The 57,441-nt window shown below is 63.5% G+C and carries 48 protein-coding genes, 1 tRNA gene and 3 pseudogenes (2 of these 52 cut by a window edge); 25 read left to right on the top strand and 27 right to left on the bottom strand.

What is annotated here, in order from left to right; translation table 11 throughout:
• A pseudogene (locus VSR82_RS17900) lies at positions 1–699 on the top strand (copper-translocating P-type ATPase) (its annotated part extends 819 nt beyond the left edge of the window); the annotation flags it as partial.
• A 332-nt stretch (positions 700–1,031) separates the two neighbouring features.
• On the opposite strand, the gene VSR82_RS17895 reads toward VSR82_RS17900, so the two are convergent.
• The 5 genes from VSR82_RS17895 to VSR82_RS17875 all read right to left on the bottom strand — a co-directional run bounded on the left by VSR82_RS17895 (position 1,032) and on the right by VSR82_RS17875 (position 7,056).
• The gene (locus VSR82_RS17895; protein ID WP_429462385.1) at positions 1,032–2,909 is read right to left on the bottom strand and encodes a sulfatase-like hydrolase/transferase; all 1,878 of its coding nucleotides are present in this window, start codon (positions 2,907–2,909) and stop codon (positions 1,032–1,034) included.
• Between the two features lie 501 nt (positions 2,910–3,410).
• Positions 3,411–4,478, bottom strand: a complete 1,068-nt coding sequence (locus tag VSR82_RS17890; protein WP_429462387.1) for a purine-nucleoside phosphorylase — start codon at positions 4,476–4,478, stop codon at positions 3,411–3,413.
• 165 nt (positions 4,479–4,643) lie between these two features.
• Entirely contained in the window at positions 4,644–4,919 is a 276-nt protein-coding gene (locus VSR82_RS17885) for a transposase (RefSeq protein ID WP_498857981.1), read from the bottom strand.
• A 669-nt stretch (positions 4,920–5,588) separates the two neighbouring features.
• Complete coding sequence (locus VSR82_RS17880) at positions 5,589–5,777, bottom strand: hypothetical protein (RefSeq protein ID WP_429462390.1); 189 nt, start codon at positions 5,775–5,777, stop codon at positions 5,589–5,591.
• Between the two features lie 151 nt (positions 5,778–5,928).
• Positions 5,929–7,056: a porin gene (locus VSR82_RS17875; protein ID WP_368586401.1), complete on the bottom strand. Its 1,128-nt coding sequence runs from the start codon at positions 7,054–7,056 to the stop codon at positions 5,929–5,931.
• Positions 7,057–7,677: 621 nt separating this feature from the next.
• Here VSR82_RS17875 and VSR82_RS17870 point away from each other — a divergent pair.
• Both VSR82_RS17870 and VSR82_RS17865 read left to right on the top strand, forming a co-directional pair.
• Positions 7,678–7,959, top strand: a pseudogene (locus tag VSR82_RS17870) (DUF3579 domain-containing protein); the annotation flags it as partial.
• Positions 7,960–8,536: 577 nt separating this feature from the next.
• Complete coding sequence (locus tag VSR82_RS17865) at positions 8,537–9,901, top strand: 2-hydroxycarboxylate transporter family protein (RefSeq protein ID WP_429462392.1); 1,365 nt, start codon at positions 8,537–8,539, stop codon at positions 9,899–9,901.
• Positions 9,902–9,993: 92 nt separating this feature from the next.
• Here VSR82_RS17865 and VSR82_RS17860 read toward each other — a convergent pair whose 3' ends face one another.
• Complete coding sequence (locus tag VSR82_RS17860; RefSeq protein ID WP_410851717.1) at positions 9,994–10,482, bottom strand: NUDIX domain-containing protein; 489 nt, start codon at positions 10,480–10,482, stop codon at positions 9,994–9,996.
• Positions 10,483–10,776: 294 nt separating this feature from the next.
• Here VSR82_RS17860 and VSR82_RS17855 point away from each other — a divergent pair, with 294 nt between their 5' ends.
• The 5 genes from VSR82_RS17855 (at position 10,777) to VSR82_RS17835 (ending at position 17,266) form a co-directional block, all read left to right on the top strand.
• Entirely contained in the window at positions 10,777–11,580 is an 804-nt protein-coding gene (locus VSR82_RS17855) for a gamma-glutamylcyclotransferase family protein (RefSeq protein WP_429462394.1), read from the top strand.
• A gap of 205 nt (positions 11,581–11,785) precedes the next feature.
• Positions 11,786–13,114 (top strand): LLM class flavin-dependent oxidoreductase, encoded by a 1,329-nt coding sequence (locus VSR82_RS17850; protein WP_498857968.1) that lies wholly within the window; start codon positions 11,786–11,788, stop codon positions 13,112–13,114.
• 4 nt (positions 13,115–13,118) lie between these two features.
• Positions 13,119–14,084: an aliphatic sulfonate ABC transporter substrate-binding protein gene (locus tag VSR82_RS17845; RefSeq protein ID WP_429462398.1), complete on the top strand. Its 966-nt coding sequence runs from the start codon at positions 13,119–13,121 to the stop codon at positions 14,082–14,084.
• A gap of 153 nt (positions 14,085–14,237) precedes the next feature.
• A complete protein-coding gene (locus tag VSR82_RS17840) occupies positions 14,238–16,517 on the top strand; it encodes a VTT domain-containing protein (protein WP_429462400.1) in 2,280 nt (759 codons plus the stop codon).
• Positions 16,514–17,266, top strand: a complete 753-nt coding sequence (locus tag VSR82_RS17835; protein WP_410851722.1) for an endonuclease/exonuclease/phosphatase family protein — start codon at positions 16,514–16,516, stop codon at positions 17,264–17,266. Before VSR82_RS17840 ends, VSR82_RS17835 begins: the two co-directional genes overlap by 4 nt.
• A gap of 18 nt (positions 17,267–17,284) precedes the next feature.
• Here VSR82_RS17835 and VSR82_RS17830 read toward each other — a convergent pair whose 3' ends face one another.
• From VSR82_RS17830 to VSR82_RS17805, 6 genes are all read right to left on the bottom strand, one after another.
• Positions 17,285–18,646 carry a c-type cytochrome gene (locus tag VSR82_RS17830; protein ID WP_368586408.1) on the bottom strand — a complete coding sequence of 454 codons (1,362 nt, stop codon included), beginning with the start codon at positions 18,644–18,646 and terminating at the stop codon, positions 17,285–17,287.
• The gene (locus tag VSR82_RS17825) at positions 18,643–19,593 is read right to left on the bottom strand and encodes a cytochrome c oxidase assembly protein (RefSeq protein WP_429462403.1); all 951 of its coding nucleotides are present in this window, start codon (positions 19,591–19,593) and stop codon (positions 18,643–18,645) included. The genes VSR82_RS17830 and VSR82_RS17825 overlap by 4 nt, the downstream gene beginning before the upstream one ends.
• On the bottom strand, positions 19,590–19,919 hold the full coding sequence (locus VSR82_RS17820) for a hypothetical protein (protein ID WP_176122875.1): 330 nt from the start codon (positions 19,917–19,919) through the stop codon (positions 19,590–19,592). Before VSR82_RS17820 ends, VSR82_RS17825 begins: the two co-directional genes overlap by 4 nt.
• A 14-nt stretch (positions 19,920–19,933) precedes the next feature.
• Positions 19,934–22,561, bottom strand: coding sequence for a cytochrome c oxidase subunit I (gene ctaD, locus VSR82_RS17815; protein WP_429462405.1), 2,628 nt, complete (start codon positions 22,559–22,561; stop codon positions 19,934–19,936).
• Positions 22,558–23,622, bottom strand: coding sequence for a cytochrome c oxidase subunit II (coxB, locus tag VSR82_RS17810; RefSeq protein WP_429462407.1), 1,065 nt, complete (start codon positions 23,620–23,622; stop codon positions 22,558–22,560). Before coxB ends, ctaD begins: the two co-directional genes overlap by 4 nt.
• A gap of 78 nt (positions 23,623–23,700) precedes the next feature.
• Complete coding sequence (locus VSR82_RS17805; RefSeq protein ID WP_429462409.1) at positions 23,701–24,909, bottom strand: zinc-dependent alcohol dehydrogenase; 1,209 nt, start codon at positions 24,907–24,909, stop codon at positions 23,701–23,703.
• A gap of 359 nt (positions 24,910–25,268) precedes the next feature.
• Between VSR82_RS17805 and VSR82_RS17800 the strand changes: the two genes are divergently transcribed.
• Positions 25,269–27,032, top strand: a complete 1,764-nt coding sequence (locus VSR82_RS17800; protein WP_429462411.1) for a RecQ family ATP-dependent DNA helicase — start codon at positions 25,269–25,271, stop codon at positions 27,030–27,032.
• A gap of 50 nt (positions 27,033–27,082) precedes the next feature.
• Here the strand turns inward: VSR82_RS17800 and VSR82_RS17795 are convergent, their stop codons facing one another.
• The 4 genes from VSR82_RS17795 to VSR82_RS17780 form a co-directional block, all read right to left on the bottom strand.
• The gene (locus VSR82_RS17795) at positions 27,083–27,265 is read right to left on the bottom strand and encodes a hypothetical protein (protein WP_368592935.1); all 183 of its coding nucleotides are present in this window, start codon (positions 27,263–27,265) and stop codon (positions 27,083–27,085) included.
• 157 nt (positions 27,266–27,422) lie between these two features.
• Positions 27,423–27,495, bottom strand: a tRNA-Lys gene (locus tag VSR82_RS17790).
• A gap of 68 nt (positions 27,496–27,563) precedes the next feature.
• The gene (locus tag VSR82_RS17785) at positions 27,564–27,971 is read right to left on the bottom strand and encodes an Hsp20/alpha crystallin family protein (protein ID WP_429462414.1); all 408 of its coding nucleotides are present in this window, start codon (positions 27,969–27,971) and stop codon (positions 27,564–27,566) included.
• 26 nt (positions 27,972–27,997) lie between these two features.
• Positions 27,998–28,441: an Hsp20/alpha crystallin family protein gene (locus VSR82_RS17780; RefSeq protein ID WP_368586415.1), complete on the bottom strand. Its 444-nt coding sequence runs from the start codon at positions 28,439–28,441 to the stop codon at positions 27,998–28,000.
• A 243-nt stretch (positions 28,442–28,684) separates the two neighbouring features.
• Here VSR82_RS17780 and VSR82_RS17775 point away from each other — a divergent pair, with 243 nt between their 5' ends.
• Positions 28,685–29,068, top strand: a complete 384-nt coding sequence (locus VSR82_RS17775; protein ID WP_498857967.1) for a hypothetical protein — start codon at positions 28,685–28,687, stop codon at positions 29,066–29,068.
• A gap of 165 nt (positions 29,069–29,233) precedes the next feature.
• Here the strand turns inward: VSR82_RS17775 and VSR82_RS17770 are convergent, their stop codons facing one another.
• Both VSR82_RS17770 and VSR82_RS17765 read right to left on the bottom strand, forming a co-directional pair.
• Entirely contained in the window at positions 29,234–30,544 is a 1,311-nt protein-coding gene (locus tag VSR82_RS17770) for an NAD(P)/FAD-dependent oxidoreductase (protein WP_498857966.1), read from the bottom strand.
• Positions 30,545–30,569: 25 nt separating this feature from the next.
• Positions 30,570–31,994: a homospermidine synthase gene (locus tag VSR82_RS17765; RefSeq protein ID WP_429462419.1), complete on the bottom strand. Its 1,425-nt coding sequence runs from the start codon at positions 31,992–31,994 to the stop codon at positions 30,570–30,572.
• 105 nt (positions 31,995–32,099) lie between these two features.
• Here VSR82_RS17765 and VSR82_RS17760 point away from each other — a divergent pair, with 105 nt between their 5' ends.
• The 3 genes from VSR82_RS17760 (at position 32,100) to VSR82_RS17750 (ending at position 36,776) form a co-directional block, all read left to right on the top strand.
• The gene (locus VSR82_RS17760) at positions 32,100–32,567 is read left to right on the top strand and encodes a hypothetical protein (protein ID WP_368586419.1); all 468 of its coding nucleotides are present in this window, start codon (positions 32,100–32,102) and stop codon (positions 32,565–32,567) included.
• A 256-nt stretch (positions 32,568–32,823) separates the two neighbouring features.
• Complete coding sequence (locus tag VSR82_RS17755) at positions 32,824–33,957, top strand: substrate-binding domain-containing protein (RefSeq protein WP_429463610.1); 1,134 nt, start codon at positions 32,824–32,826, stop codon at positions 33,955–33,957.
• Entirely contained in the window at positions 33,954–36,776 is a 2,823-nt protein-coding gene (locus VSR82_RS17750; protein WP_429462421.1) for an ATP-binding protein, read from the top strand. Before VSR82_RS17755 ends, VSR82_RS17750 begins: the two co-directional genes overlap by 4 nt.
• A gap of 39 nt (positions 36,777–36,815) precedes the next feature.
• Here the strand turns inward: VSR82_RS17750 and VSR82_RS17745 are convergent, their stop codons facing one another.
• The 3 genes from VSR82_RS17745 to VSR82_RS17735 form a co-directional block, all read right to left on the bottom strand.
• A complete protein-coding gene (locus tag VSR82_RS17745) occupies positions 36,816–38,396 on the bottom strand; it encodes a response regulator (RefSeq protein WP_429462423.1) in 1,581 nt (526 codons plus the stop codon).
• A gap of 199 nt (positions 38,397–38,595) precedes the next feature.
• Positions 38,596–38,913 (bottom strand): hypothetical protein, encoded by a 318-nt coding sequence (locus VSR82_RS17740; RefSeq protein WP_429462425.1) that lies wholly within the window; start codon positions 38,911–38,913, stop codon positions 38,596–38,598.
• Positions 38,914–39,086: 173 nt separating this feature from the next.
• Entirely contained in the window at positions 39,087–40,502 is a 1,416-nt protein-coding gene (locus tag VSR82_RS17735; protein WP_498857965.1) for a sigma-54 interaction domain-containing protein, read from the bottom strand.
• Positions 40,503–40,760: 258 nt separating this feature from the next.
• Between VSR82_RS17735 and VSR82_RS17730 the strand changes: the two genes are divergently transcribed.
• The 8 genes from VSR82_RS17730 to VSR82_RS17695 all read left to right on the top strand — a co-directional run bounded on the left by VSR82_RS17730 (position 40,761) and on the right by VSR82_RS17695 (position 47,764).
• Positions 40,761–41,642: an MBL fold metallo-hydrolase gene (locus VSR82_RS17730; protein WP_498857964.1), complete on the top strand. Its 882-nt coding sequence runs from the start codon at positions 40,761–40,763 to the stop codon at positions 41,640–41,642.
• Positions 41,643–41,676: 34 nt separating this feature from the next.
• On the top strand, positions 41,677–42,984 hold the full coding sequence (locus VSR82_RS17725; RefSeq protein WP_429462428.1) for an NAD(P)/FAD-dependent oxidoreductase: 1,308 nt from the start codon (positions 41,677–41,679) through the stop codon (positions 42,982–42,984).
• Between the two features lie 31 nt (positions 42,985–43,015).
• Entirely contained in the window at positions 43,016–43,819 is an 804-nt protein-coding gene (locus VSR82_RS17720) for a sulfite exporter TauE/SafE family protein (RefSeq protein WP_429462430.1), read from the top strand.
• A 40-nt stretch (positions 43,820–43,859) separates the two neighbouring features.
• Positions 43,860–44,291 carry a YeeE/YedE family protein gene (locus tag VSR82_RS17715; RefSeq protein WP_176122852.1) on the top strand — a complete coding sequence of 144 codons (432 nt, stop codon included), beginning with the start codon at positions 43,860–43,862 and terminating at the stop codon, positions 44,289–44,291.
• Position 44,292: 1 nt separating this feature from the next.
• Positions 44,293–44,730, top strand: a complete 438-nt coding sequence (locus VSR82_RS17710; protein ID WP_429462432.1) for a DUF6691 family protein — start codon at positions 44,293–44,295, stop codon at positions 44,728–44,730.
• A 64-nt stretch (positions 44,731–44,794) separates the two neighbouring features.
• Positions 44,795–45,325: a cytochrome b gene (locus VSR82_RS17705; RefSeq protein WP_176385292.1), complete on the top strand. Its 531-nt coding sequence runs from the start codon at positions 44,795–44,797 to the stop codon at positions 45,323–45,325.
• A 305-nt stretch (positions 45,326–45,630) separates the two neighbouring features.
• The gene (locus VSR82_RS17700) at positions 45,631–47,016 is read left to right on the top strand and encodes a cytochrome C (protein ID WP_429462434.1); all 1,386 of its coding nucleotides are present in this window, start codon (positions 45,631–45,633) and stop codon (positions 47,014–47,016) included.
• Between the two features lie 34 nt (positions 47,017–47,050).
• A complete protein-coding gene (locus VSR82_RS17695; protein ID WP_368586430.1) occupies positions 47,051–47,764 on the top strand; it encodes a c-type cytochrome in 714 nt (237 codons plus the stop codon).
• Positions 47,765–47,786: 22 nt separating this feature from the next.
• Here VSR82_RS17695 and VSR82_RS17690 read toward each other — a convergent pair whose 3' ends face one another.
• Entirely contained in the window at positions 47,787–48,356 is a 570-nt protein-coding gene (locus tag VSR82_RS17690) for a cytochrome b (protein ID WP_368586431.1), read from the bottom strand.
• A 327-nt stretch (positions 48,357–48,683) separates the two neighbouring features.
• Here VSR82_RS17690 and VSR82_RS17685 point away from each other — a divergent pair, with 327 nt between their 5' ends.
• Positions 48,684–51,437: a putative bifunctional diguanylate cyclase/phosphodiesterase gene (locus VSR82_RS17685; RefSeq protein WP_429462437.1), complete on the top strand. Its 2,754-nt coding sequence runs from the start codon at positions 48,684–48,686 to the stop codon at positions 51,435–51,437.
• Between the two features lie 78 nt (positions 51,438–51,515).
• On the opposite strand, the pseudogene VSR82_RS17680 reads toward VSR82_RS17685, so the two are convergent.
• Positions 51,516–51,767: pseudogene (locus tag VSR82_RS17680) on the bottom strand (endopolygalacturonase); the annotation flags it as partial.
• A gap of 379 nt (positions 51,768–52,146) precedes the next feature.
• Between VSR82_RS17680 and VSR82_RS17675 the strand changes: the two are divergent.
• Complete coding sequence (locus tag VSR82_RS17675) at positions 52,147–53,868, top strand: ShlB/FhaC/HecB family hemolysin secretion/activation protein (RefSeq protein ID WP_498857980.1); 1,722 nt, start codon at positions 52,147–52,149, stop codon at positions 53,866–53,868.
• 49 nt (positions 53,869–53,917) lie between these two features.
• On the opposite strand, the gene VSR82_RS17670 is transcribed toward VSR82_RS17675, so the two are convergent.
• The 3 genes from VSR82_RS17670 to VSR82_RS17660 form a co-directional block, all read right to left on the bottom strand.
• Entirely contained in the window at positions 53,918–54,487 is a 570-nt protein-coding gene (locus tag VSR82_RS17670; RefSeq protein WP_429462439.1) for a hypothetical protein, read from the bottom strand.
• Positions 54,488–54,638: 151 nt separating this feature from the next.
• Entirely contained in the window at positions 54,639–55,088 is a 450-nt protein-coding gene (locus VSR82_RS17665) for a CBS domain-containing protein (protein WP_429462441.1), read from the bottom strand.
• Positions 55,089–55,143: 55 nt separating this feature from the next.
• Positions 55,144–55,821 (bottom strand): phosphoribosyltransferase, encoded by a 678-nt coding sequence (locus VSR82_RS17660; RefSeq protein WP_429462443.1) that lies wholly within the window; start codon positions 55,819–55,821, stop codon positions 55,144–55,146.
• Positions 55,822–56,003: 182 nt separating this feature from the next.
• Between VSR82_RS17660 and VSR82_RS17655 the strand changes: the two genes are divergently transcribed.
• Together VSR82_RS17655 and VSR82_RS17650 are read left to right on the top strand one after the other, a co-directional pair.
• Positions 56,004–56,525, top strand: a complete 522-nt coding sequence (locus VSR82_RS17655) for a universal stress protein (RefSeq protein ID WP_429462445.1) — start codon at positions 56,004–56,006, stop codon at positions 56,523–56,525.
• A 32-nt stretch (positions 56,526–56,557) separates the two neighbouring features.
• Positions 56,558–56,944: a hypothetical protein gene (locus tag VSR82_RS17650; RefSeq protein WP_368586437.1), complete on the top strand. Its 387-nt coding sequence runs from the start codon at positions 56,558–56,560 to the stop codon at positions 56,942–56,944.
• Here VSR82_RS17650 and VSR82_RS17645 read toward each other — a convergent pair.
• Positions 56,908–57,441, bottom strand: partial view of a CBS domain-containing protein gene (locus VSR82_RS17645; RefSeq protein WP_368586438.1) — the 3' portion only. The gene runs 156 nt beyond the window's last position; only the last 534 of its 690 coding nucleotides appear in the window; its start codon lies off the right edge, out of view — the gene reads right to left on this strand; it ends in the stop codon at positions 56,908–56,910. The genes VSR82_RS17650 and VSR82_RS17645 overlap by 37 nt on opposite strands.

Genomic DNA, 57,441 nt, shown 5'->3' with positions numbered 1-57,441 from the left:
TCGCTGGGCAATGCGCGCCTGATGGAAGCGATGAAAATCAGCTGCTCGTCGGTCGAAGAAGATACCGACAAGCTGCGCGAGGCCGGGCAAACGGTCATGTATGTCGCGATAGACGGCGAACTTGCCGGCTACATCGGGGTAGCAGACCCCGTGAAAGGCACGACACCGGACGCGGTGCGGCTGTTAAAAGCGTCCGGCGTGCGGATTGTCATGCTCACCGGCGACAATCCCGTCACCGCAAACGCGGTGGCAAGGGCGCTCGCGCTTGATGGCGTCAAGGCCGGCGTGCTGCCTGAAGACAAGTACAAGCATGTGCAGGAGCTTCAGGCCCAGGGGCACGTCGTCGCCATGGCCGGTGACGGCGTGAACGACGCGCCCGCGCTTGCTCAGGCGCATGTTGGAATCGCAATGGGAACCGGAACAGATGTCGCCATGAACAGCGCCCGGGTCGTTCTCGTCAAGGGAGACCTGCGTGGCATCGCGCGAGCGCGCGCATTGAGCGTCGCAACGATGAGGAACATTCGCCAGAACCTCTTCTTCGCGTTCGCGTACAACGCGGTGGGGATTCCAGTGGCAGCCGGTGTGCTTTATCCGTGGCTTGGTATTGTGCTCAGTCCAATTATCGCCAGTGCCGCGATGGCGTTGAGTTCGGTCTCTGTCATCGGTAACGCGCTGCGGTTACGCACCGCCCGGACGTAACGCGCGACCCTTGCGCCGCTCTGTTCGAACGTTTCCTGCTCCCAGGGTTACATACCGTGAACGCAAAGCGCCGGACATCGCATCGGGCTCTTTGCGCGTGGCTACTCGCGGCCGTCGGCGCTGCCACAATCACCATGGGCATCTATTTCATATTCGTACGGCCGCCCTTGCTACCGGAAGACCTTCAATACCTGGGGACGTCAAGTGAGCGTTTGCTGGCGACGGCGCACTCACCGTGACGAAGCTGCAGAAGCGGTGAGCGTTTCAGTGGGGGTGTCAGCGACGCGCGACTGGCCGCCGCCGATCCTACGGCGACCAGCCTCGCCCCGACTTCAGATATCGCCGATCGACAGTGGCAATTGCGGTTCGCTCACGCCCCCGGCATTGATCAACCTGACGTAGCTCACATATCTCGCCTCAGCGAGCGTCTGGGCAGCCACCAACCCCCCGGGCAGCGGCGCCCTCAACTCGTTAGGCAAAATATCCGTCAGCAGCAGTTGATAGAGCACTCGGGCCGCTGGAGCGCGGTAACGGTTATCGAGTTCCAGTTGCCCTGCCGTCGTCGCATAGTCGTAGTACTCGAGTTGGCTTCGGCCCGAGATGGTCGTCGACTCCGGTGCCCAGAACGAATAGGTGCCAAGCTTGTTCACCTGAGTGCGTACACCGATGATATGCGTAGGCGTACTCGACGCGTTTGGTATGTACGACTCAGGCAGTGTTTCGTCGGTCGTGAAGGTGACATAGGGCCGACCGGCTGCCGAATCGCTTTTCAGCATCGGAAGAAGATCATGCCTGCCGCCGTACAACTGCGCGTAGTCGCCCGTTAGCCAATTGCGGTTGCCGCCGTTGCCTATCGTCACCAGCATCGGAAGAATATCGACTGAAGAAGTCAGGCCGTCGCGGATCTTGTCGACATCGCCCGCGTACTGTCCAGTAGGATCAACCACGATCAACGGGATGTTGTACGCCTCTTCGTAGCAAGTCGAGGTCTTGCCGGACACCATACCGTGCGCGCCAGCGTATTCGCCATGGTCGGACGTCAGGATAATGATCGTGTTGCGCGCGACATCGTGAGGCAGAGAATGGACGATCTCACCAATCCGTTCGTCGACGTCTGTCAGTATCTGCGTGTACGACTCGAGGCTACGCTTCCAGTAACTGAATGGCGATTTGCCGATCCCTTTCGTCACGCCCTGGATCGGCACAGGATATTCCGTGATGACGAAGTCAGCGCTATCCGGATCATCCTGGACACCACCCCATATAGCCTCCTGGATCATTCTGTTGAACGCCTGCGCTGCCGGCTTGGTGCGCTGGATGCGATCCGCCGACTCCCAGTTCGGCGGGACCGCCGCGTACGCCAGCGTCGGTGGATTCTTGAGCGGATTGGTATTCCAATCGTAGTTCGGCGGCCCTACCGTGTAGTCCCTCCATTGCTGATATCCGTTGGGGTTGTAGTTCGAGTTCGCGAAATAATCATGGTAAGTCTGGAATTCCGTTCCCGCCGGGAAGAACTCTTTGTCGTGAGGGTTCACGAGGCCTACGGTCAAACACCAGGGTGCTTCGTTCGGCTTACGCTGGCCGAGCCACGCTACCGCCTGATTGGCGATGTACTCGTCGCTGTAGTACAGGTTGGGAATATCGCCGACCGTGCCCTGCAGGTTGCTGCCAGTTGGATCAGGGAAAGTCATCGCCTGAAATCCGTACTCCTGAAGCTCGCGCTGCCCCTGGACGGTGACCGACAGATGCCATTTCCCGATGTAGGGCGTCGAATAACCGAGGTTGCGTAGCAGCTTGCCATAAGTCGGAAACGCCCGGCTGAGCGTTGGTTGAAGCGAACCCTTACTTGACGGGTTGTCGAAGATAGTCGTCAACACCCAGGTTTGCTGCGAATAAAGACCAGTGACCAAAGTGCCACGTGCTGGCGTACATGCGGAGGCGGCCGTGTAGTGTCCGGAGAACTTAACGCCCTTTCTCCACAGGGAATGCGTTTGAGGCATGAAATGCCTGAGGAAGTCGCCCGGACTGTTGATTCCCGCCGGGAACACGCGCGGGTAGCGCATCTCGTCGAGCAGAATGAACAGAATGTTGGGGGTTCCCTTGTGCGCGGCGTCGCCCGTGGCCGACCCGGACGCGCCAAGCGCAAGCTTTGGCGTAGTCAGTGCAGCGCCAATCGCCGATGTCTTCTTGATAAATTCGCGACGATCCATAATCGTTTCTCCATGTTAGATAGAACGACGAAGGCATCTGCCCTGTCGCGTTGCAGCGCAGTGGAGGCGATTCAATCAGCGTGGATTTATATGAAGAGACCTCTGCTCGGTCTCCTCTGGATTGTCAGGTAAAGGGTATGCGCGGTCCGCTTTTCTGAATTGATGTTTTCAGACCTGAGCCGGCAAGGAGAGGATGCGGGGAAGGCTGTGCGTTTGATGCTAGTTTCTTCTGCTGGCGACGGAAGAGAAAACGTCGAGATATGTGCGGTAGCGCACATTGTTCTGTCCGGACAAGAACGTCGCAGCGGAATCAACTTTGCATTCCAGCCTGACTTGTAGATTACAACTGGTAAGCAATGGGTCCGGCCATACGCTCGATCCAGAATCGTTGCAGAACGGTTCTGCATGCCGAGCACGTAGCCGCGCGCCAGCCCATCACAACGGTCGACAGAATCGCTGTACAGACCGGCACGCGCTCCGCTTCACCACGCCGCAGACCCGCTACCGCCGCGGTACGCCGTCGCGCCACTCGCCCCAACGCGTGACGATGTCCTGCACGAGCGGATTGCCCGTCAGGAACAGATTGTTGATCGCGATCGTGAAGCCGCCCTGTGACGCGTAGTTGAGCAGATTGTCCGCACTCGACTGGCCCGCGTAAGGCCGATCGAAGTCCGAGCCGGCGCGCAGCACCGCTACACGTTCCAGGTCGACGCGATGCGCGCTCGCCGCGCGCGTCAACGCCTCGAAAGTGGCGTTGTCTTCCTGCTGCGTGGTGCAATAGGTGCCCTTGCCGTCGGTCAGGATTTTCGTCCATTGCCGCGCGCGCTCGCCGAGCTCGGTGCCCGACCACCAGGTGTCGCCCGCCAGCGTGTCGCACTGGATCACTGTGGGCGGACGGTTCGCGGGCGCATAGTTGTATTTGGCGCGGGCAGCCTGCGCCTGTGCGTCGTCGCTGAGCGTCACGTTGCGCGACAGCGCGAATGCCGCATTCGAAAGCGCCCGATTGAGCTGGAACACTTCGGTGCGATAGTCGAGCGGCGGCTTCTGCGTCGGGCCCGTCGTGTTGATGCCGAGATAGCCGGTGTCCCAGCCCGGCGGAATTTCGCGCCCGTCGATTTCCCATTGAATCCCGAAGTCGACGAGCCAATTGGCCCACGCAGCGGAACCGACGGTCCCTTGCAGCGGATCGATACCTGCGATGCCCGCCACCATGAAGTACGTATGACGCAAGTCGAAACGCGGCGAGAACGTCAGCGCCATGATCGACGCGGCGGCATTCGCGTGCCCCATGCCCGTCGTCATCACGCACACCTCCTGGCGATTGCAGTGCACTGCCGGATAGTCAGGAGACAGACCCGCGACGGGGATGTCCTGCCACGGTCCGAGATGATCGAGCCACACCTGGCCTTCCGGGCCGAACATCGAGATGATCATCACCTTGACCGGACGGCCATGCGACGCGCCATCGTCCTGCGCGAAGCCGTCGTCGGTATGCGCGATGGCCGGTGAAACTGCTGCGCCTGCCAGCAGCAACGATGAAATTGCAGCACCAAAAGCACGATTTAGCATAAGAGGTCACACCCGATATGTAAGAACTGCGGTTCCGAAACGTGGATCGCGTGCCGTGTTCTCGACCGATGTCGTGGCTTCTTGTCGGCGTGCAGCGTGGGACCTGGGCGTGAGCCGTTCAGGTGGCTATCAGTATAAGCAGAGAAAGAGATGAATTGGCAAGCGTTAGCGGAAATCGATGCACAGTCCGAGAATGGCCTCCACCTGTTGCAAAGTCCCATCACGCCGCCATTGCAGGCACTTTATGTAGCAGGTCCCTGCTGGTGGCATCTCGGGCGGCAAATTGGCCCACGTCTTTTGGTGGGTCGAGACCCATAGTATCGCGTTCAATATTTCGCGCGGATGCCTTGGTGTTTTTCCAAACCGCCTTGCTTCATCGAACCGGAAGAGGCTGGCGATACGGGCCCAGTCCGTGTCGCTCAGTGGTATGAATGCGGGCATATCATTCAATCGTCTTCTCTGCCGAGGGCTCCAATTCGGTTCCATCAAATATTGATCGCATCATCGACTTGCTTTTTCGGAATCGCGTGGGCCGTACCAGTTCCTCTGCTACGGCGTGCTCATGCCAACGGCTCATGCAACCACGGAGTTGTATCTCGCCCTCCGCGGTTCCACCATTGCCTCCGCAGCTTGCGCGAAAACATCGTAGGCAGCCGTAAATCCGACTTCCATCGGTGCCGGAGGATTCTGCCGTCGGAAATGGCTGGCTTGCCTGTCAGGATTTCCTTCGCTCGACGCGGCGATTGCCGACCGGCTCGAAGACTATTTCAAGGCGGCGGCACTGACGCCAGCCGAACCCACGATTGGGTTTCCCGGCCTCGAGCATCGACAGGCAAGCGCCGAGATCGGCAGTGCTCGTCATCACTGCGTTCGATGCGGTACATCGTCGGGGAACGGATACGGTGCGTGAGGACCCGGCCACTCTGGCGCGGGCGGTCCGCTCAACGCATTGCAACCAGTTAAGCCAAAGAGAACCATCCCGGCAAGCAAACCGGTCGCAATGCGACGCAGCATCGCTCGAGTGTCCATGTTGCACCTCCACGCACGTCACTGTCATGCGGTTGGATTTTCAATTGCCTCACAGGTTGCGCTGCGATGGCTTGCGCATCGTCATGCGCACGCGGGCGAAAGTGTGGCAAACAGCTCCGGCCCCTCCCCGGTTGGCTGCAAGACGCGCGCGGTTCGCTCATCCGGAACACCGCGACCGCGCCGTCGAGCGCCCGCCTGCTCCTCCAACGACGCCGCCGCAGCAGCAGTCTGCTCGACGAGCGCGGCATTCTGCTGGGTCGCCTTGTCCATGTGCGTGACCGCGCGGCTGATCTGCTCGAGTCGTATTGCGGAACATGCCTCTCCCTCGCGTGCTGAAATGAAAAAGCGGCCGCGGATAAGTCCGCGACCGCGAGCCGGAGAACATTGTTGAAACGGATGCGCTGCGAGGCCGTGTTCCCGATCAGAATCGGGTGCGCACACCCGTGGTCAGTTCGAGCTGGTTGGTCGCGCCGAACGTGCTGCCTACCGTATAGCCGCCATGCAGCCTCATATAGTCGCCGGCCAGATACACTTCAGTGCGCTTGGACAGGTGATAGAACGCCGACCAGTACAGGGTTTCCTTGTAACCGTTGTGCAAGCCCGAGGTCGGATCGAAGGCGCCGATGTTCGCGTTCGGAATGTCGCCGTCGGCGTTGTACGCGGCATTCTTCACCCGCATCTGCTGATAGCCGAGCTGGTAATCGAGCGGCCCCTTCGGCGACAGCTTGAGCGACACGGTCCAGGCATTATCCTGACGCTGACCCAGCGCGCCCTGATTGCCGAGGTAACGGAAGTAGCCGGCGTTGGCGCGCAGAATACCGAACGTATAGTTGCCGCCGACCGAGAACGACTGGTTCGTGTTGCCCTCGCGGTTCACGTGGCTATAGAAGCCCGACACATTGAACGGGCCGCCGTTATAGCCCAGCGCAACCTGATAATTCGCGTTGGTGCCGAAACTCGTCTGGTTGCCGAACGCGTAACCCGCACTCGCGAAGATGCCATTGCTGAACAGCTTCTTCCACGCGACGCCGTTTTCATAACGCGTCCCGGTCGCGCTTGCCGCGTAGAAAATCATCTGCTTGAAGTTGTTGGCGTTGGTCCAGCCGCCCTCTTCCGTCGTCAGCCGCGCATTGCCGTACGGATCGCCATAGATCGCCGCCGCATCGCGCGCGATGGTGTTCTGAAAGCCTGCGGTAATTTTGCCGAACGTGTCGTTCTCGATACCGACCCACGCATCGCGGTCAAAGAGCTGACCAGGATCTTCCATCTGACCGTTGGCGACAACGTATTCGCTCTCCAGTCGGAAGATGATCTTCGAACCGCCGCCAATGTCTTCGGCGCCCCTCAGGCCCCAGCGGCTGCCGCTAAACCACGGCTCGCCCCCAATGCCCATGCCGATGACGTGATTCCCGTTGGCATCCGCGTGGGACTGGTAAGTCGGCACGCTCAGATCCATCAGCCCGTAAAGTTGCACGCTCGACTGCGCGTGCGCGCCGCTCGCCCCGAGTGCGCTGACCGCGACCGCCAGCGAAAGATATTTCGTCTTCAAGATGTCTCCTCAAACTACTGCGTTGAAATTGTGTTTTCCCTGCGCACGGTTGCGTCCGTCTCAAGGTCCCTGCAACCGGTTCGGTATGCGAATGTCGGCGATGCTAGTTATCCCAATCCTTCACGCTCCTTTCCCGTGTCATTTATGCAACTCAGTGGCTCTACTGATATACGCGACGACGCTTGAACCAATTATTCCCAGTCCTGTTTCGACATGACGAACTCGTTCGTATACGGCAATGACGAAACACGCTTAACTTCGCTTGCATCGATGGCGGGATTGTCGGAGCGCCGACCCTTCCCCCGGCTTTCACGGCCAGGAGCTGCATTTAGGGGATTTCCATGAAACGGCCTGCGTATCCGCGCAAGCACGACAGCGTTGCAATCAGCAAGACTCCGCGTAGACGACAAATTCAGCGGCCACCGGATTGGCTCATGGAAAACCCCCATCGGAACGTGCCATGGCTGAAAGCGTTCAGAAGGTTCCGCGCTCCTAGAATTGCAGCATCGATCGCGGTGATCCCATCGTGCTTTCAATGCCGGAACGCGATGCTGGACGAGCCCACGCAATCACAATGCTCACCCCTGTACCTGACGACGCGCATGCCGCGATAGCCGCAACATGACTAACGATGGCATCGAACACCACCTGATTCGCGGTGTGACGTCGCAGTGCAAGCTCTTCCGGCCAGGCGACTGGGCCGAGCGCCTTGCGGGAGTCGTTGCACTGTTCGTAGGCGAACGCTGCGCAGGCAACCCTATAGCCAGCACACGGCTTGCGATGCCGGTTGTGGAGCAGGACATCAAATGCCTACGCATCTCGAACGAACTGCGGCGTATCTGTCCGGACGGATTTGATTTTGTGATGCGCTTCGCGAGCGACAACGACCTGAGTGTCGATATCTGCCGCGCGCTCGACGATAAGCCCGGACGAGATCCGCAACCTGAGCGGCAGACAAACGGAAGCAAGGCAAAGGATCGGATGAATGAGTTGGCGGTTCCAACTGCCGCTACCGTCGCTACAGAGTCAAGCGGCTGATGCGACCGCCAGGAGAAGGCTGATGGAGACACTCACTGGAGTACGTTACACCTACGCGTGTGCAGCATGCGGATACCACGGGAGCGTAGTTCGTCCGGACACGTCACATGCGAGAAAGCTGGCCATTTGCGCGCGGTGCGACGGACAGGTGTGGCTCAGCGTTGATGACGCAACCGCCCGGGAGCAAGTTTCAGAAGTCTTTTCGGCGCGAAGACTATCGGCACACCCAAGACGCGGATGATGCAGAAGCTCTGCATCGCAAACAATTCCGAGTTGATCCGTTGTTCGATCCGGCATCGCGTAATGCCCGGGTAAGCGCGCGGGCGCCTTTTAGCCCGGGGCGATTTGTCATTCCGGTTCCGTTCACTCATCGGATACCACTTCGACTGTATCGAAACGCGAGGCCGGCATACATCGCCGGCGCCAAATCAAGGAGTCTATTTTGTCCGTCACCTCACCGACGCCGAAGCACTCACCGGCGGCGGCCGCGCAGCGGTCCGACAATGCCACCCGATTCTGGCCCGAAGGCTGGTGGAAGCTGATGGAATACAGAATCGGCATCATCCCGCTGCCGGTTTATTTCATTCTGCTCGCGCTAATCACCGGATTCGCAGTGACGGGCAAGATCCCGGGCGAGATCTCGATGGCGATCGCCGTGCTGGCGTTCTTCGGCTTTACCTGCGCGGAACTTGGCAAGCGCCTGCCGCTTCTGCGCAATATCGGCGCGGCCGCGATCTGCGCGACGTTCGTGCCTTCCGCACTGACTTACTATCACCTGTTGCCCAAGCCAATTCTCGGCCTCACGACCGAGTTCACGAAGCAGAGCAATTTCCTTTATCTGTTCATCGCGTCGATCATCGTCGGCAGTATTCTCAGCATGGACCGGCGTGTGCTGATCAAGGGCTTTCTCAAGATCTTCGTACCGCTCGCGCTGGGTTCGCTGGCCGCATGCGTGGTTGGTGTCGCGGTTGGCTCGGCATTCGGACTCGGCGTGCGTCATACGCTGCTGTATATCGTCGTGCCGATCATGGCGGGGGGTGTCGGTGAAGGCGCTATTCCGCTGTCGGTCGGCTATTCGGAAATCATGCATCTGCCGCAGGGCGAGCTGTTTGCACAAGTGTTGCCCCCGGTGATGCTCGGCAGCCTCACCGCCATCGTGCTCGCCGGCGCGCTAGACATGCTCGGCAAGCGCTTTCCCCACCTCACCGGCGAGGGCCGCCTGCAACCCGGAGAGACAGACGAAATGGACCCTGAAGAGGAGGAGATTCGCGGTCATATCGACGTGACGCATATCGCGGCGGCCGGCATCACGGCGATCACGCTGTACCTGCTTGGCTTGATGTGCCGCAACCTCTTCGGTCTGCCCGCGCCGGTTGCAATGCTGTTCCTCGCGGTGCTGGTCAAGCTGGCGCGCGCGGTCTCGCCGCAGTTGCAGGAAGGCGCATTCGTCGTCTACAAGTTCTTTTCGACCGCGGTGACGTATCCGCTGCTGTTCGCGATCGGCGTCGCCATGACCCCATGGGACAAGTTGATCGCTGCGTTCACGTTGGCCAATATCGTGACGATCGTCGCGACCGTGGCAACACTGATGGGCACCGGCTTCCTGGTTGCGCGCCGGCTCAAGCTCTACCCGATCGATACGGCGATCGTGAATGCATGCCATAGCGGCCAGGGCGGCACAGGCGACGTCGCGATCCTGACCGCGGCGAACCGGATGCAACTGATGCCCTTCGCGCAGATCGCCACGCGAATCGGCGGCGCTATCGTCGTCACGCTGACGCTGATCGTGCTCGCGCATATCGGATGACGCGTTATTGGTCATGGCTGCGCGATGGTCGCGCAACGCGCATCGCGCAGCGTCGCGCAGACTAGAACGGTCATGGAAAACTAACGGCTCAACTAGCCGCGCACATCCCTGCCGAGATACGCGGCGACCGCGCCTGTCACCGCGAAGCCAGGCAATTCCTGCGGCGACGCCAGATGCGCGGCGACGATCTCGCGATGATCCAGCCGCAGTTCGGGTAGGTGATCGACGCGCATTTCGAAGAAATGCACCCGGTCCCTTCGCCCGTCCCACTCGCCGGCCACGCTGCCTGCCGGGACTAACGGGTGAAACGCAAGCCCGATCTCCTCGGCCATCTCGCGCAGCGCCGCGGCAGCAGGTGTCTCACCGGCCCGGACGCTGCCGCCCGGGAACCCCCATTCGGCCCGGTACGATGACTTCAGCAGCAACAGCGACTGACCGACATAGATAGCGACTAGCGCGCCCTCATGGCGAGGCCGCCGCAAGTGCCACCACGCGCGGGCGAGCGGAAATCCGACGCGAAACGCGATGCGCCACGCAGAGTCGATCAGCGCAGTGAGCCGCGTGCGCTCAAAGTTCGGCATCGGGCCCGTCCTTTCCTGTCATTGTCAAAAGATCTCCGGATTGTACGTGCCGGCTCCCACAAGACGCTTTCGACTTAGAATCGCTGCGTGCGTCGGTCCAGCCGCCAGATTCGATTTCAGTTGGCTCGGAAATCCAGCGCGTCGTCGACTTCGATGCCGCGGCACTCGTTTATGCTTCACACCTGGTAATGGCCTATAAACAGTTGGGCGACCCTGAGGCCTGGCGCGCGCGCTTGCCGGGGCCGTCTGGCTGAAGCGATCATCTGCGGTAACCCATTGGACGGAGATATGACGATGTCGGCGATGGCAAAGCTTCGAGGATTCGTTGTAGCACTAGCGCTGCTTGGCTCGGCAGCGCACGCGCAGACCACCGACTTCTGGGGAACGCGTCTTCCCGATCAGCCGACGCAGTTCATTTTCGGCTACGGATCGCTCATCAACACGCCATCGCGCGCCGCCACGGCCGGCAAGCCGGTTGCGGCGATTCCGGTGCGCGTGTCGGCGGCGTTCGGCTATGTGCGCAGCTGGAGCGACCGCGCAACCTCCGGGTTCACGGCGCTCGGCCTGCGGCGTCCGTTCGACGGCGAGACGCCGATGACGATCAATGGAGTGATTTATCCCGTTGCCGGCAACGACATGTCCGCGTTCGACGAGCGCGAGAAGGGGTACGTGCGCGTCGAGGTGCCGCGGGCGCTTATCGAGGCGGTGTCGTGGCAGCCGCTGCCGACGCTGGGAACCGTCTGGGTCTACGTGCCGAAGGCCGAGGGCAAAGCGCCGGGAGAAGGGCTTCCGGTGCCTGACGCGAAATTCCCGCTCGTCGAGTCGTATATCGATGTTGTTATCGAGGGCGCGCTCGAGTACGGGCCGCAATTCGCGCGCGAGGTCATCGAGACGACCCGGGACTGGAGTCCCTACTGGCTGGACGATCGCACGCTCGCACGCCGGCCATGGGTGTTCAACAAACAATATGCGCAGGTCGATGCACTGCTCGCGGCCTCGGCACCGTGCTTCGCGCAGCGGGCGTTCTCCGAGGACTATGCCGCCGCGATCGCCAAACGCAAAAGCCCTGTGTGCAGTCTGGTGAATCACGGTCGCTAGACCGGGCGCCGCGATCCGGGCATCAATGCGTCCAAATTGATGAAACACAAAGCGTTGCCAGCACAACGCGCGCGTTCCGCCCGCATCGCGGCGCGCCTTGATATCGATATATGACTTCGTTCGTTTGAGCCGCCGGCGAGCGGCAATAGAATGAGTCGCTCCATCATCGTCGCGTCCCTGCGCACACGCAGGACCAAGCTCGCCCATGCCCCGCCCCATCCATCTGAATCTGTTCATTCACGGCCGCGGTCATCACGAAGCGGGTTGGCGGCATCCGGGCGCGACGCGTAAGGCGCTGACCGACATCACCTATTTCGCCGATCTTGCGAAGCGCGCCGAGGCGGGCTGCTTCGATTCGATCTTCTTCGCCGATGCCCTCGAACTCGGCGACGGTGCCCGCCACGTCGCGAGCGGCGCACTCGAGCCGATCACGGCACTTGCCGCGCTCGCGCGCGAAACGACCCGCATCGGCCTGATTGCGACGGCATCGACGACCTACACGGAGCCGTTCAATCTGGCGCGCCAGTTTGCGTCGCTCGATCATATTTCGGGCGGGCGCATTGGCTGGAACATCGTCACGTCGTGGGTCGGAGGCGCCGGCCCGAATTTCGGCTACGAGCGCGCGCCCGAGCATGCCGAGCGCTACGCGCGCGCCGACGAATACGTGGGCGTCGTCAAGGCGCTGTGGGACAGCTGGGCCGACGACGCGATCATCGACGACCCGCAAACCGGACGCTTCCTCGATCGGGAACGGGTGCGGCGCATCGACTGGAAAGGCAGTTTTTATCGCGTCGCCGGTCCGCTCAATCTGCCGCGCCCGCCGCAAGGACGGCCGGTGCTCGTGCAGGCGGGCTCGTCGGCGACGGGTAAGGCGTTTGCCGCCCGTCATGCGGAAGCGGTCTTCACCGCGCATCTGAGCAAGGCATCAGCGGCGGATTTCTACACCGAACTCAAGCAAGGCGCGATTGCCGCCGGCCGACGTGCGGACGACATCGTGATCCTTCCCGGTCTGAGCGCGGCGATTGGCCCGACCGATGCGCAAGGTCACACGCTGCTCGAAGAACTCAATGCGCTGACCGATATCGAAGTCGGCCTAAGCCGGTTGTCGAACCGCTTCGGCGGGTACGACTTCTCCGCATTGCCGCTCGATCAGCCGCTTTCACGCGACGACTTCCCCGACCCTGCGACGGTGCAGGCCGCACAAAGCCGCGCCGCCGTCATCACCGATCTCGTCGCGCGCGAACGGCCGACGCTGCGCGGGCTGCTACGCCAGCTCGCTGGCGCGCGCGGCCACTTCACGGTGGCGGGTTCGCCGGAGCGCATCGCGGACGTCATCGAAGACTGGATCGAGAGCCGCGCGGCCGATGGCTTCAACGTCATGCCGCCCGTGCTGCCGGCACAGCTCGATATCTTCGTCGATCACGTCGTGCCGATCCTGCAAAAGCGCGGCCTGTTCCGACGCGAATACGAAGCCGATACGCTGCGCGGCCATTACGGATTCGGCCGGCCCGCCAACCCGTATTTCCAGAACTGAAACCATGCGTCCACTCCGCGGCTTGTGGTGGCGAACGTTCGCGGCGTTCGTCGTCTGTTTTGGCTGTCAGGTCCCGGCTCACGCCGACCCCGCCTGGCCCGCGACCATCAACATCGGCATCCAGAAAGGCGATCCGCTCGTCGCGTTGCGTGCATCCGGCGAACTCGAAAAGGCTTTTGCGCAACACGGTGTCGCGGTCAAGTGGATGGAGTTCGTCTATGGCGCGCCGCTCGTCGAAGCGATCAACACCGGTGACGTCGACGTCGGCGCGGTAGGCGCGACGCCGCCTATCCTCGCGCAGGCGGGCGCCGCGCCGGGCGTTGTCTACGTCGCGTCCGCGCCGCGCATGCAAAAGAGCTACGGGCTGATCGTGCCGGCGAATTCGCCCGCGCGGCGGATCGAAGATCTGAAGGGCAAGAAGATCGCGTTCGCGAAGGGCTCGCAAGGACATCTGTTCGTGCTGAAGGCGCTCGCCGACGCGGGACTGCCGGCGACGGCGGTGCAGTTCGTCTATCTGAACTACAGCGACGCGCGCGCCGCGTTCGAGCGCGGCTTCATCGATGCGTGGGCGGTGCCGGACCCGCGCTATGCCGATACGGAACTCGCGACGGGCGCGCGCACGATTCTGTCGATCGGGCAATTGTCGGTGCCGCAGTACGGCTTCTACATCGGCTCGCGCGAGTACGCGCAGCGTTATCCCGCCGCGTTGCGTCTGCTGTTCGATGTGCTCGACCGGCAAACGGCGCTTGAACTGGCGCATCCCGCGCAGACGGCGCAATTCCTGTCGCAGAACACGGGTGTTCGGCTGGAAATCTGGACGCGGGCGCTGCCGCGGCTCGAATGGGGCGTCCACTATCCGCTCACCGACGAAGTCGTCAAGGCTCAGCAGGACTGCGCCGATCTCGCTTATCGGGAGCATGTGATCCCGCGCAAAATCGATGTACGCGAAGCCATCGTCGATATCCGGTAGATCTCGATCCGCCATGTCGATATCCGCCTTCCGCCCGATCTGTCGCGACTTCTCGAACGAATCTCGATAGCCTTTCAGGCATCGCAAGCGCGGCTGCGGACGCCGCGGCACGTATCTTGCGGGTCGTTTCCGCAATGTGACCGCGAACCTGTCATGAATGAATCCTTCTTCGAGCCGGGACGCAACTGTGAGAGCGTGCGTCATGCGAATCGCTTCACCCTGCTGATCGACGGAGCCGATTATTTCCGCGTGCTGCGCGAGGCGATCGCGCGCGCTGAGCGCACGGTGTTCATCCTCGGCTGGGATATCGACAGCCGCATGAAGCTCACGCCCGAAGGTTCGAACGATGGCTTTCCCGAAGCGCTCGGCGACTTTCTGCACGCAGTCGCCGCGCAAAAGCGCCTGCTGCGCGTCTACATTCTCGCGTGGGACTTCGCGATGCTCTACGCGTTCGAGCGCGAATGGCTGCCGGTGTTCAAGATGGGTTGGCGCACGCACCGGCGCATCGCGTTTCAGATGGACGGCAAGCATCCGTTAGGCGGCTCGCACCACCAGAAGATTGTCGTAATCGATGATTGTCTCGCGTTCGTCGGCGGACTCGATCTCACGCGTTCGCGCTGGGACACGCAACAGCATCGGGCCGATGATCCGCTGCGCCGCGATGCAAACGGCGCACGGTATCAGCCGTCTCACGATGTCCATTCGATGTTCGATGGCGAGGCCGCGCGCGAAATCGGCATGCTTGCGCGCGAGCGGTGGGCACGCGCGTGCAAGAGACAGCATGCAATCCACACTCAACCCGTGCCGCCGACGCAGGACCCGTGGCCGCCGTCGCGCAGCGTAGAGCTGGAAAATGTCGACATTGCGATCTCGCTCACCGAGCCCGCATACCTGGGCCGCGAGAGCAAGCAGCAAATCCGCACCCAGTATCTCGATGCGATCGCGCGTGCGCGCCGCAGCATTTACATCGAGAACCAGTACTTCACGTCGGCATCGATTGGCGCGGCGCTGAGCGAATCGCTCGCGCGAGAGGATGGTCCGGAGCTGACGATCGTCGTGCCTCGCAATCAGACCGGCTGGCTGCAAAAAGTGACGATGGGCGTGCTGCGCGCGCGCCTGCACGGCATTCTCAAGGCCGCGGACAAGTACGGCCGTTATCGCCTGCTGAGTCCCGACGTACCGGGCTTGGGCGAATCCATCGTCAACGTGCACAGCAAGCTGATGATCGTCGACGACGAATTGCTGATCGTCGGTTCCGCGAACCTGAACAATCGCTCGATGGTGCTCGACAGCGAGTGCAATGTATCGATCGATGCGGGTGCCGATGCACGCATCCGCCGTGCGATCGCGAAGATGCGCGATACTTTGCTCGCCGAGCATCTCGGCTGCGAAGTCGCGGACTTCGTGCGCGAGCGCGATGCGCGCGGCAGCGTGACAGAGGCGATTCATGCGTTGCAGCGCGATCGCACGAAGCATCGAACGCTCGTCGATCTCGATCCGCAGGTCTCGCCCGAACTCGATCAACTGATTCCGCCAGATGCGCTGATCGATCCCGAAACACCCATCGCCGCGAACGAGCTCATCGATCAGTTCGTGCCCGCCGAGAAGGCGCGGCCGCTGATTGGACGATATGCGTTGCTCGGCGTGCTCGCGTTGCTGGTCGTCGGGCTCGCGGCGGCGTGGCACTGGTCGCCGCTCGCCAGCTACCTCAACCTGAAATCATTCGCGAATGCGACGCGGCAGATCGAGGCGCTGCCGCTTGCGCCGCTGTGGATCGTGCTCGCCTATGTCGCGGCGGCCGTCGTCTCCGCGCCCGTGACCTTGCTGATCGCGACGATGGGAGTCGTGTTCGGCGCGGCGTGGGGCGGCCTGTATGCGTTCATCGGCACCACCGTGGCCGCTGCGACGTCGTTCTGGATAGGCCACCGGCTCGGTCGCGATGCGGTGCGCAAACTCGCGGGCGCACGCGTGAACCGGCTGTCGGAGCGTGTGGCGAAGCGCGGAATCGTCGCGGTCGTCGTGTTGCGGCTCCTGCCGGTCGCGCCGTTCGCGATCGTCAATCTCGTTGCAGGTGCATCACACGTGCGCATGCGCGACTTCATCATCGGCACGATGCTCGGCATGGGTCCGGGCATCTTCCTGACGGTTGCATTCGCGCATCAGTTGGTCGCTTCGTTGCGGCGTCCGACAGCCGGCTCGTTCGCCGTCCTGATCGGCATTGGCGCGGTGCTGATCGGATTGTCGGTGCTGTTGCAGCGCTTTCTCGGCAGATCGGGCACGAGCGACACGCACGAAGGCGCCCCGAGCGATGCTGACAAGCCGCGCGCCAGCGATGAAGCCAAACGCGCGCAGCGTTTGCGCGAGCACAGCGGGATGCCTCGCGATGCCGCGGGCAAAACGTCATCACGATGTCAGGACGAGGCCAGCTCATGACCCTGATGCACGAGCCTGGCATCGAGCGGCCACGGATCACGCTTGCGCGCGAACGCGAACTGCGCATCGGGACTTACAACCTGCATGGCGCGGTGGGGATCGACGGCAAGTTCGCGCCGGAGCGCATTGGCGAGGTGCTCGCTGAAATCGATGCGGATATCCTCGCTCTGCAGGAAGTGCCATTGGGCGGCGCGAGTTCGCCCGATGTGCTTGCCGTGCTGCAACGCATGACGAGCCTGGAAGCCGTCTCCGGCCCAACATTAGACACGCCCGCGCGACGCTTTGGCAACGCCGTGCTGACGCGCTATCCGGTGCGCGCGGTGCGCACGCTAGACCTGTCTTTCAGGAGCCGCGAGCCGCGCGGCGCGCTGGACGCCGATATCGATTGCAACGGCGACCTGTGGCGCGTCGTAGCGACGCATCTGGGCCTTGCCTCCAGCGAACGGCGCGCGCAGGTGGAGCAGGTGTTGCAGAGCTTCGACACGCCCGCGCTGCCCGTCATCCTGCTCGGCGATCTGAACGAGTGGTTCGTGTACGGCCGTACACTCAGGCGGCTCGTCACACATTTTCATCGCGCGACCGCGTTGCGTACGTTTCCTACGCGCTTTCCGCTGTTCGCGCTGGATCGCATCTGGGTGCATCCTGGCGAACGGCTGTTGCGTGTCGTCGTGCATCGCACGCCGCTTTCGCGAATCGCGTCGGATCACTATCCGTTGATCGCGCATATCAGCGCGTCGGTCAATGAATGATCCGCGCGCGGCTCCCCGCTATTTGTGCAACTCGCTGCGCAACGTCGCCACGTCGTTGGCGGTGATGGGCTGCGCATTGTTGCCCCAGGCGCCGCGGATGTACGTCAACACCTGGGCGATCTCGACGTCGGCGAGGGTCGTCGCGAACGCCGGCATCGACTGACGCGGTGGGCCGCTTTGCGTCGTCGGACTGTTGCCGCCTTCGATCAGCAGCCGGATCAGCGAAGTCGTATCTTCCGCGATCACCGAAGGGTTGCCGGCGAGCGCGGGAAACGCGTTCGGCACGCCGCGTCCGTCCGCGTGATGACAGCTCGCGCAGAACGACCGGTAGACGTTGAAGCCGACGCTCAGCGAGTCGGCCACGCGGCTGCCGTTCGCACTCGAACGCGCGGGATCGGCGCCGTCCGTATAGGTGCCCGACGGCCGCTGGGCCGGCAGCGACTTCAGGTAATGCGCGATCGCGTGCAGGTCCTCGTCGGTCAGATATTGCGAGCTGTCCTCGACCTGTTCGACCATGCTGCCGTACGCGACGACGCCCGCGCCGTGGCCGGTCTTCAGGAACGCGGCAATGTCCGCGGCGGAGAGACGGCCCAGTCCCGAGCCCATGTCGCCGGTCAGGTTGGGCGCGAACCAGTGATCGTTGACGCCGCCCGCCAGATAGTGGCTCGACGACTCGTCAAGGCCGCTTTCCTGATAGAACATGCCGCGCGGCGTATGACATGCGCCGCAATGTCCCGCGCCTTGCACCAGATAAGCACCGCGATTCCAGATCGCGTCGCTTTGCGGGCGCGGCACGTATGGCTTCGATGGCACGAATACCATCTGCCAGAAGCGCAGCGCCCAGCGCTGGTTGAACGGAAACGCGACGTCCGAGCGCGGCGTCGGTTTCGCGATCGGCGCGACGCCGTGCAGCATGTACTCGTATAGCGCGTGCACGTCCTCGTCGCTGAGCTTCGAGAATGACACGTATGGCATCGCCGGATAGAGCCGCTTGCCGCCGCGTGCGACACCTTCGCGCAGAACGCGCTCGAAGTCTTCGTAGGTGTAGCGGCCGATGCCGTACTGCGGGTCCGGCGTGATATTGCTCGACACGATCGTGCCGAACGGCGAACCCATGCCAAGGCCGCCCGCGTACGGCGCGCCGCCCTGCGGCGCGGTGTGGCAGCCGGCGCAGTCGGCGGCTTTCGCCAGGTACTCGCCACGCGCGAGCCGGGACGGATCGAAGCTCGCCGCGCCGCCCGAAGCCGGCGCGTCAGTGCTCGCCGCCGCCGCATCCGTCGCGGCCGCCCCTCCGCCGAATGCGATCGCCAGCAGCCCAACGCCCACCGCCAGCAACGCACCCGCTGCCGCCGCTCGCACCACCGTGCGCCTTCGCATCATCGCGCGCCCTCCCCGCGGGCGCGCGCCGCGTCGTGCGTGAAAGCCGGCTGCCGGTCTGCGCGGCTCAGCCAGCGCGCCGCGACGAGCAGCCCGCCGGTCAGATAGGCCAGCGCGCCCGGCACCCACATGATCAGTCCGCCCAGTTGCTGATCGTGCAGAGGATCGATGCCCAACGCCGCGCACGGCTCGACATACGATGGATACCATAGGCCCGGCGCGAGCGTGATCAGCGCGCCGAGCGCACTGGTGTGAACCATCGTCGTGAACAGCGACAGCATCGCGTGTCCGCCATTGCCGCGGCGCGCGCCGTCGCCCGTCACGGTCCACCAGAAGAGCAGCGCACTGAGCAAAAAACTGGCGTGCTGCAACGTATGCACGGAGCGATGCGCAAGCGCGGCGTCGAACAACGTCGGCGCATGCCACCCCCACAGAGCGACCGCGTGCAGCGCCCACGCGACGAGCGGCGCGCTCAGGCAGCGCCACGCACGCGCAACCGGGCGAGCGCGCACCGCCCGCCCGAGCGCCAGACGCGCGCGCCGGGGCAGCGCCCACATCCATACGGCGAGCGGACGCCCGGCCACGCACAGGGGCGCCGCGATCAGCATCATCGATTCGTGCTGCACCATATGCGCGGAAAACAGCGCGCCGGACAACGTATCGAGCGGCGACATCAACGCGAGCACGAGTGCGCTCCAGCCGCTGGCGAAGGCCAGCAGATGCAGCCTGCGCGAGCCGGCGCCGCGCCGCTGCGCGCGCGAGCGTCGCTGCAGCCGCGCATAGCCGATCAGATACCCGCCGATGCTGAGCGCCATCAACGCAACGACCCACGGCTCGAAGCTCCAGCCGAACGACAGGGTCGAACGATCAACGGACGACAGTTCATGCGCGGTAGCCGCCGTGCCGGGCAGCCAGGCCGCGCATGCGAACCAGCGAAGTTGCCTTCTCATCGGCAAGCGGGCAGCAGCCATTGCGGAAACCACATCGCGAGTTGCACGAGCGCGGACAGCGCACCGACGATCATCGCCATCAGCGCGAAAAAACCGGCGCGCGCGGCGCGCGGAGCATACGCTGGCGCGCCGCGCGATCGTTCGGCACGCCAGCGGCCGTAGGCGAGCCACGTGGCAAGCGCGCAGAACGCGAACGCGGCCGCGCTGACCGCATGCATCGGCCACGCGGCGCCGCTCGCGCAGGCGAGCCGGATCAGCGCATAGTCGACGCTCTGTGTGGCGAGCACCGCCGTGGGTGCCGCGAGCAAACCTAGCCAGATGTCCATCGGCACCTCACGAATCAGCCGTGCATGCGCGGCGCCAGGTACAGCACCGCATAGATCGGCAGCCAGCTCAACACGACGAAGTACCAGTAGATCGCGTTCTCGCTGGTGTCGAGCAGCCGTTTGCCTTCGAATGGACCGATCTTCAGCAACAGCGCGAGCACCGCGGTATCGACGGTATCGGTCACGAGGTGCGTGGTATGCAGCCCGAGCAGCAACCAGACGATCGACCCGTAAGCGTTCGCGTACCACATCACGTTCAGCGCCGTGAACTCGAAGCCGCGCAGCACGAGGAAAGCCAGCGCGAATGCGAGACAAACGCTGAGCCACAGGCATGCGCGAGCCCGTTCGCCACGCTCCGCCGCGCGCTTTGCGAGCTGGTTCGGCACGAGGCTCAGCAACAGGACCACCGTGTTCAGCGTGCCCCACAGCAGCGCGGGCGGCGGCGCGTGCATCGGCCACGCCGCGTTCACGCCGCGCAGATAGAAGTACATCGCGACCGCGATCGCGAACACGGTGCCTTCGATCGCCATCAGACCCGCGGTCGCCCACCACATCAGGCTGCGATGGCTGAAGTCGAAGCTCGGCAGCGCGCGCACGTCGAGGGTCGAGACGGCGCGCGCCGGCGCATCATCCGACCCGGCGAGCGCGCGGATGTGCGGCGCTTCGTGGTGCGCTGCACCGGCGCGCGGCGACGGCCAGCGCTCCAGCGCGCGCGCCAGCGCATTACTCGCCCGCGTCGGCCAGAACCACACGATCATCGCCGCGGCGACCGGGACGGTGCCCCACCATACGGCCGTCGGTGTGAAAATCGAGCCTATGAAGAAGATCGTCGTCGCGACAGCGCTCACAAACGGCCAGATCGACGGCGTCGGAAACAGCGGGCGGGTTTCGGCAATCGCATCGAGCGCGCTCGTCGTCAGCACCTCGCGCGCGCCGGCAGTGAGGCCCGACACCGACGCCGGCTGCTGCGTCGGCTCCCACAGCGGATGGCGGCCATGCACGATCGGCAGCACGTCGAAGTTGTGCGGCGGCGGCGGGCTCGGTACGTTCCATTCGAGCGTGCCGCCGCCCCACGGATCGGCCGGCGCAGCGGCGCCCCGCCGGCGGCTGCGTACCACGTTGACGAGGAACAGCAGGACGCCGACGCCCATCAGATACGCGCCGAGCGTCGCCCCCAGATTCATCGTTCCCCAGCCGAGCCCGGCGGGATAAGTCCAGATGCGCCGCGTCATCCCATGCAGTCCAAGCCAGTGCATCGGGAAGAAGGTCACGTTAAAGCCGATGAAGAACAGCCAGAAGTGCCAGCGCCCGAGGCGCTCCCCGAGCATGCGTCCGGTGATCTTGGGAAACCAGTAGTAGAACGCGCCGAACAGCGGAAACACCGCGCCGCCGATCAGCACGTAGTGCAGATGCGCGACCACGAAGTAAGTATCGTGCACCTGCAGATCCAGCGAGACGGAGCCGAGCATGATGCCGGTCATGCCGCCCAGCACGAGAATGAAGAAGAACGCGAGCACGAACAGCATCGGCGCGCGGAGCCTGAGCTTGCCGGTCAATAGCGTCGCGAGCCAGCAATAGATCTGGATGCCCGACGGTACCGCGATCAGCACGCTCGCCGCCGTAAAGAAACTCTTGCCCAGTTCGGGCACCGTGGTCGCGAACATGTGATGCACCCAAAGTCCGAACGCAAGGAATCCGGTCGCGATCAGCGCGAGCACCATCGCCGGATAGCCGACCACCGGCCGGCGCGAAAACGTCTCGATGATCGACGACATGAAGCCGAGCGCCGGAATGAAGATCAGGTACACCTCCGGGTGTCCGAAGAACCAGAAAAGGTGTTGCCACAGCAGCACGTCGCCGCCGAGCGACGGGTTGTAAAACTGCGTGCTCACCAGCCGGTCCAGGATCAGCGCCGTGCTTGCGAGCATGATGGCAGGCATGGCGAACAGCACCATGAACTGCGTGACGAGCGTCGCCCACGCGAACAAAGGCAACCGGTTCAGCGACATGCCGGGCGCGCGCATCTTCAGAATGGTCGCGATCAGTACGATCGCTTCGAGCAGCGCGGACAGCTCGGTGAACGTGATCATCTGCGCCCAGATGTCGGAGCCCTTTCCGGTCGCATAGTCCGGGCCCGCCAGCGGCACGTAGCTGAACCAGCCCGAGCGCGGCCCCGCACCGATCGCGAACGCGATGTAGAGCGTCAGTCCGCCGAACAGGAACACCCAGTACGCGTACGCGTTCATACGCGGAAATGCGACGCTGCGCGCACCGATCATCAGCGGAATCAGGTAGCCGGCGACCGCCTGCATCACCGGCACGGCGAACAGGAACATCATCGTCGTGCCGTGCATCGTGAACAGCTGGTCGTAGAGGTCGGGACCGACGAGGCGGTTGTTCGGTCGCGCGAGTTGCGTGCGCATCGCGAGCGCGAGCAAGCCTGCCAGCAGGAAGAACGCGAACGTCGTGACGATGAACCGCCGCGCGATCGTTTTATGGTTGATCGCTGAGAACCAGCCAATCACGCCCGGCGGATCGCGCCACGTGTCGGCGAGCAGCGCGCGCGTGTCGGCGGGCGCGTCGGGTCCGTCCTTGATCGCAAGGTCGACGTGCAAGACGGGCGGGCGTTCGAGCGTGCTCATCGTAGCGTTCCGAGCCAGGCGACCAGCGCTTGCCGGTCGGATGCGGCGAGCGGCACGGTCGGCATCGTCGTGCCCGGCTTCGTCGCGTTCGGGTCGCGGATCCACGCCGCGAGGTTCTCCTGCGTGTTCGGCAGAACGCCTGCCGCGATCGTCCGCCGGCTCATCAGGTGCGTCAGGTCTGGGCCGAGCGTGCCCCGCGCCGACGTGCCCCGCACCGTATGGCAGTTCGCACAGCTGGACTGCTCGAAGATCCGCAGACCGCGTTGCACGAGCGCACTGGACGGACTGAGCGCCTCGGTCACGGCGGGCGTGGCCTGCTGTGCGCGCCACTGCGCGTATTTTTCGGGCGTGTCGGCGGTCACGAACATTGCCATCCATGCATGCTGGGCGCCGCAATATTCGGCGCACTGGCCGCGATAAATGCCGGGTTGATCGACGCGGAATTCGATCGTCGAATCGATGCCCGGCAGCATGTCCTTCTTGCCGTGCAAATTCGGCATCCAGAAGCTGTGGATTACATCGGTCGTCTTCAGCGCGATGATCACCGGGCGTCCCGCGGGCACGTGAAATTCGTTCGCGGTCGAAAACCCCGGCTGCTGGGCATCGCCGGGATAGTCGACTTTCCACCACCACTGCTCGCCGGTGACTTGGAGGTGCAACGCGTTGTCGACGGGTAAGCGTGACAGTGCGCGATCCGTCAACACGTCGGCGACGATCAGCCCGAGCAACAGCGCGACCGAGGCGATACTGACTGCGGCTACCACGCGTTGCGGTCCGCGTTCGCTCGGGCTAGCGAGCGGCGGGTGCTGGTCCCCTTCTGTATTGGTGCCTCTGTCGGTCCGGCGCACCAGTGCAATCAACACCGCTAATAGAACAGCGGCGAATACCGCTCCGCATACGATCAACGACAGGTTCCACAGCCGCACGATGTGCGCGGCCTGGATGCCGGCCGGATGCAGCGCATCCTGTGGCGAAGGCTGTGCGCGAGCTGCTTCGGCCACGCAGCAAGCGAGCGCAGCCGTGAGCTTTCGCGCATCGAGCGAGTTGGAATGAGGAGCCATGGTCAGATGGGTCCAGCGATATCGACGGTCCCGCGACGGAGAATCAGTTGAGCCGGATTTCTCATGCTCGAATGCTAGTCAAGGCACCAGCTTCACCTTGATCCAACCAGGCTCCCGCCGGTCGAACTCGCGGTACGCCGCGATTGCATCGACTAGCGGCTCGCGCTGGGTCAACACCGCGAGCGGATCGAAGGTGCCGTTGCGTACGAGTTCGATCAACCGCGGCGTCACCGCGCGATGGTTGCAGTTGCCCATGCGCAGCACCAGGTTGCGGTTCATCGCCTCGCCGATCGGAAACACCCGATCGGTCGGCGGATATACACCGATGATCGCCACCGTGCCCGCCTTCGCGACGGCGCGCACTGCCCACTGCAATACCTGCGACGGACCACTGCCGGGCTGCCAGTTGTCCCCGTCGGGCCTCGTTTGCGGCGCGATCTCCCTGACCTCCTGATCGAACTGCTTCTGCTCGCCCTTCGCTTTCTGTGCGGCGGGTCCGTGCTCCGCGCGCACCGCATCGACGCCGACCGCGTCGATCACGCGGTCCACGCCGATGCCACCGGTCAGTTGCAGGATCATGTCGACCGGGTCTTCGTCGTCGAAGTTGATCACTTCGGCCCCTTGTGCGCACGCCATGTCGAGCCGGGAAGCAACGCGATCGACCACCAACACCCGGCCCGCGCCCATCAGCTTCGCGCTCGCGATCGCGAATTGCCCGACAGGTCCCGCGCCGAACACCGCGACCGTATCGCCGGTATGAATGCCCGCCAGTTGTGCGCCGAAATAGCCGGTCGGAAAAATATCCGACAGCATGATTGCGCGGTCGTCGTCGATCTCGTCGGGCAACCGGATCAGGCTCGCGTTCGCGAGCGGCGCGCGCGCGAACTGTGCCTGCAAACCCTGAAACGGCCCAGTCGATTTCGGACCGCCAAAAAATGCGGTGCCGGCCGCCGGCCCATGCGGATTCGCGGTATCGCATTGGGCGGTATAACCGGCGCGGCAATACGAGCAGAAACCGCACGAGATCGTTGAAGGGATCAGCACGCGGTCGCCCTGACGCAGATTGCGCACCGAGCGCCCTACTTCCTCGACGATGCCGAGTCCCTCGTGCCCGAGGATCGTACCGGGCTCCATCTCGCCGAGCGTGCCGCGCACCATGTGCAGGTCCGTGCCGCAAATCGCGCTCGACGTGAGTCGCACGAGCGCGTCGCTCGGCTGCTGCAATTGCGGGTCCGGCACGTTGTCGAGCCGGATATCGCCGATCCCATGAAAAACGACTGCCTTCATCATTCACCTCCGATGCTCGATGGCGTTAGCGTCCGTCAGATCCTGTCCGACCGCGCGACTGCCCGGTGTTCTCGTGGTTCCGCGCGCAGCGACGACTTCCGCTTCGCCGGATGGGGAATCCGTTGTGCGGTCATTCATGCGGTTCCTGGATCGACCAGGTTCCCCCGTCGAGCAAACCCCATACCGAGCCACTCGTCGCGCCGCTCGTTCCGATCTGCCGCACGGTCCGGGGATTGCCCATGTCACGTCAGCAGGTACGAGCACGGCGCGAGCCCGCCCGTGTCCCCGTCGAGGTACGGTGGTTGCTACGTCGCTGGCTGACTAGCTGCACCCCAGGCCAACCGGCGTTCCCGATCTTCATGACTGACACCGACACCACGCGCGACATGTCTGCTCGTCTGAACGCGATGCGCAGGACGCTGCGTGAGGTGTTCGGCATCAGCCGGCTGCGCCCCGGCCAACGGGAGATCGTCCGCAGCGTGCTCGAACAGCGCGACACGCTCGCGGTGATGCCCACGGGGGCCGGCAAATCGCTGTGCTACCAGTTGCCGGCGTTGCACCTCGACGGTTGGACGCTCGTCGTATCGCCGCTGATCGCACTGATGAAAGACCAGTTCGACAAGCTGCGCGAGGCCGGCATCGACGCCTGGCGGATCAATAGCGCGGTGCCGGCTGCCGAGCTGCGCGAGACTTACGACGCGTTGTGCGGCATGCGCCGCGGTATCGTGTTCGTCACGCCCGAGCAGCTGACGCGGTCCGAGCTGCTCGACGCATTGCAGGCGGGCTCGCGCCAGCGCATCAAGCTCGTGGTCGTCGATGAGGCGCACTGCGTATCGCAGTGGGGCCACGATTTTCGCCCGGCGTTCCTGCGCATCGTCGATGCGGTCAACGCGCTCGGCAGGCCGCCGATCCTCGCGCTGACCGCGACGGCGACGCCCGACATCCGCGAGGACATCGTGCGCTCGCTCGGGCTTCACGAGCCGCGCATCGTGAACACCGGTGTGTATCGCGACCACCTTCACTATCGAGTGACGCAGGTGTCGGTGGGTGGCGGTCGACAGCGGGCATCGACGCGCGCGAGAGAGGCGAAGACGGCCGCGTTGCGTACGCTGCTCGCGAGCGGATCCGGCCGAGGCATCGTCTACACGGCGACCGTGCGCGAAGCCGAACGACTCGCGGCGACGGTGCGCAGCTGGGAAGTTGCCGCCGCCTGCTATCACGGCCGCATGTCCGCACGCGAGCGGCACGATGCGCAGGAGCGTTTCGTGTCGGGCGACGTGCGCGTGATGATCGCAACCAACGCGTTCGGGATGGGCGTCGATATTCCCGATATCCGCTTCGTCGTCCATTACCAGATTCCCGGCAGCATCGATGCGTATTACCAGGAAAGCGGACGCGCGGGACGCGACGGCAAGGTTGCGCGCTGCGAGCTGCTATTCGATCTGAACGATCGGCGCGTGCAGCAGTTTCTCGCGCTGGGCCGCTATCCCGATGCTGCGCTGCTGCGGCGGATCTGCGACGCGCTCGCGCAGCGCGCGAAAGCGCCCGCTCCTGGCGTGACCGCGCGCGAGCTGCTCGACGCGGTGCCGGACGTGGGCCGCAACAAGCTCGCCGTGGCGCTGAAGATGCTGACCGACTCGGGGCACGTATCGCGCAGCCGCCTACAGCGGTATCGGCTACGCGAGCGCGGCCCCGGGCGTGGACGCGATAGCGCCGAGGACAGCGCGATCGAGGCCGCGGTCGAACGCTATGCGCAGCTCGCGACCCGCGATCGAGATGCACTCCAGCAGATCATCGATTACGCGCAAACCGGCGGCTGCCGATGGCGCGTGATGCTCGAATATTTCGGCGATGCGCAGGGATTCGAGCGTTGCGGCACTTGCGACAACTGCCTGAACCCGCTCACAGCGACGCTCGAAGCGCAACGAACCGCCGCCGACGATAAACGGCCGCCGCGCCACGCCAGCACAAAGGCGCGCTTCGGCCGCGGCGACGCAGTCCGCGTGCGCAAATACGGCTCGGGCCACGTGGTGTTTTCAACCGACGAGCAGGTCGCGGTGCTGTTTCCCGATGGCACGACCCGCACCTTCATGGCGAGGTTCGTGAAGGCCGAGCTCGAGTGATGGGCGGCAACGCGACGGACAGTTCTACAGGCGAGACGCTGTGCGCATCATCATTGGCCGCCCTTTTCCTGCGATGGCTTCACTTCGGACAGGTCTTCTTCTTTGACTTCTGCTTGCCGCACGTTCGTGCCGTCATCGCCGGATTCGGAAATGTCCGTTTCGAACGTGCCTTCGTTGCCCGTGTCGGCGTCGGCAGGTTTCGGCGTTTTCGGCTGTTGTTGCTGGGTCGTCATGATTTGCTCCTTGCAGTGTCACACGGCGCGTGATGCCGCGCGTGAACATCACTCAGCATGGACGATGCCCGGGAGCACAAGACGTTTCATCGCCACGAAGTTCGCACTCACAAGCAGGCGCGAATTGCCTGTCGTGTGCGCCAGATAGGAACTCGTATGGGCCGTACCGGATTCGAACCAGTAACCAACGGATTAAAAGTCCGCTGCTCTACCAATTGAGCTAACGGCCCGGCGAGCCAGATCGTCACCCGCTGCGGGGTAATCCTGGCGTCGGTGCTAGCCGATGTCGATGGCTCGTTCAGTCGGTACGCACTTCGATGCGGCGCGGTCGCGCTTCGTCGCGGCGCGGTATCGTCAGCTTCAATACGCCGTCCTTCAGATTGGCTTCGATTTTCGACGCATCGAAGTCGGCGCTCATCGAGAACGCCCGCGCGAAATGCGGCTGACGGATCTCCGCATGCTGCAGACGCAGTTCCGCCGGGGTCGGCACCATCGCCTCGGCTTCGATGTACAGGTTGCCATCGTGGACCTTGACCTCCAGCCGCTCCCTCGTCACGCCCGGCAGATCCGCCCACAGCGTGATGCCGTGGCTGTCCTCGAAGATGTCGACCGGCGGCGTCAACGTGATCCGGCGTTGCGACGCCTCACCGTCGCGCTGGGTCACCGCTGTTTGCTCCTTTCTGGCGAGTTCAGTCGTGTCGTTCATGATGTCCTCCGTAGTTCTGTCGGTGCTCACTGAACGGTGATCGCGCGCGGCTTCGACGCCTCGCTTTTGCCGATGCTCACCATCAGGCATCCATTGGTGTACCGCGCGCTCACCTTGCCAGGGTCCGCGTTTTGCGGAAGCTCGACCACGCGCCGGAAACTGCCGGCGAATCGCTCCTGTGCATAGGTGCGCGCATCGTCGCCGCGGGTTTCCGGTTGCGAGCTCGCGCGCTCGCCGCTGATGGTCAGCAAGCCCTTGTCTAGCGATACTTCGAGCCTGGCCGGATCGACCCCCGGCGCGAACGCGACGACCTCGATCGAGTCGTCGGTCGAACCGATGTTGATCTGCGGGAAGGCGCCGGCGCGGCCCGAACGGATACTGGAAGGGAAGCCGCCGAAGAGGCTCGCCATCTGCCGTTGCAGACGGTCGAACTCGCTGAACAGATCGGCCCCGAAGTAAAGGTCACTCATGATCGTTTCCTCCTTGGATGCAGCACGGAAACGAACCGGCCTACGCGCTCCAGTCCGTCTGCCGGGCTGCGGCAAACAAATCGAAACACGCAGCGCGCCGCATGGCGGGCGCGACTGCCTGAGCGGAATTTAGAATAGTATGCACGGGGAAAATTTCAAGGTGGGTGGCGCAAAATTTTGATCTTGAATTCGGCTCAGTGCGCACTATTTTTACGACACTCGGACGAACCATGCGAGGACTTCATGGAATTCGAACATGACTGGCTCACCCTTGGTCGGCACCGAATCCGGTTGCGCTCAACGAAGGGTTTTCCAACCGAGACGATGCGCTCGGCCGCCGAAGTCATCCGGCTGGCGATCGATAACAATATGAGCGCCCGGGCGCGGCTGGTCGAAGTGGTATTCCGGCAGGAGTCGGCTTACGAAATCTCTGTCGGCACCACTTTCGCGGACGATCGGCTTTGCATGCCGCAGCTGGAAGCGGCGATCGCGACGGTGTTGGGCTTGCAGCTGGACCAGATCAATATCTTCGTGACGGTGGTTACGCAGGAAGAGGTCGACCTGCACTTCGGCGTCTACGAAAGAATGCTGGCCGAAAAACTCGGCGTTGTGCCGCCGATCCAGTAGGGAGAGATGGATGATTGAGCCAATCGAATTTCTCACCACGATAGATGCCGCTCGCGACGGTTACGATCGATCAATCTGACGGTAGAAAGAACCAACGCTACGACGGTCCGCTGCGTCTCGCCTGACGACTAGCCCGTTCGGCCGGGCATGGGGGTAGCGCGTCGGTCAGATGAGTTCACGAAGCTTGTAATACCACATGCCCAGAACCAGGGCCGGTGTGCGTAGTCTCTTGCCGCCCGGAAACCGCCGATGCCTGATGCGGCTGAATACGTCGAAGCGGGAAGCATCGCCGCCGATCGCGTCCGCCAGAATCTTGCCGGCCATTCCCGCGAACACCAGCCCGTGTCCGGAGAAGCCTTGCACATAGTAGAGGTTGTCGCCGATACGACCGAGATCCGGCGCGCGGTTCATCGTGATGTCGACAAAGCCGCCCCATGCATATTCGATCTTCACATCGGCGAGCTGCGGAAAAACGCCCGTCATGCGTCCGCGCATGCGGTCGATCAGATTGCGCGGCGTGGTGGCGTCATACGATTCGCCTGCACCGAACAGCAAACGATGATCCGCGCTGAGCCGGAAGTAATCGAGTATCAGGTTGTTGTCGGACGCCGCGGCGCGGCCCGGCATCAGCGCGTCGGCCCGCGCACTGGTAAGCGGTTCCGTCGCGATCATGTAGGTGCCCACGGGCATGATGCGGGCTTCGATCTCCGGTGCGGGATGATCGCCGAACTCTCCTAGATAAACGTTTCCAGCCATTACCACACGGTCGCACGACACCTCTCCCTCGGCTGTCTTCACGACAGGCCGAGCGCCCCGATCGAGCCGCGACACGGCGGAATTTTCGAAAATCCTGACGCCCGCGCGACGCGCCGCCTCGCCCAGACCAAGGCAATAAAGAAGCGGATGAAGATGGCCAGACCCGGCGTCGTACACGCCCGCGGCGAACCGCTGCGACGTTATATGAGCGCCGAGCGCCGTGCGGCCCAGCCATTCGAGCGGGTAGTCGTAGCGGTCGCGCGTGCGCCGCACCCAGTTCATCAGCTGTTCGGCCTTCCGATCGCTGACGGCAAGCGTCAGATATCCGCGCCGATAATGGCAATCGATGCCGAAGCGCGCAAGCCGATCTTCCAGCAGTCGCATGCCCTCCAGCGACACGTCCCACGCCCTTCGCGCGACCTCGCGGGAACATTGGTGCTCGATCGCATCTTCACCCTCGGCGCCGAAGCCGACAATCGCGTGCCCGCCGTTACGCCCGGACGCCCCCCAGCCGATGCGCTGCGCCTCCAGCAATGCCACCTCGAAGCCACGCTCGGCTAGCTCCAGCGCACACGAAAGCCCCGCATAGCCACCGCCGATCACGCACACGTCCGCGTTGAGCTTCTCCTGCAATGGTGGCCCAGGCCGCGCACGGGTGACGCTCGCCTCGTAATACGAGTCCTCGACAACGCCCTGTTCCTTGTTCAACAGTGACGACATAAGCCGGTCTCCGAAGGTCTTCTCGCTATGGAACGCGTATGTTGAGAAATTGCCAGGGATCGTCGTCGCAGGGCGAATCGAAAAGTAGCGAGCGTTGCGCGAGCGGCGTCCATGAATCATAGACGCCGATCATCTCGCCCAGATAGGGTCGCGCGACCCGCATCACGGTTTGGTAGTCGATGTCGTCCGGCTCGACTACACCGGCGTCCGGATTCCCGAGCGCCCATACGATGCCGGCCAGGATACCGGCCACCACTTGCAGGCTGGTTGCGTCGTTATGCGGCGCGAGTCGACGGGCTTGCGGCGTGGTCAGACGGGAGCCGTACCAGTAGACTCCGTTGTCGTTTCCCATCAACAGCACGCCGAGTTCGTCGGCGCCATCGACGATCTCATCGCGCATGATCCGCTTATGGTCCTGCAGGCGCCAGCCCCGTCCGGCGAATTCGTCGATTGAAAGAAACGCATCGTCGCAGGGCCGGTAAGCGTAGTGCACCGTCGGACGGTAGATCACTTCGCCATCCTTGCGAAGTGTCAGATGGTCGGCGATGGAGATCGACTCTCCGTGGGTAATCAGGAACCCGTGATAACTACCGGCGAGCGGTGTCCAACTGCGTACGCGGGTCGCGAGTCCCGGGCGTTGCAGGTAGATCGCCGCATCACTGCCGAATCCGTGCCGGCGCGCGTCCGCAGGCCAATGCCGTTCATGCGTACCCCATCCAAGTTCCGCCGGCTGCATGCCCTCTTCCACGAAAGCGTCGACGGACCACGTATTGACGAACTCGTTTCGCGCCTTGCGGCACTTGGCGACCTGGAAGTCCCGCTCCGCTACGTGAATCGCCTTGATGTTCAGCCGGTGTGCGAGCGCAGCCCAGTCCTCGTAGCTGCGCAGCGCCGTTGGCTCGATGCCGCTGTTGGAGGCCATATCGAGCAGCGCCTGTTTGACGAACGCCGAAGCCAGTCCGGGGTTAGCGCCTTGCGTGAGAATGGCGGTCGGACCGTCGCGCTTGTCGAGGCGAAAGGCCAGCAAAGCTTCCCGAAGCGCATAGTTGCTGCGCTTCGAGGCGGAACGATCGGGATCGGTCGACTCCCCTTCCCATGGCTCGATGGATGTGTCGAGATACAGCGCGCCACGAGACCAGCAGAAGCGCACGAGCGATTCGCTCGACACGTTCACCGACAGATTCAGCACGAGGTCGCCTCTTTTGACGTAGCCAGCGAGCAGCGCCTCGAAGTTGTTCTCCGACAGCGCCTGCTCGACGACGCTCAGCCCGCATTCGCGAGCGATCGTCGTATCGTTGCCGGGCGGGCAGAACACGGTCACGCGTTCCGGGCAAACCTCGATGTGTCTGAAAAGAATCGGTAACAGCGAACTCGCGATGCTTCCTAATCCAATGATCACAATATTGCCGTGACAAACGGCGTGCTTTGTCCAATTCACCTGCGCGCTCATCTCTGCTCCCCAACCACAGCGCTTCGGTATGCGCCTGTTCTCGTGCCCGGTCGTTGTGATCCTTCGTGTCGGTCCGTACCAACCCGCTAGCATTCCGCATTCCGCATGCTGCTGCCCGCCTCGCGCTTACGGCCGCGGCGGTTCGCCGGGAACGCTCGTTGCTCGACGTGCATCGTCAATACGAAACGCATAACGGAGACAGCCATGGGCTGCGCACTTGTCGCGGCCGAACGGCGCGACCCGTTCATTGGCGGGAGAAAAGCGATGTCCATTCAGGAATATGCGCCGTATCGCGGCTGCAATATCGAGGTGAACGTCACGCTATCGAAGACGCATTGGCTCGGCGGTAAATATCGCCGTTTTCGTGTGTCATGGACCGTGACGTTGCCCGGCAATCCGCACCAGGAAGTGGTCAGTTTTCCGGAACAGTTCGATTTTCTGACTGAGCGGGAGGCGTTCAGGTATGGAGAAAATCGGGCGCACACCTATATCGATTCGATGTTGTCGACGCCGTCTCAAAGGCGCAGGCTGCGCGAGCCGGTCGCGCAGCCCGGCACACGCCATGAGGTTTGATGGCCCGAGCCGGCGCGCGCTCTTTTGCCGAAGGCGGGCCAGCCGTCGCGTGACGCGCAAGGCTCGTCGCAGCTGCGGGAAAGTCGATGCCGAGACTTCCCGCCGTTCATACACGTCCAGCGGCAGCGTGACGTTGCGCACCTGCGCACGACCCATGCCGCGCGGGAACCCGGTTGTAATATGCTAACCAGCAGCTGCTCCGCGAGCGGCTTGGGCGACACCAATGGAGCTCGACGGAGCCCCATGGAGGGACAGCATGAGAGGCTTCCTTCTGGCATTGGCATGCGCGTGCGAGCTGTCGGCGGCCACGGCGCAGGATTTATCGCCTGCCCCCAGGACTGCAGCGCCGGTCGCCGCGACGGACTTCCTGGCTATGGCGAAGCGAGTGGTCGACGCCGCTTCGCGACCCGCTGCACCCTGGAGCGGGCCGCGCAACGGCCCGCGCGCGCAATCCGGAAAACGTATCGCGGTGGTCGCCGAGGATTTGCGCAACGGCGGCATCCTCGGGGTGGTCGATGGTGTGCTGGAGGCGGCCAAGGTCATAGGCTGGCGCGTCAAGATCTTCGATTCCGGCGGTACGACCGACCTCCGTCTGAAGATGCTCGCCAATGCGCTGGCAGGCCACCCCGACGGTCTGATCCTCGCCGGGGGCGACGCATATGCGCTGCTCCCCGCACTGCGGCCGTTTGCCGACAGCGACATCCCGATCGTCGGCTGGCACGTGGCGGGGCGGGCCGGACCGGTGCCGGGCACGCCCATCGCGATGAACGTCTCGACGGACCCGCTCGAGGTTGCGCGGGTGACCGCGCTCGCGGCCATCGTGCAGTCGGCCGGACATGCGGGCGTCGTCATCTTCACGGATACCGGTTTCCGGATCGCACAGGAAAAGGCGGACGCAATGGCTGCTGTGGTTCGTGCGTGCAGCGGCTGTACCCTGCTCGAAGTGCGCGACGTGGCGATCTCGCGCAGCGAGAAGCTGGTGCCAGAGGCGACACGCGCGCTGCTCGCGCGTTACGGCCCGCGCTGGACCTGTGCGCTGGGGATCAACGACATCTACTTCGACTACGCCGTGCCGGTGTTGACGCAGGCGGGCATACCAAACGCCGCAATGATCATGCTGTCGGCCGGCGACGGCAGCGAGTCCGCCTTCCTGCGCATCCGCACCGGTACGTTCCAGACGGGGACCGTCGCCGAACCCCTGAATCTGCACGGCTGGCAGTTGGTCGACGAACTGAACCGGCTGTTCGCCGGAGAAGGCGTAACGGGTTACGTGAGCCCCGTGCATCTCGTAACGGCGGACAACATCGCCGCTGACGGCGGCGATCGCCTGCTCTACGATCCTGACAACGGCTATCGCGACATTTATCGTCGGATCTGGCAACGCCCGTGAAACTGCCATTCCCACAATCGCTGACCGCCCAGTTTGCGCTCGTTGCCTCGTGCCTGGCCGCGCTGGTGGTCGTGGTCGGCGCCACGTCGATCTATTCGTTGGCGACTTCGGCCTTCTCGATCCGTCAGCTGGCCGAAGAGCGGCTCGCCCGCCTCGTGGATGCGCAGGATCTGGTGCAGCACACGCTGACGATCGAACGCCTCGCGTTGCAGCTGTCCAGCGACGATACGGTCGAAGCGGTGCGCGAGACGCATCGGCAGGTGCTCGAACAGTTGGCATCGTTCGACGGCCTGGTCGACCGGCTGGCCTCGGCGACCACGAGCGAAGACCCTGGTGTCGACCCGCTGACGCTTTATCGGTCGAGCCAACGCTTTCGCAACATCGTCAACATCGAGGCGCAAGTGCGCGAGACCGCGCTCGCCCGCCGGGGCGCCTCGGCGGCGGCGCAACCGGCGGGTGTGTCGCTGGCCAGCCTCGACGCGGATCTGCGCGGCGCGGCCGACGCTCTCGCCGCCGCGGCGCACCGGCAGTCGGATGACTTGACGAGCGAATACCGCGAAGCAGTCCAGGATCTGGCCGCTCGCGCAGATCGCACACGCAAATGGGTGGCCGGCGGACTCGCTGTCAGCCTGTTGCTCACCTGGCTCATCGCCCGCGAATTCCTCGGGCGCCATGTCGTGGCGCGCCTGCGCCGCGTCAGCCATTTTCTGCGACATGGCGATGCCGGGAACACGCAAGCCGGCGTCCCCGTGCACGGCGGCGACGAGATTGCCGATATGGCGCGTGCTGTCGAGCAGTTCCTGGAAGACCGACGCCAACGCCGCCAGGCCGAGCAGGCGCTAAAGGAGCTCAACGCCGGACTCGAGGCGCGCGTCGCCCAGCGCACGGCGGAACTCAGTACGGCGCTAGCGGGTCAGGCCGACGAAATCGCCGAACGTCAGCACGCCGAAGATGCGCTTCGGGAAAGCGAGAACTTTCTTAACAGCATCATCGAAAACATCCCGGACACGGTCTTCGTCAAGGAGGCCGAGACCTTGCATTTCGTGCGCTTCAACAGGGCGGCGGAGCAACTTCTCGGCTACCGGCGCGAGGAACTCCTCGGCCGCTCCGTCCATGACCTGTTTCCCGCCGACGAGGCCAATTTCTTCACGCTGAAGGATCGCGCGGTGCTGGAGTCGCGGCAAATGATCGACATACCGGAGGAGCCGGTTCATACGCGACATGGACTTCGCGTCCTGCACACGATGAAAATCCCGATCGTCGATGTGCGCGGCGAGCCCCGGTTCCTGCTCGGCATCTCACGGGATATCACGGAGCAAAAGCATGCCGAAGCGGAGTTGCGGCGCTATCGCGAGCACCTCGAAGACATGATTCGCGAGCGGACAGCGGAGCTGGCCGTTGCCAAGGAGCGTGCCGATGCGGCCAACCAGGCAAAGAGCGAGTTTCTGGCGCACATGAGCCACGAGCTACGCACGCCGCTCAACGGCATTCTCGGGTACGCGCAAATCCTCAAGCGCGACACGACCCTCGATCAGCACCAGCTCGACGGACTGGCAGTCATCCAGCGCAGCGGCGAACACCTGCTTACGCTCATCGACGACATCCTGGATATCGCCAAAATCGAGGCCGGGCGAATGGAACTCAATTTGTCCGACGTCCCGCTCGAACAGTTCGTCTCCTTTATCGCCGAGACGATACGGGTGAAGGCCACGGAAAAAGGCCTGGCCTTCGCTTGCGAGATGCCGCCGGATCTGCCCGCGTGTGTGCGGGTGGACGAAATACGGTTGCGCCAGGCGTTGCTCAACCTGCTCTCGAACGCGATCAGATTTACCGAGCAGGGAACCGTGCGTCTGCGCGTCGCTTTCACCCCGCCGACGCGACTATGTTTCGAAGTCCGGGACACCGGCATCGGCATAGATCAAGGGCGTCTGGAGGAAATCTTCAGTCCTTTCGAGCAGGTCAGCGAGGACCGTCATCGCTTTGGCGGTACCGGCCTCGGGCTAGCAATTAGCCGGCAACTCGTGCGCCTGATGGGAGGCGAGATCCATGTCGAAAGTCGCCGCGATATAGGCAGCACGTTTTCGATCGAGCTGGACGTCGAGGTGGTGGCGCCTTGCGCGGCTGTCGCCGCGTCCGAACGGATCGTGAGCGGCTACAAAGGGCCGCGCAAGACTATCCTGGTCGTGGATGACGTGGCGGAGAACCGCGCCGTGATGGTCGATATGCTCGGTCCGCTCGGATTCGACATGGCGGAAGCTGCTAACGGATCTGAAGCGATGGAGAAAATCGAATCCCTCCATCCTGCGCTAGTCCTGATGGATGTGGTCATGCCCGAGACTGACGGCCTCGAAGCCACGCGTCGCTTGCGCCAGATGGCCGAATTCCGGGATCTTCCGATCGTCGCGGTCTCCGCTCGCGCGTCGAGAACCGACGCGGCGCAAAGTCTGGAAGCCGGCGCAAATGCCTTTCTCGCCAAACCGATCGACTTCGGCCAGCTATTGTCCGCCGTCGCGGCGCTCCTGAATGTCGAGTGGATCGATGCAGCTTTAGAGGCACAAGTCAGTGAAGCGGGCCCATCGGCTGTACCTGCCGCCGCGCCTCTTCCCGACCACTTGAAGGCGCCGCCGCCGGAGGAAATTCAAGCGCTGCACTACCTCGCGCGACTCGGCGATATGCGTGCCATTACGCAACATGCCCAGCACTTGACCGAGCTCGACGAGCGCTATCGACCCTTCGCGGACCACCTCTGCAGGTTGGCGAAGGCTTACCAGTCCAAGTCGATTCTCAACTTCGTCGAGCAATATCTGGAAGGAGAATAACTCCGAAGATTTGCGCCGCGGAGCGGGAATCGCTTCGTCTTACGTTCTAGCAGCATCGAGCGGAATGTGAATCGAAACCATCGTGCCCGCGCCGGGCGCGGTTTCGATCGAAAGCGATCCGCCGATCAGCCGCGCGCGCTCGTTCATGCCGAGCAGGCCATATGAATAGTCGCGCCTCACGACTTGCTGGTCGAAGCCGCGGCCGTCGTCACGCACCTGCAGTAAGAGCTTCGCCGCCGTCGATACGAGCGTCACCTCGACATGTGTGGCGTCGGCATGCCGCGCGACGTTCGTCAGCGACGCCTGTGCGATGCGGAACAGGGCCGTCGCATGAGCGTCGGACAGCGCCGGGTCGCCGCCTTCGATACGCAATTCACACGCAATCGCATGGCGGCGGTTGAACTCCTCGACAAGCCATTCGAGCGCGGACACGATGCCGAAGTTGAGCGCGGCGGGCCGCAAATGGCTCGCGACATTGCGCACCATCGAGATCGTGCCTTCGACCAGTTGACGCATATCATCGGCTTTTTTCGAAGCTTCCGCGTCGTGCGTTATGCGCATCTTGAGCAGCGACACGTCCATCTTGAGCGCAGTCAGCAATTGGCCCAGTTCGTCGTGAATCTCCATCGCAATGCGCTTTCTCTCCTCCTCGCGGATCGCCTCCATATACGCGGACAGTTCGCGCTGCTGCTCGCGCGATTCGACGAGTTCCTGTTCCATCTGCTTGCGGCCCGTAATGTCGTTCAGGCCGACATAGATCGCGGGAGAATCGTCGTAAGTCGCGACGCGCGCCGTCGCCATCGCCCAGAACCGTGTATCGTCCGCGCGCCGGAACTGTATCTCCCTATCGCGCAAGCTGCCCTCCGCGCGCAGATGCTCGATCACACGCTCGCGCTCCCCCCGGTCGGCGTAGAAATCCGCGATATTGACGGACACGTGTTCGTCCATGCCGAAGAGTTCACGCAGCGGCTGATTCGTGTACAGGATGTGCCCATCAGGCATCGACGTGATGCACAGCGGCACCGGGCTCGTTTCGACAATCGCGCGAAAGCGCGCCTCGCTTGCCTGCAAGCACACGTTGGCGCGCGCGAGTTCTTCCGTACGCAACGCGACACGCCGCTCGAGATCGTCGCGCGCTTGCGATAACGCAGCCTCCGTTTCCTTGCGCATCGCGACTTCCGCCAGCAGTTGCCGGTTTTGCGCGAGAACCTGCTTGTGCATCACCCGCAATTCGAGATGCACGCCGACGCGCGCGACCATCTCGTCGACGCGCAACGGCTTGGTCACATAGTCGACGCCACCGGCCAGAAAACCTTCGACGCGGTCCTCGTTGCCGGTCAGCGATGTCATGAACAGGACGGGAATATCGCGGGTGCGCTCATCGAGCTTGAGGCGTCGACAGGTCTCGAAGCCGTCGATGCCCGGCATCTTCACGTCGAGCAGGATCACATCGGGCTGAGAGAAGACCGCGCGCTCCAACGCTTCGATACCGTCGAGCGCCACCAGCACGCGAATGCCTCGCGCTTCGAGACTGTCGACGACTACGCCGAGATTGCCCGGCGTATCGTCGACTATCAGAATGGTGCCGGTCTGCGCAACCGGGGTGGCGAAATGGCTCATGATGCGGTGTTCCCTTTGAGAGACCGCTCAACGAGTTGCAGGGTGTCCTATTCTGCACTCGATGCCAGAGCCTGGTCCATCGCGCGCTCACCGGCTTTGGAACGACCGATGAAACAGCCGCGCCGCGGCCTCACTGCCGCTGCACGACGCTCGCACGATTTTCTCCGCTCTTCCGGGCTTTTAGCTGCGTTGCGGTTCGCTATTCCGCCAGCCCGCCCACCACAGCGAGCCGCCGGACTGCGCGAGGCTCGGTCAGTTCGTCGATCAGGTCGGCTACTTCGCACAGCGCGCGAAAGTCATACTCGTTGATCTGCTCCGCGTGATTGCGACGCAATTCGCGCATCGTTTCGCCCAGCCGTTTGAGCGCGGCAGGCGTGCTGTCGACCAGCGGCCAGCAGTGCATCAAATATGCGAGCGATTTCACGCTGCGCGCCTCGCACCACGTGTCGAACAGTCGTAGACATATCGAGTCGATCTGTTCGACGACGTTCTCCCGCTCCGACAGATAGCCCATCATGACCCATCAATTCGACATTGCATTCCGATACCTCATCATCTATGAGCGGAAGTTGTGTCGCATTCAGCGCAGGCTGGAAAACCACGGTTAGAGATCCTGATTCGCGTGTCAGGAAACCCTGAGTGACGATGAGGCGACAGCCGGCCGGCATTGCGAGCATCGCTCCGGTTTGGTTAGGCGCCCTCACCGCCCGCGATCGCTTTAAGCCGGCGATAAAGCGTGCGCTCGCTCAAACCCAATTGCGCGGCAAGCTCACTGCGTTTCCCGCGGAATTGCGCCGCCGCGCTCGCGAGCTCCGCATCGGTGAGCTTGCGCGGCAGGCCCGGACCCACGGCCAGCGATTCCTTCGCCGCGCCGGAAGTCTTATCGCGGACCGCCTCCGGCAAGTGTTCCGGGCGGATCACACCACCGTCGGCGAGCAGGTTGGCGCGCTCGAGCACGTTGCGCAATTCGCGGATGTTGCCGGGCCACGCATAGGCACGCAACAGCGCCAACGCCTCCGCCGAAATCGACGCCTTATGCGACGACCCGCTTCGCGTCGACGCAATGCGCGTCAGGATCGAATCCGCGAGCAGCGCGATGTCGTCGACACGCTCGCGCACCGCGGGCAAATGAATCGGAAACGCACTGATCCGGAAATACAGATCAGCGCGGAACTGGCCGTCCGCGACCATCCGCTCGAGCGGCTTGTGCGTGGCCGCGACGAGCCGGAAGTCGGCACGCAGCATATCGGTACTGCCCACGCGCCTGAAGGTGCCCGTTTCGATCAGCCGCAACAGCTTCACCTGAATGGATAGCGGCACGTCGCCGATTTCATCGAGAAACAGCGTGCCGCCCTGCGCGGTTTCGACGAGGCCCTGCTTCCGGCTCGTCGCGCCGGTGAACGCGCCCTTCTCGAAGCCGAACAACTCGCTTTCGAACAGCGTCTCGGTAATGCCCGAGCAATCCACCACGACGAACGGCCCTTGGGCGCAGCTGCTCGCCTCATGCAGCGCATGCGCGAACAGCTCCTTGCCGGTGCCGGATTCGCCGAGCAGCAGCACGGGCAGCATCGAAGGCGCGACGCGCTGCAAAGCGGAAATCGCCTCGTTGAACGCCGGCGCGCGCCCGACCAGACCTTCGGAGCTTGGCCGCGCGGACGCGCTCCTGACCGTGGCGAGACGCTCGACATAGGCGACGATGCGCGCGTGGCGGTCGAAGATCGGCCGCAACTCGACGTCGACGTGCTCCGGGCCTCTCGGTGTGTGATGGATATGCAGCACGCGATCCGCGCTGCGATTTTCCGTCGCGCGTTTCATCGGGCAGTGCTCGCCCGCCTGATCGCACGGCACGTCGTAGTGATGCGAAACCTGATAACAGCGGCGGCCGATGTGCGCCTGGCCTTCGACGCCGAACTGGCGCTGATAGGCGCTGTTCGCGGCCAGAATCTGATAGTGCGGATCGAGCACGATCGCCGGTTGCGGATCGTGCTCCAGATACGACACGAGCGTGCTCACGTCGGGTACCACCGTGGGCACGCCGTCAGACGCGCCAGGGGATTGCGACGGAAGCTCGGTCGAAGGGGGCGGCGCAATGTCGGGCGGGATCATCGTGATTACTCCTTGGCTGCCGCAATATACGCCGGAACTGCCATTTCTGCCACGACTGCCAAATGGCAGTGACTCTTTGCCACGGGTGAGGCCGAGCGTCGTGCAGACGCCTCTTCAATCCGCATGTCGCGCGCAATAAGCCTCTAAAAATCAGTGCGTTACAACCGAGGGCCGCGACGCTGAGGCTTGGTGGCACGACTCCTGCATTGGTGGGCGCCTCGGACTGGCTTAGTCCCCTATCGTGAGGAACCCACCGAAATGGCAACCGGCAAGCTCGCCGTCGAGGGCTTCTTCGATCCTGCGACATCGACCGTCAGCTATCTGCTGATGGATGCAGGCACGAGGAATTGCGCATTGATCGACACCGTGCTCGACTACGACCCGAAGTCGGGACGCACCTGCACCGCAACCGCGGATCGCCTCGCCGCGCGCGTGGAGTCGCTCGGCGCGCGCGTGCAATGGATACTCGAAACCCACGTGCACGCCGATCACCTGTCGGCCGCGCCCTATCTGAAAGCGCGGCTCGGCGGTCAGATCGCAATCGGCGCGCAGGTGACGCGCGTGCAAGCCGTGTTCGGCAAGCTGTTCAACGCGGGTCCCGGGTTTCGCACCGATGGCTCGCAGTTCGATCGCCTGTTCGACAACGACGAGACGTTCAACGTCGGCGATCTGTCCGTGCGCGTGATGCACACGCCAGGCCACACGCCCGCCTGCGTGACCTATGTCGCGAGCGACGGCAGCGAAGAAGCCGCGTTCGTCGGCGACACGCTGTTCACGCCCGACTACGGCACCGCGCGCTGCGATTTTCCGGGCGGCGATGCGTCAGCGCTGTATCGCTCGATTCAGCGCATCCTCGGTCTCGCGCCGCAAACCCGCCTGTATCTGTGCCACGACTACCAGCCGGGCGGCCGGCCGCTGCTGTTCGAGACCACGGTGGCCGAGCAGCGCGAGCAGAACATCCACGTCCGCGACGGCATCGACGAAGCGTCGTTCATCGCGATGCGCACGGCCCGCGACGCCACGCTCGCGATGCCCACGCTGATCCTGCCGTCGGTGCAGGTCAACATGCGAGCGGGCCACCTGCCGCCGCCCGAAAGCGATGGCGTGTCCTACATCAAGGTACCGGTCGATGCGCTGTGAGCGCGGCGGCCTGGAACAAACAAGAGGACCCTACATGCGCAACACGAAACTCACGGACCCTTCGAACCCAGCGGCCGACACGCTCGCCGCCGCATCGCAACGGATGCGGCCGACGTACCGGCACGACGTGGTGATCGTCGGCGCCGGCGCGGCCGGTATCGCAACGGCGTCGAGCCTGCTTGCGCGCAGCCCCGATCTCGACATCGCGGTCATCGATCCCGCCGACACGCACTATTACCAGCCGGGCTGGACGATGGTAGGCGCCGGCGTATTCCACCCGGAAACGACGGCCCGTCCGATTTCCAGCGTGCTGCCCGCGAACGTGAAGTGGATCAAGGCTGCCGTCACGCACTTCGAGCCGGCGCAAAACCTCGTGATTCTCGACGGCTCGCGCGCCGTCGAATACCGCCAGCTGGTGGTGTGCCCCGGCCTCAAACTCGACTGGAACGCGATCGACGGCCTCGTCGACACGCTCGGGCGCAACGGCGTCACGTCCAATTACCGCTACGACCTCGCGCCGTACACGTGGAAGGTGACGCAGCAGCTCGAAACGGGTCGAGCCATTTTCACGCAGCCGCCGATGCCGATCAAATGCGCCGGCGCGCCGCAGAAAGCGATGTATCTCGCGTGCGATCACTGGCGCCGCAGCGGGCGGCTGCAACATATCGGCGTCGAATTCCGCAATGCCGGCGCGGCGCTGTTCGGCGTCGCCGACTACGTGCCCGCGTTGATGCAATACGTCGAGCGTTACGGCATCGCGCTGAACTTCGGCTCCACGCTGAGTGCGGTCGATGGCGACGCAAAGATGGCGAGATTCACGCATACGCTAGCCGACGGCAGCAAGGAAACCTTCGAGACCGGCTTCGACATGCTGCACGCCGTGCCGCCGCAAAAGGCGCCCGACTTCATCCGCGACAGCGCGCTCGCCGATGCGTCCGGCTGGCTCGACGTCGATCAGGCCACGTTGCGGCACAAGCGCCACGAAAACATCTTCGGACTCGGCGATGCGACCAACACGTCCAACGCGAAGACCGCCGCCGCCGCGCGCAAGCAGGCGCCGGTCGTCGCGCACAACGTGCTCGCCTCGCTGGGCGCGGCGAGCGGCGTCGCGATCTACGACGGCTACGGCTCCTGCCCGCTCACCGTCGAGCGCGGAAAGATCGTGCTCGCCGAGTTTCTGTATGGCGGCAAGGTCGCGCCGACGTTTCCGGCGTGGCTCATCGACGGCAAAAAGCCATCGCGGCTCGCGTGGCTGCTGAAAGAGCGAATCCTGCCGCCGCTCTACTGGCGCGGCATGCTGAAGGGACGCGAATGGCTCGCTAATCCGCAACTGGCGGACTGAGCGCCGGCACGCACTGCTCACGGGGTCTTCGATGCTGTTGTCTCTCGTTCTCGGCGCGCTGGTGGGCGCCACTCTCGGGCTGACCGGCGCCGGCGGCGGCATTCTTGCCGTGCCCGCGCTCGTGTTCGGCATGGGCTGGCCGCTGCAGCAGGCCACGCCGGTCGCGCTCGTCGCGGTGGCCGGCAGCGCAGCGGTGGGCGCGCTCGAAGCGTTCCGCAAGCGGCTCGTCCGCTATCGCGCCGCGCTGCTGATGGCCGCCGCGGGGGTGCCCGCCACCGCCGCCGGCGCGCGCCTCGCGCATGCGTTGCCGCAACGCGTGTTGCTCGCGCTGTTCGCCGCGGTGATGCTGGTCGTCGCGTTCCGGCTGCTGCGTCAGACGCGCGCGCGCCGCGCGTCGCGCGAGCCGCAATCGTCGATGTGCGTCGCGCATGTCGACCCGGCCACCGGCCGTTTTCGCTGGACCTGGCCGACCGCAGCCGCACTCGCGGCCACCGGTTCGCTGACCGGATTGATGACCGGTATGCTCGGTGTCGGCGGCGGCTTCATCATCGTGCCGATGATGCGCAAGCTGACTGACGTGTCGATGCACGGCATCGTCGCGACCTCGCTGATGGTGATCGCGCTCGTCGGCAGTGGCGGCGTTCTCGCGACGGCCACGCACGGCGCGACACTTCCACTCGAAGTCGCGTTGTGGTTCACTGGCGCCACCGCCGCCGGAATGCTCAGCGGACGGCTCGCGTCGCATCACATTGCCGCCCATCATGTGCAGTTGGGCTTTGCGAGCATCCTCGTGTGCGTGGCGCTCGGCCTGCTGGTCAGAGCGGTGCTGATGTAAGCGCTGCCGCAACCCACCCAACAATCAAACAGAGCGAACGATGATAGATTTCGACCATTTCACCCCGATCGCCTCCCTGTGCGGAGGCCTGCTGATCGGCGTCGCGGCTGCGGCGATGGTGCTTTTGCTGGGCCGCATCGCCGGAATCAGCGGGATAGTCGGCGGCCTGCTGCGCTGGACGAAGCGCGACGGCGCATGGCGCGTCGCCTTCGTTGCCGGGCTGATCGTTGCGGCGCTGATCGCGCGCGCGGTCGATGCGCCCGTCGCGATCACCGTCGACGCGTCATGGCCCGCCGTGATCGCGGCCGGCTTGCTGGTCGGCATCGGCACCCGCTACGGCAGCGGCTGCACGAGCGGACACGGCGTGTGCGGCATTTCACGCGGCGCCACGCGCTCGCTTGTCGCGACGGCGACGTTCATGGCGGCCGGCTTCGTCACCGTCTATATCATTCGACATCTTCTCGGAGCCTAAGATGGCAACAGCTGTTTCATTCCTATGCGGGCTGCTGTTCGGCATCGGCCTGCTGTTGTCGGGCATGGCCAACCCTGCGAAAGTGCAGGGCTTCCTCGATATCGCCGGACGCTGGGACCCGTCGCTCGCGTTCGTGATGATGGGCGCGGTGGCCGTCGCGGCAATCGGTTTCGCGATCGCCAAGCGCCGCGACAAGTCGCTGCTCGGATCGCCGATGCGGATTCCCACGTCGACCCACGTCACGGCAAGACTGGTGCTGGGCAGTGCCGCGTTCGGCGTCGGTTGGGGAATTGCCGGGTTCTGTCCCGGCCCCGCGCTCGTCGCGCTCGGGCTCGGGTCGGCCAAAGCGTGGGTGTTCGTGGCCGCGATGATCGCGGGAATGGCCATCTTCGAGTTATTCGAACGGCGCAGACAGACGGCCTTGGCGACGGGTTCTTAACCTGAGCTTAAGGCGCGGCAGTGTACGATCTGTTTCACCAGAAACCAACTCACAGGCGCCCCCTATGCAAGTCTCGACTGAACACCGCTATGACATCGTCGCACGTTTGCTCCATTGGCTCGTCGTCGGGCTGGTTGCCGCGCAGTTCGTGATCGGCTGGACGATGCCGGACGTGCACCGCGATACGGTGCCGGACGGCGAAATCGCCTGGCACCTTGGCGTCGGCACCGCATTGCTCGCCGCGATGGTGTTGCGGGTGCTGTGGCGCGTGACTCACCCGTCGCCGCCGGACAATCTGCCGCCGCTGTTTCGCGTCGCTTCAAAAGTCACCCACCTTGCGCTGTACGTGCTGCTCGTGCTGGTGCCGCTGCTCGGCTGGATCAACGCTTCGTCGCGCACGTGGACGGTCCGCCTCGGCGGCCTTGTTTCGTTGCCTTCACTGTCGGCACCGGGCTCCTCGTTCGGGCATGCGATGGGCGATGTGCACGGCGTTCTCGCGTGGGTGCTTTTCGGTGTCATTTGCCTGCATATCGCTGCGGCAATGTTTCATCAGTTCGTCTCCGGCGACCGCGTTCTACAGCGCATGAAGATCTAGCGATCGCGCATAGCCAAAGCCGCGGCAACTCAACAAGGTCCCTCTCGATCTCCCGCCTTGCGCGTTCAAGCGCATGCGCGGGAATAAATCGGCGTGCGCGCTCGTTCTGGAGTCTGGAGAAAGCGCTCCGCGCAGGCAAGCATCAACCGCAACGCGGCATCAGCTTGCCCCACTACGCCGATGTAAATGCGACGCCGGTCATGCCGAGCGCGAAGTGCGATGCTGTCGCCCAGTTTCCGCAGTGGGCAGGGGTTCGTGCGCGCTGCGCATGACCGAATGCGGAACTGGCCGTCGGGGAGACGGACATGTCAAAGGCATTTGCAGGCGATGATGCCGCCCATCGGCTGACGGGTCGCATCTGGATGCTGGCGCTCGCCGTGCTTTGCCTTGTGGTTGCTCCAGTCGTTCGAGCGCTGCCTATCTTCGCCCGTCAAACAGGGCAAAGCTGCGTCGCGTGTCACGCGGGCGGACAGTTTCCTGAACTGACGCCGTACGGCCGAATGTTCAAGCTCAATGGCTATACCTTCGGCGAACGTACGGTTCCAATCGCCGTGATGGCGATGCTCGACATGACCAGGACGAGGCTCAACCACGATGCCAGCGGCAATATCGTGTCGCCTAAAGACGGTCTGCCGATATTCGATTCAGCCAGCATCTTCCTCGCCGGCAAGATCACCGACAGGATCGGTGCGTTCACGCAATTCACCTACTCGAACTACGACCATCAGGGAAGCGACGGACACTGGATCGGCCACTGGGCATCGGACAACATGGATTTCCGTTATGTGGACAGGATCATCGGGAACGCCAGCGACCTGATTCTCGGCACCACCCTGCACAACAATCCGACCGTGCAGGATGTGTGGAACAGTTCTCCGGCATGGAGTTACCCGTACATTTCCTCTTCGATCAGCACGGTCGGCTCACCCCAGTTTCTGCCGATCCTCGAAGGCACGCTCGCGCAGCAGGTCGTGGGTGCGGGCGGCTACCTGTACTGGAACCGGACAGTCTATGCGGAGGTGTCGCTGTATAGCACCGCTGATGGCATCTGGTCGTTCATGAGCAAGGGCAACAAGGCCGGCGACCCCAACCACCCGCAGATCTATCTGAAGGGTCAAAATCCGTACTGGCGTCTGGCCCTGACTCATGAGTGGGGTCCGCACAACGTCATGGTGGGGACCTTCGGCATCAATGCGAACGTCTATCCGAACGACGCGAACTCGATGCCGATCTTCACCCAGGGCGTCACCCGCTATCGCGACATCGGCGTGGATGCGCAGTATCAGTACATCCTCGAGCCGAACACCGTTACCGCACAGGCGCGCTACATCCATGAAAACATCAGCGACCCGAATAACTTCGTGTTTGGCAACAGCCAGTCAGCGAATCTCAATTCCTTACGCCTGAAAGCCTCGTACGTCTATCAGGCCAAATATGGCGTGAGCCTTTCGTTCTTCAACGTGACCGGCACCACGGATAGCGTGGCGTACGCCGGCAGCGCGAACTCGTCGCCGGCCACGCAAGGGTGGATGCCCGAGATCTTCTGGATTCCTGTGCAGAACATCCGCGTCGGTCTTCAATACACGCATTTCACCAAATACCTCGGCGCACGGTCGAATTACGACGGCCATGGACGCAATGCAAGCGACAACGACACGCTGTTTCTATACCTCTGGGCCGCGTACTGGTGACGGTATCGGCTCACGTTTTTTAGAAGGCCCATCGATGAAACATCCCGCGCATTCCATTGAGGATTCAACGTGCCGCTGGCCACGTGCGCGATTGATCCTCGTCGCGCTATCGCTCGGCGCAACCGGCTGCCACAACCTGGAGCAGTCCAGACAGATCGACAATCCCGCCGTCGCCGGAAGGACGATCGCATTGCAGGTGTGTTCGAATTGCCATAGCGTAAATGGCGTTTCGGTATCTCCCACGTTTCCGAAACTCGCGGGCCAACCACGGGAATACCTCGTCAATCAGCTAACGGACTTCAAGGCTCATGTGCGAAGCGACCCGAATGCCAGAAGATTCATGTGGGGCTTCACGCATCTGAGTGAAACGCAAATCGAGCAACTCGCCGCGTACTTCTCCAGCCAGCCGCCTCCGGTACCACGAGCGACGGCCGATCATCGGCTCATCGATTCGGGCAGGACGATCTTTTTGTTGGGCATTCCGGACAAAGGCGTACCGGCATGCAGTACCTGTCACGGCCAGCATGGGGAAGGGACAGGGGGATTTCCTCGCCTCGCCGGACAGTACGCGGATTACGTTGAAAAACAGATCCTGGTGTTCCGGAGCGCCGGGCTACGCCCGCGTGGCGAAGTGATGAAGACTATCTCCGACAACTTGTCGGATCGGGACATTCGAGCCGTTGCTGCCTTCATGGAGGCGTTTCCCGCAGAGGCTGAGGCGGCGGCCGATCCCGCTGTGGACCGCTAAACGGGCAGTCTTGCCATCGGGCTTATCGGCCAGTACGCGCCCGTCCGGTCGGAAACCAGCGCGGAAGCATGCCGACCAGGACGTCGTCTTTAAGGAGGACATGATGAACAATAGCCGCGAATGCGTGGAACCCTGCAAGCCACATAATGGCGTCGCCGAGCCATGTGTGAAGCGATGAGATGGCTGAGCCTGCTGCATGCGATGTACTGAGTAAAGACGGAATCTCGTGACCACCGATGAGCGTCAGAGGATGCCCTTCGAGCCACGCGCCCGAGATGGCGGTAAGCGGTAAGGCGAGGAGAAGCAGATACAGCAACCACTGAACGGTTGTTGCCAGAACAGCCATCCAGCGAGACATCGGAGGTGTCTCAGGTTGGGTGTCGAACGCCCGCCACAGCAGGCGGATGAGGGTGAGCGCGAACACGCATAGACCCAAGGTCTCGTGCAATTGCCGGTCGAAATCGTGCGCCGCAGAATAAACGCGCTGCTCATGTCCGCCGGGCCCATACATGAACGTTACGAGCACGACTATCGCCGTGCACCAGTGAAGGAATTGGGCAATCGAACCGTAGCTGGTGGCAGAGCTTTTCACAATAGCGTCTCCCCTATCCGACCTTCGACGAACGCCAGGCACTAGCACAGGCCGTACGCTGGCATGCTGGATTCGAGAATGAATTCTACGCTCAAACTCTGCGCGTTTTTCTCTGGTGACTGTTGAACGTTCTCCGTCGAACGGCCGGTCGTCGAAACTACGGCCGAAGCAGCTTGATTCTCAAGTTCTTCGTCTCGCTGCCGATACCTTCACTGAGGAGACAATAGCCCGGTTACCGCGCGCAATAACCGGTAAAAGATGCTGACGCACAGCCATGCCGCCGTCGAGTATCAATGTTCTGCACTCACGCGCGCTGATTCTGAATCGATGCAATATATTTCAAGCTTCGGCATCGCTGGCGTCATAGGCCGGTGGAGGCGGCGACATGGCGTCGACCGGCAACTGATCATCACCGTCGCACTGGTGTTGACCGGCCTCGTCATTTTCGCTGTCGGCATTGGTTACACGCTGATATGGCACGAGCGGTCCGTTGCAGAGCGCATTCACGCGCTGCGTGCCCGCGATGACATCGAAACGCTGCAAGCAGTGCATATTCAGGCGAACGCCGACTTCCTGGTGGGGCTCGACAGTGCACGGGTGGCATCCTTCGCGTGGCCGGTGCAGCGTGTCGTGCTGGCCGCCACCTGCTTCGACCGGCTGGAACAAAGTTACGCGAGCGACCCGCGAAGCCAACTGGCGGTACGGCGTCTGCGCGGTGAGACGGCCGGCTGGGCGTGGCTTCTGGCCGACATCGCGGTACGTGCGCACGTCGCGGATGGCCACGCCTCGGTGGACAGCCCCGAGCTGCTCGCAGCGAACCGCATGCTGGCGAACATCGTCACCGAGCTGGTGACCCTCCGCGACGCGCAGACCGCTTCCCTGAGGGCTGCATCCGACAGCGCGACGCGCCACCTGGTGATAGAACGGACCGTGCTTGCGACCACGGCGCTGGCGGCCTGTTTTCTCTTTTGCTATGCATTGATTGCTCACTATCGCGCCCGTCTCGCGCGGCAAAGCGCGCGCGTCATCGCATCAGAAAGCGAGCGCCGGTTCCGTCAGTACTTCGATCATCATCCACTGCCGATGTTGATTTTCGACGTCGAGACGCTATCGATTCTCGCTGCGAACCGCGCCGCCGCATCCCAGTACGGACGCACGCGCCGTCAGCTATGCTCGCTCGACATGGCCGCCCTGTATGCGCAAGCCGACCTGCCGTCATTTCTGCGCGATCTGCACGCGCAGCTGGCTGCGGCCACCACCAGCGGCTCGGCCGGTGTATGCCGGCATCGGCACAGCGACGGCACGCCCGTCTACGTCGAACTGTCGTACCACTTCCTCACCTATGGCCGTCATCGAGCGTGCTTCATCACGGCCGTCGACGTCACGGAGCGAAAGAATGCCGAACTCGCGCTATTGCTGCGAAGCCGTGCACTCGACGCGATCGGCAACGGCGTGCTCATCACGCGACCCGATCCGAGCGGCGACGTGGTCGAATACGCGAACCCGGCATTCGAGAAAATAACTGGCTATGCGCGCCCGCAGAATGCAGGCGATCACTCAGCGCGGCCGGAAACACCCGGATTGTGGCAACAGATCGGTACGGCGATTGCCGGGAAACGCGAGGCCACCACGCTGACGAAAAGCCGTCGCGCGAACGGAACGGAGTTCTGGTATCAGCTATACGTTGCACAGGTAAGCGACGAGTCGGAAAAGGTTACGCATCACATCAGCGTGGTGAGCGACCTGACGGAGCTCATCGAATCGCGCGATCTGCTGGTCAGGCAGGCGCGCCGCGATGCGCTGACGGACTTGCCGAACCGCGTGACGCTGCGTGAACTGATCGACACGGCGATCTTCGAGGGTCACGAGTTCGCGCTGCTGTTCATCGACCTCGATCATTTCAAGGACATCAACGACAGCCTGGGCCACGGCGCCGGCGATCGCCTGTTGCAGGAAGTTGCGCGGCGGCTGTCGGCCTCGGTCGGATCGGATGGCGTGGTCACCCGCTATGGCGGCGACGAGTTCGTGACGATGCTGAAGGGTTCCACCGGCGATGCCGAACTCTGCGCGCTGTTGGCGCGCGTGACGCAAACGCTGGACGAACCGGTGCAAATCGACGACATGCAACTGCGGGTCCGGATGAGCGTTGGGGTCAGTTGCTATCCGCAGGACGGCACAGACTGCGAAACCCTGCTGAAACACGCCGACCTCGCGATGTATCGCGTCAAGGCAGGCGGGCGTAACGGCGTCGAGCGATTTGCGCCTTCCCTCGCACATGAAGCGGCTCAGCGCATCGCGCTATCCCACAAGCTGCGCAATGCCGTCGAGCAGAACGGCTTCGAGCTGGTGTACCAGCCGCAAGTGGACATACGCAGTTACCGGCTGAGCGGAGTCGAGGCGCTGATCCGATGGCACGACGCGGACTTCGGCACGGTCAGCCCGACGACGTTCATTCCCTTGGCCGAAGACATCGGTTTGATCGCGCCAATCGGAGAATGGGTGCTGCAAACTGCCTGTGTACAGGCAAAGCGCTGGGAAGAAGTGCTGCCGGGGCTGCGCATGTCGGTCAACGTGTCGCCGAGCCAGCTTACGTTGAGCGATTTCGGCGCAGTCGTGCGCCGTGCTCTTGCCGCGTCGCAATTGGCCGCGAACCGGCTGGAACTGGAGATTACCGAAGGAGGTCTGGTTGCCCCTGGCGCCCTGCCCACGCTGCGCGCGCTGCACGACATTGGCGTGTCCATAGCGATCGACGACTTTGGCGCCGGTTACTCGAGCCTGGCTTATCTGCGCAGCTTCCACGCCGACCGTCTGAAGATCGACATGTCGTTCATCCGCGGCATTGGCAGCAGTCGTGCGGATGAGACGATCATCGGTGCGATCATCGCACTTGCCCGCAACCTGCGTTTCGAAGTCGTCGCGGAAGGCGTCGAACGAGCGGAGCAACTGGCTTTTCTTGCCGAGGCCGGCTGCGAGATCGTTCAGGGATACTACTTCGCCGCGCCACTGCCAGCGGCGAATGTTCCAGCCTACGCGGCGAGTCTGCTCGGCGAGTCGCACGAGTTGCAGAACACCGCGTCGTGAGAGCCCCGCACGCGACGGCTTCACTTCGGCTTTGCGACGCCAAAGAGCGGCGCCTCGCCGCTCTTTGGCGCGTCGCCTTTAGCGCGGATCCGACAGCGTCTGATTGAGCGTCTGCCCAGCGATGATCACGTTCTGCAACGTGATGTCGTGCACGTTGTAGAGGTAGATCGGTCCCGGCGTGCTGGCGCTAGCAGGCCCCGCGGCAGCGGGCGTGCCGAAATCACAGTTGGAAATCGTCACTCCGGTGATTGCCGGGACGGTCGGCGCAGGCGCCGGACCGTTGTAGTCGAACGCGACTGGACCTTGTGCAACGATGGCCTGGAAACACGAATAGTTGCATGACAAGTCTGGAGGAGTAAAGACAAGATCAGCGGCAGTTACACATGGTGGATACCCTTACTGAATGTCTCCTGCATACCCAAGACGCGGCAGGAAGTAGCTGGCGGCATTCAGAGGATTCCCGATTCTTTTGGAATTTCGCGCCAGACGGTTCGACTAGAATGATTTCGACGCGCGGCTCCGCATTCGATGCACCACACCCGTCAACAGGTATCGCGATGAACAACGGCAGGCTCGTATTACATGCGCGATGGCATCGCTGGCAGCGCGACGCGCGCGCCTCGTCGCCGCAGTCCGCTGTCACTGGGTTCAGCGCTTTGCAGCCAGACGATCGATGAAACCGCGATCCGCCGACTGCACTGCTGTCCTGATGATCGCGTCGTGCGTTGCGGCCATCATGCAGACCTCGCCCGCAGCGGCACAGGCATGGCGCGATGTCGCGCCTCAACCCCCCCCGCAGGCGCCGCGAAGCGCGCCGCCGCCCTCCTTCCCGGAAAGCCAGGCGGACTCCGCACGGATCGCAGTCGAGCGGCTTGCCGGGCTCGTCTTCGAACCGGCCGGTGAGCACGCGACGGCATCACCGACGCAGCAACAACGCATCGTCGCGCAAGGACTGCCCGTACTCGACGACGCGTTCCTGCAGAGCTTCGCCACGGACCTGGACAAGCCGCTGACTTTCGGCCGCCTCGCCGAAATTCGCCGCGCGGTGGTCGCGCGGTATCGGGCGGCGGGAAAGCCACTCGTCGACGTCTACGTGCCGGAACAGGACGTCAGCTCGGGGGTCGTGTGTATCGCCGTTGCGGAATTCAAGCTCGGGCGGGTTCATGCCAGCGGCAACAGCTACTTTTCGAGCAGGCTTCTCGAACGTGAAATGCCGCTCGAACCCGGCGCACCGATCCCGCAAGCGACGATCTCGAAGGGACTCGCTGTGCTGAACGCGAATCCTTATCGACGGGTCGATGCAGTGTTTGCACCCGGTGAAGCAGCGGACACGACCGACGTCGTGCTGCAAACCGAAGACCGTCTGCCGTTTCGGGTCAGCGCGGGTTACGACAATGAAGGCGTGCCGGACCTCGGCCGTGACCGGTTCTTTGCGGGCATCGGCTACGGCAACCTGTTCGGGCTCGATCAGCAGATCGCCTATCAATTCACGGCCAGCAACGATTTTTTCAGCGGCAATCCGGATATCGAAGGCCGCCCGAACCGCGCCCGCTTCACCGCGCACGCGCTGAACTACGCAGCGCCGCTGCCCTGGCTCGACACGATCGAGTTGTTCGGCGTGTACGCGCAGAGCACGCCCCGCCTGCCCGACACGTATGGGCAAACGGGCATTTCCGCGCAGCTTAGCTTCCGTTATGACTTGCGATTGCCGACCATCACGGACACGACCCAGCTCGTCCAGATCGGATACGACTTCAAGCGGAGCAACAACGATCTGGAATTCGGCGGCTCCCAGGTTTTCAACTCGAACACGCACATCCATCAGTTCGTGTTGGCTTACAACATCAGCAAACCGACCGAGGCGGGCACGGCGCATGCCGCGGCGACACTCGTCGCCAGTCCGGGTGGATGGGATGGCAGCAACCAGGACGCGGCATTCAACGCCGCGCGGCAGGGCGCGACCGCCCGCTACATCTATATGCAGTTGACTGCGTCGCGCGCCACCGCGCTTGGGGCGGGCTTCACACTGGTCACGAACGGAACGTTGCAGTGGACGCCGAACACGTTATTGCCGAGCGAGGAGATGGGGCTCGGCGGGGAGTCCAGTGTGCGAGGCTACGACCCGTACGTGACGCTCGGCGATCGCGGCTGGAACATCCAGACCGAGGTGCGCACGCCTGCGATCGCTCTCGGCGCGAGCAACGCAGTCGTGCAACCCTTTGTGTTTTTCGATGCCGGCCGCGTATGGACCACCATCGATCAGCCAGCGGAGAACAATCCCGGTCTGCTCGCGGGCGTCGGCGCCGGCGTGCGCTTCCAATGGTCGAGATTCGTCGATTTTCGCTGCACCTACGGCGCGCCATTACGCTCGGCGACGCCGAATGGTTCGAAGGCACCGATCGTGCTCTTGTACGTGTCGCTCGGAACATGAGCCATCGACACGTCATCTCCCGACAGTCGACGACGGCTGAGCGCTAGTCTCACTGCGCGCCCCGTTGCTCGTCGGCGCGGCCTTCGTCTTGCCGTTTCGCCCCTTCCACGCTTTCAATCGGATGACCCGCGGCGCCGAAGCCGCGTTCGATGTCCGTCGCGATGCCTCGGCCGGCCGGCGCGTCGAGTGCCGGCGGGCCGTCGTCCGGAAGCGACGGCGCCACGTCCGCGACGCCACGCGAAGCGCGCCGCTTAGCCGGCTTCGCATCGAACCACGCGATGTCGCGGCGCAAGCCGACCACGTAGGCACGCCAGCCCCGCGGATGGTCACTGAACAGGGACGCGCGCACGGATGCAGCCAGCGCGTCCCGGTCGAGCGGGTTGTCAAGCAACTGTTGCGGCCACAGGCAGAAGGCGTGAAGCGCACGGGTTCTGAACGCGTCCACGGGCATATCAGGGCGCAGCTGCGCGAGCAGCGGCTCGTCATCGAGAATCGGGTATCGCGCGATCAGCTCGCCAATGGTTGCCGCGCCCGGCGCCATATCGTCGAGCCGAACGATCAATTGCATCACGCGCCCCAGATGAAGCAGCAGCGTGCGCCTTTCGAGTGCGTCTTCCATGATTTGCGGTGCCTTCGATCAAGACAGTCGAATCGCATCCGGTCAATCGCGTCGTCCTGTTGGCCGCTGTCCGACCGGCGTTCCACTTACAAGCCTACGGCGCCTCGCCGCGCGGATGTTGATCCGGGTCAATGCGTGCATCGGGTCGGCGTCACGCGCGGTTCTTCTCTTCGATGTGGGGCTGGCGATCCGTCACCAGCGATAGCTCGGTCAGAAGTCCAGCCAGCGCCTCGAGCAGATCGTCGAGCGACACGATGCCGGTAAGCGCGCCAGCGCTGTCCACGACCGGCAGGCGCCGCACGCCGTTCAGACGCATGCGCGAGGCGGCAAGCCAGAGATTGTCCCCCTCGGCGACGAGCGCGGGCGGTGACGACATCACGTCGTTCACGAAGATCTTCTCGGGGTTGGCCTGCTTGGCCACGATCGCCAGCACGATGTCGCGATCGGTCAGCATCCCGACAGGCACGCTGTGTCCGCCGATCGTCTCCACCACCACGAGGTCGCCGACATGCTGTTCGCGCATCAGCTGCGCGGCTTCGAGAACCGTCGCTTGCCGTCGGCAGACGGTGACGTCCCGCGTACAAATGGTTCCTGAATTCACGATACATGCCCCAGGTTCGACACGGCCTGCCGCCGTGTATCCGTTCGCTGCACCGTCACCCGACTGAGTCCGAGCTCTGCTCGGGCTCCCAACCGCGCGCCGCAGCGAGACACGCGCGGACTTCTTCATCGGTCGTCTGGTCGAAATTCACATAGAACCCGCTGATCCCCATCAGCAGGTCCGGCTGCAATACGCTGACGAACGCGTCCGCGATTCCTTCGAATGACATCGCCGCATCGGATTGCGACACCGGGACCGCCACCACGATCCGGGCAGGATGTCTGCCACGGAGCGCGTCGATCGCCGCATGCATCGAGGCCCCCGTCGCGATGCCGTCGTCGACCACGATCACCGTCTTGCCCTGCACTGCCGCCGGGGGGCTGTCCCCACGGTACGCCACTTCCCTGCGCGCGAGTTCCGCCCTTTCGCGCGCGATCACAGCGGTCAATTGGGCGTCACTGATTTGCAGTTCGCGAAGTACCGACCGTTCCAGGTGAAGGGCGCCCCCGGAGGCGATGGCGCCCATCGCCAGTTCCTCGTCTTGAGGCGCGCCAAGCTTTCTGACGACGAGAACGTCGAGCTTCGCACGCAACTCCCGCGCGACTTCGAACGCGACCGGCACGCCGCCGCGCGGCAGGGCCAGCACGACCAGATCGCCGCGCCCCTGATAGTCGCGCAGCGCGTGGGCCAGCTGTCTGCCAGCGTCGGCGCGGTCGCGAAACCGGTTGCCCATCACTTTTCCTCCCTCGCCACGCCGGGGCGCGTTGCCTCGGTCACTATGCCATCGATCGGCAGCATCAAGCGTACCTCGACGCAGGGCAATCAAAGCGCATTTCGATTGACGTAGGTCAGTAGTTGATCGGAACCCGTGGCTGATCATGAATACCGACAACACGCGAGACCCGGAGGCCGACGATGTTCTCCAACATTCTGGTCGCGGTGGACGGCAGCGAGAGCGCCGCCCAGGCGTTCGAGACAGCGCTGCAGTTCGCCTCTGATACCGGCGCGCGCTTGCATCCGTTGTTCGTCATCGATTTGCCGGTCATGCTTCCTGAAGTGCCGGGCATCAACGCGGCAGCCATGCGCGAGTCGCTCAGGCAGGACGGCGAACGGATCATGAAGCACTGCGTCGGGACCATGGCGCGGCACGGTGTGCAGGGCACGCCAGAAATCGATGATCTCGTGCGCCCCGAGGAGGACGTCGCCCACCGCATCGAAGTCGCCGCGGCGAAGCTGCAGGCCGATGTCATCGTGATAGGCACGCACGGTCGACGCGGCCCCGGCTACGCACCGCTGGGTAGCGTGGCCGAACAGATACTGCGCAGCACCACACGCCCGGTGCTGGCAATTCCCGCGCGCCGAACCGCGCCAGTCTCCGAGGAGCAGACGGACGCCGCCGCCACGACACATTCAGGTATCGGGCAATCTCGGGGCTGACCACGTGCACTGCATGATCCGCAAAACAGACAATGGATGCCGTCATGAATGGAGAAGTTACCGAACTCCGTGATCATGCATTCGCCTGCGCCGCGGACACGACTGCGCGTAGCGACGCGCAATCGCCGGAGCTGTCCGCGGCGCTGCGCTACGAAGCCGCCACACGGGCCCGGGTCGCCATATCACATCGACGTCTGCTGCGGCAACGCGCGCTTGTGCATGGACTTGCCGTTGGCAGAGTCGATCAACCCATTGCGCGACACTGCCTGCAAGGACTGGAAGACTCTTTTTATGTATTGAGCCTGATCTGGGAGATGCGCCTTCACAAGCTCGACGCGCTGCTCGACAGCGAGGCCCAGTGGCGTGACCGAAGCGACCCTGTTCACATCGGCGTGAATGGGACCGGATACTCCAGATGATCCTTTACTTCTTTTACGCCTGGCGCGCGCGCGGCGGCGGCGAGGATCGCCTGGCGCTCTTCCTCGGAGCGTATCGGCCCCCAGCAATGAGCGACGCCATCCGTGACGATCAGGTCGTCGGCGTCCAGCGCCCAACGCTGTCCTTCGAGTTCCTTCAGGATCGCGGCGCGAATCTGCTCGTCCGACGGTTGCGAATCGAGCTGCGCGGGCGCGCAACTCGCGAGCGCGCGCACCAGATTGGCCCTGCTGACGATGCCGACGAGCTTGCCGTCGCGCAAGACGGGTAGACGCTTGATGTGCTTGCGCCCGAGCAGTTCGGCGACCGCCGTCAGCGGCGCGGATTCATCGACGGTGACGGCCGGGGCGCTCATCACGTCACGCACCCGAATCGAACGCTCCTTCAGATACTCGACCGCGAGTTGACGCGTAGGCGCGATGAACTGGGCGAGCCACGAGCGCCGCGGCGTTTCGGTGCCGGTTTCGACACGCCGGAGCAG

The organism is Burkholderia sp. JPY481 (assembly GCF_038900515.1).
GTDB classification, from domain to species: Bacteria; Pseudomonadota; Gammaproteobacteria; order Burkholderiales; family Burkholderiaceae; genus Paraburkholderia; species Paraburkholderia youngii.
Note: the sequence above shows the minus strand (reverse complement) of the source record. Positions and strands in the feature narration are given on the sequence as shown.

Bases quoted from the DNA above. Each gene is read 5' to 3' on its own strand.
- VSR82_RS17895 (WP_429462385.1), bottom strand. From the start codon at position 2,909: ATGGATCGTCGCGAATTTATCAAGAAGACATCGGCGATTGGCGCTGCA.
- VSR82_RS17890 (WP_429462387.1), bottom strand. From the start codon at position 4,478: ATGCTAAATCGTGCTTTTGGTGCTGCAATTTCATCGTTGCTGCTGGCA.
- VSR82_RS17885 (WP_498857981.1), bottom strand. From the start codon at position 4,919: ATGCCCGCATTCATACCACTGAGCGACACGGACTGGGCCCGTATCGCC.
- VSR82_RS17880 (WP_429462390.1), bottom strand. From the start codon at position 5,777: ATGGACAAGGCGACCCAGCAGAATGCCGCGCTCGTCGAGCAGACTGCT.
- VSR82_RS17860 (WP_410851717.1), bottom strand. From the start codon at position 10,482: ATGCCGAACTTTGAGCGCACGCGGCTCACTGCGCTGATCGACTCTGCG.
- VSR82_RS17855 (WP_429462394.1), top strand. From the start codon at position 10,777: ATGTCGGCGATGGCAAAGCTTCGAGGATTCGTTGTAGCACTAGCGCTG.
- VSR82_RS17850 (WP_498857968.1), top strand. From the start codon at position 11,786: ATGCCCCGCCCCATCCATCTGAATCTGTTCATTCACGGCCGCGGTCAT.
- VSR82_RS17845 (WP_429462398.1), top strand. From the start codon at position 13,119: ATGCGTCCACTCCGCGGCTTGTGGTGGCGAACGTTCGCGGCGTTCGTC.
- VSR82_RS17840 (WP_429462400.1), top strand. From the start codon at position 14,238: ATGAATGAATCCTTCTTCGAGCCGGGACGCAACTGTGAGAGCGTGCGT.
- VSR82_RS17835 (WP_410851722.1), top strand. From the start codon at position 16,514: ATGACCCTGATGCACGAGCCTGGCATCGAGCGGCCACGGATCACGCTT.
- VSR82_RS17830 (WP_368586408.1), bottom strand. From the start codon at position 18,646: ATGATGCGAAGGCGCACGGTGGTGCGAGCGGCGGCAGCGGGTGCGTTG.
- VSR82_RS17825 (WP_429462403.1), bottom strand. From the start codon at position 19,593: ATGAGAAGGCAACTTCGCTGGTTCGCATGCGCGGCCTGGCTGCCCGGC.
- VSR82_RS17820 (WP_176122875.1), bottom strand. From the start codon at position 19,919: ATGGACATCTGGCTAGGTTTGCTCGCGGCACCCACGGCGGTGCTCGCC.
- ctaD (WP_429462405.1), bottom strand. From the start codon at position 22,561: ATGAGCACGCTCGAACGCCCGCCCGTCTTGCACGTCGACCTTGCGATC.
- coxB (WP_429462407.1), bottom strand. From the start codon at position 23,622: ATGGCTCCTCATTCCAACTCGCTCGATGCGCGAAAGCTCACGGCTGCG.
- VSR82_RS17805 (WP_429462409.1), bottom strand. From the start codon at position 24,909: ATGAAGGCAGTCGTTTTTCATGGGATCGGCGATATCCGGCTCGACAAC.
- VSR82_RS17800 (WP_429462411.1), top strand. From the start codon at position 25,269: ATGACTGACACCGACACCACGCGCGACATGTCTGCTCGTCTGAACGCG.
- VSR82_RS17795 (WP_368592935.1), bottom strand. From the start codon at position 27,265: ATGACGACCCAGCAACAACAGCCGAAAACGCCGAAACCTGCCGACGCC.
- VSR82_RS17785 (WP_429462414.1), bottom strand. From the start codon at position 27,971: ATGAACGACACGACTGAACTCGCCAGAAAGGAGCAAACAGCGGTGACC.
- VSR82_RS17780 (WP_368586415.1), bottom strand. From the start codon at position 28,441: ATGAGTGACCTTTACTTCGGGGCCGATCTGTTCAGCGAGTTCGACCGT.
- VSR82_RS17775 (WP_498857967.1), top strand. From the start codon at position 28,685: ATGGAATTCGAACATGACTGGCTCACCCTTGGTCGGCACCGAATCCGG.
- VSR82_RS17770 (WP_498857966.1), bottom strand. From the start codon at position 30,544: ATGTCGTCACTGTTGAACAAGGAACAGGGCGTTGTCGAGGACTCGTAT.
- VSR82_RS17765 (WP_429462419.1), bottom strand. From the start codon at position 31,994: ATGAGCGCGCAGGTGAATTGGACAAAGCACGCCGTTTGTCACGGCAAT.
- VSR82_RS17760 (WP_368586419.1), top strand. From the start codon at position 32,100: ATGCTGCTGCCCGCCTCGCGCTTACGGCCGCGGCGGTTCGCCGGGAAC.
- VSR82_RS17755 (WP_429463610.1), top strand. From the start codon at position 32,824: ATGAGAGGCTTCCTTCTGGCATTGGCATGCGCGTGCGAGCTGTCGGCG.
- VSR82_RS17745 (WP_429462423.1), bottom strand. From the start codon at position 38,396: ATGAGCCATTTCGCCACCCCGGTTGCGCAGACCGGCACCATTCTGATA.
- VSR82_RS17740 (WP_429462425.1), bottom strand. From the start codon at position 38,913: ATGATGGGCTATCTGTCGGAGCGGGAGAACGTCGTCGAACAGATCGAC.
- VSR82_RS17735 (WP_498857965.1), bottom strand. From the start codon at position 40,502: ATGATCCCGCCCGACATTGCGCCGCCCCCTTCGACCGAGCTTCCGTCG.
- VSR82_RS17730 (WP_498857964.1), top strand. From the start codon at position 40,761: ATGGCAACCGGCAAGCTCGCCGTCGAGGGCTTCTTCGATCCTGCGACA.
- VSR82_RS17725 (WP_429462428.1), top strand. From the start codon at position 41,677: ATGCGCAACACGAAACTCACGGACCCTTCGAACCCAGCGGCCGACACG.
- VSR82_RS17720 (WP_429462430.1), top strand. From the start codon at position 43,016: ATGCTGTTGTCTCTCGTTCTCGGCGCGCTGGTGGGCGCCACTCTCGGG.
- VSR82_RS17715 (WP_176122852.1), top strand. From the start codon at position 43,860: ATGATAGATTTCGACCATTTCACCCCGATCGCCTCCCTGTGCGGAGGC.
- VSR82_RS17710 (WP_429462432.1), top strand. From the start codon at position 44,293: ATGGCAACAGCTGTTTCATTCCTATGCGGGCTGCTGTTCGGCATCGGC.
- VSR82_RS17705 (WP_176385292.1), top strand. From the start codon at position 44,795: ATGCAAGTCTCGACTGAACACCGCTATGACATCGTCGCACGTTTGCTC.
- VSR82_RS17700 (WP_429462434.1), top strand. From the start codon at position 45,631: ATGTCAAAGGCATTTGCAGGCGATGATGCCGCCCATCGGCTGACGGGT.
- VSR82_RS17695 (WP_368586430.1), top strand. From the start codon at position 47,051: ATGAAACATCCCGCGCATTCCATTGAGGATTCAACGTGCCGCTGGCCA.
- VSR82_RS17685 (WP_429462437.1), top strand. From the start codon at position 48,684: ATGCAATATATTTCAAGCTTCGGCATCGCTGGCGTCATAGGCCGGTGG.
- VSR82_RS17675 (WP_498857980.1), top strand. From the start codon at position 52,147: ATGATCGCGTCGTGCGTTGCGGCCATCATGCAGACCTCGCCCGCAGCG.
- VSR82_RS17670 (WP_429462439.1), bottom strand. From the start codon at position 54,487: ATGGAAGACGCACTCGAAAGGCGCACGCTGCTGCTTCATCTGGGGCGC.
- VSR82_RS17660 (WP_429462443.1), bottom strand. From the start codon at position 55,821: ATGGGCAACCGGTTTCGCGACCGCGCCGACGCTGGCAGACAGCTGGCC.
- VSR82_RS17655 (WP_429462445.1), top strand. From the start codon at position 56,004: ATGTTCTCCAACATTCTGGTCGCGGTGGACGGCAGCGAGAGCGCCGCC.
- VSR82_RS17650 (WP_368586437.1), top strand. From the start codon at position 56,558: ATGGATGCCGTCATGAATGGAGAAGTTACCGAACTCCGTGATCATGCA.